Annotated in this window: 42 protein-coding genes (2 of these 42 only partly in view); 29 read left to right on the top strand and 13 right to left on the bottom strand. The window is 69.7% G+C overall.

Annotated elements, in window-relative coordinates:
- Together ACYVJH_RS09570 and ACYVJH_RS09565 are read right to left on the bottom strand one after the other, a co-directional pair.
- Positions 1-479: the 5' portion of an ABC transporter ATP-binding protein gene (locus ACYVJH_RS09570; protein WP_460454419.1), read on the bottom strand. It extends 244 nt beyond the left edge of the window; only the first 479 of its 723 coding nucleotides appear in the window; its start codon is at positions 477-479; its stop codon lies beyond the left edge, outside the window.
- 33 nt (positions 480-512) lie between these two features.
- Entirely contained in the window at positions 513-1781 is a 1269-nt protein-coding gene (locus tag ACYVJH_RS09565) for an efflux RND transporter periplasmic adaptor subunit (protein ID WP_460454418.1), read from the bottom strand.
- A 221-nt stretch (positions 1782-2002) separates the two neighbouring features.
- On the opposite strand from ACYVJH_RS09565, the gene glmS reads away from it, so the two are divergent.
- Together glmS and ACYVJH_RS09555 are read left to right on the top strand one after the other, a co-directional pair.
- Positions 2003-3826, top strand: coding sequence for a glutamine--fructose-6-phosphate transaminase (isomerizing) (gene glmS / locus ACYVJH_RS09560; protein WP_460454417.1), 1824 nt, complete (start codon positions 2003-2005; stop codon positions 3824-3826).
- Between the two features lie 10 nt (positions 3827-3836).
- Positions 3837-4013, top strand: a complete 177-nt coding sequence (locus ACYVJH_RS09555; protein WP_460454416.1) for an oxidoreductase-like domain-containing protein — start codon at positions 3837-3839, stop codon at positions 4011-4013.
- Position 4014: 1 nt separating this feature from the next.
- Here the strand turns inward: ACYVJH_RS09555 and ACYVJH_RS09550 are convergent, their stop codons facing one another.
- A complete protein-coding gene (locus ACYVJH_RS09550; protein WP_460454415.1) occupies positions 4015-6261 on the bottom strand; it encodes an amidohydrolase family protein in 2247 nt (748 codons plus the stop codon).
- Between the two features lie 184 nt (positions 6262-6445).
- Here ACYVJH_RS09550 and ACYVJH_RS09545 point away from each other — a divergent pair, with 184 nt between their 5' ends.
- Positions 6446-7024, top strand: coding sequence for an LOG family protein (locus ACYVJH_RS09545; protein WP_460454414.1), 579 nt, complete (start codon positions 6446-6448; stop codon positions 7022-7024).
- 3 nt (positions 7025-7027) lie between these two features.
- On the opposite strand, the gene ACYVJH_RS09540 is transcribed toward ACYVJH_RS09545, so the two are convergent.
- Both ACYVJH_RS09540 and ACYVJH_RS09535 read right to left on the bottom strand, forming a co-directional pair.
- Positions 7028-7417: a TfoX/Sxy family protein gene (locus tag ACYVJH_RS09540; RefSeq protein ID WP_460454413.1), complete on the bottom strand. Its 390-nt coding sequence runs from the start codon at positions 7415-7417 to the stop codon at positions 7028-7030.
- A 25-nt stretch (positions 7418-7442) separates the two neighbouring features.
- The gene (locus ACYVJH_RS09535) at positions 7443-7931 is read right to left on the bottom strand and encodes a GAF domain-containing protein (protein ID WP_460454412.1); all 489 of its coding nucleotides are present in this window, start codon (positions 7929-7931) and stop codon (positions 7443-7445) included.
- A gap of 233 nt (positions 7932-8164) precedes the next feature.
- On the opposite strand from ACYVJH_RS09535, the gene bioD reads away from it, so the two are divergent.
- The 5 genes from bioD (at position 8165) to ACYVJH_RS09510 (ending at position 14905) form a co-directional block, all read left to right on the top strand.
- Positions 8165-8851, top strand: a complete 687-nt coding sequence (gene bioD / locus ACYVJH_RS09530) for a dethiobiotin synthase (RefSeq protein ID WP_460454411.1) — start codon at positions 8165-8167, stop codon at positions 8849-8851.
- A 158-nt stretch (positions 8852-9009) separates the two neighbouring features.
- Positions 9010-10179 carry an efflux RND transporter periplasmic adaptor subunit gene (locus tag ACYVJH_RS09525; RefSeq protein ID WP_460454410.1) on the top strand — a complete coding sequence of 390 codons (1170 nt, stop codon included), beginning with the start codon at positions 9010-9012 and terminating at the stop codon, positions 10177-10179.
- A gap of 15 nt (positions 10180-10194) precedes the next feature.
- Positions 10195-13308 (top strand): efflux RND transporter permease subunit, encoded by a 3114-nt coding sequence (locus ACYVJH_RS09520; protein WP_460454409.1) that lies wholly within the window; start codon positions 10195-10197, stop codon positions 13306-13308.
- A complete protein-coding gene (locus ACYVJH_RS09515; RefSeq protein WP_460454408.1) occupies positions 13305-13934 on the top strand; it encodes a TetR/AcrR family transcriptional regulator in 630 nt (209 codons plus the stop codon). Before ACYVJH_RS09520 ends, ACYVJH_RS09515 begins: the two co-directional genes overlap by 4 nt.
- 74 nt (positions 13935-14008) lie before the next feature.
- Entirely contained in the window at positions 14009-14905 is an 897-nt protein-coding gene (locus ACYVJH_RS09510) for an SDR family NAD(P)-dependent oxidoreductase (RefSeq protein ID WP_460454407.1), read from the top strand.
- Between the two features lie 10 nt (positions 14906-14915).
- Here ACYVJH_RS09510 and queD read toward each other — a convergent pair whose 3' ends face one another.
- On the bottom strand, positions 14916-15275 hold the full coding sequence (gene queD / locus ACYVJH_RS09505; protein WP_460454406.1) for a 6-carboxytetrahydropterin synthase QueD: 360 nt from the start codon (positions 15273-15275) through the stop codon (positions 14916-14918).
- A 31-nt stretch (positions 15276-15306) separates the two neighbouring features.
- On the bottom strand, positions 15307-15831 hold the full coding sequence (locus ACYVJH_RS09500; protein WP_460454405.1) for a hypothetical protein: 525 nt from the start codon (positions 15829-15831) through the stop codon (positions 15307-15309).
- 375 nt (positions 15832-16206) lie between these two features.
- On the opposite strand from ACYVJH_RS09500, the gene ACYVJH_RS09495 reads away from it, so the two are divergent.
- From ACYVJH_RS09495 to recD, 8 genes are all read left to right on the top strand, one after another.
- Complete coding sequence (locus ACYVJH_RS09495) at positions 16207-17988, top strand: tetratricopeptide repeat protein (protein WP_460454404.1); 1782 nt, start codon at positions 16207-16209, stop codon at positions 17986-17988.
- Positions 17985-19856, top strand: coding sequence for a hypothetical protein (locus ACYVJH_RS09490; protein ID WP_460454403.1), 1872 nt, complete (start codon positions 17985-17987; stop codon positions 19854-19856). Before ACYVJH_RS09495 ends, ACYVJH_RS09490 begins: the two co-directional genes overlap by 4 nt.
- Positions 19853-21955 (top strand): tetratricopeptide repeat protein, encoded by a 2103-nt coding sequence (locus ACYVJH_RS09485; protein ID WP_460454402.1) that lies wholly within the window; start codon positions 19853-19855, stop codon positions 21953-21955. Before ACYVJH_RS09490 ends, ACYVJH_RS09485 begins: the two co-directional genes overlap by 4 nt.
- Complete coding sequence (locus ACYVJH_RS09480) at positions 21948-23804, top strand: tetratricopeptide repeat protein (protein WP_460454401.1); 1857 nt, start codon at positions 21948-21950, stop codon at positions 23802-23804. Before ACYVJH_RS09485 ends, ACYVJH_RS09480 begins: the two co-directional genes overlap by 8 nt.
- 30 nt (positions 23805-23834) lie before the next feature.
- Positions 23835-26027 carry a hypothetical protein gene (locus ACYVJH_RS09475; RefSeq protein WP_460454400.1) on the top strand — a complete coding sequence of 731 codons (2193 nt, stop codon included), beginning with the start codon at positions 23835-23837 and terminating at the stop codon, positions 26025-26027.
- 74 nt (positions 26028-26101) lie between these two features.
- Complete coding sequence (recC, locus tag ACYVJH_RS09470) at positions 26102-29497, top strand: exodeoxyribonuclease V subunit gamma (RefSeq protein WP_460454399.1); 3396 nt, start codon at positions 26102-26104, stop codon at positions 29495-29497.
- Positions 29494-33057 (top strand): UvrD-helicase domain-containing protein, encoded by a 3564-nt coding sequence (locus ACYVJH_RS09465; RefSeq protein WP_460454398.1) that lies wholly within the window; start codon positions 29494-29496, stop codon positions 33055-33057. Before recC ends, ACYVJH_RS09465 begins: the two co-directional genes overlap by 4 nt.
- Positions 33054-34796, top strand: a complete 1743-nt coding sequence (gene recD, locus ACYVJH_RS09460; RefSeq protein ID WP_460454397.1) for an exodeoxyribonuclease V subunit alpha — start codon at positions 33054-33056, stop codon at positions 34794-34796. Before ACYVJH_RS09465 ends, recD begins: the two co-directional genes overlap by 4 nt.
- On the opposite strand, the gene ACYVJH_RS09455 is transcribed toward recD, so the two are convergent.
- Positions 34793-35692, bottom strand: coding sequence for a LysR family transcriptional regulator (locus ACYVJH_RS09455; RefSeq protein ID WP_460454396.1), 900 nt, complete (start codon positions 35690-35692; stop codon positions 34793-34795). The two genes, recD and ACYVJH_RS09455, sit on opposite strands and share 4 nt — an antisense overlap.
- A gap of 106 nt (positions 35693-35798) precedes the next feature.
- On the opposite strand from ACYVJH_RS09455, the gene ACYVJH_RS09450 reads away from it, so the two are divergent.
- The 7 genes from ACYVJH_RS09450 to ACYVJH_RS09420 all read left to right on the top strand — a co-directional run bounded on the left by ACYVJH_RS09450 (position 35799) and on the right by ACYVJH_RS09420 (position 45426).
- Entirely contained in the window at positions 35799-36857 is a 1059-nt protein-coding gene (locus ACYVJH_RS09450; protein WP_460454395.1) for a zinc-dependent alcohol dehydrogenase family protein, read from the top strand.
- A gap of 52 nt (positions 36858-36909) precedes the next feature.
- A complete protein-coding gene (locus tag ACYVJH_RS09445; protein WP_460454394.1) occupies positions 36910-37977 on the top strand; it encodes an aromatic ring-hydroxylating oxygenase subunit alpha in 1068 nt (355 codons plus the stop codon).
- A complete protein-coding gene (locus ACYVJH_RS09440) occupies positions 37977-40034 on the top strand; it encodes an oxidoreductase (protein ID WP_460454393.1) in 2058 nt (685 codons plus the stop codon). Before ACYVJH_RS09445 ends, ACYVJH_RS09440 begins: the two co-directional genes overlap by 1 nt.
- A gap of 103 nt (positions 40035-40137) precedes the next feature.
- On the top strand, positions 40138-40785 hold the full coding sequence (locus ACYVJH_RS09435; protein ID WP_460454392.1) for a dioxygenase family protein: 648 nt from the start codon (positions 40138-40140) through the stop codon (positions 40783-40785).
- Between the two features lie 86 nt (positions 40786-40871).
- Entirely contained in the window at positions 40872-43481 is a 2610-nt protein-coding gene (acnD, locus tag ACYVJH_RS09430) for a Fe/S-dependent 2-methylisocitrate dehydratase AcnD (protein ID WP_460454391.1), read from the top strand.
- A 4-nt stretch (positions 43482-43485) separates the two neighbouring features.
- A complete protein-coding gene (gene prpF, locus ACYVJH_RS09425) occupies positions 43486-44679 on the top strand; it encodes a 2-methylaconitate cis-trans isomerase PrpF (protein ID WP_460454390.1) in 1194 nt (397 codons plus the stop codon).
- 57 nt (positions 44680-44736) lie between these two features.
- Positions 44737-45426 carry an SDR family oxidoreductase gene (locus ACYVJH_RS09420; RefSeq protein WP_460454389.1) on the top strand — a complete coding sequence of 230 codons (690 nt, stop codon included), beginning with the start codon at positions 44737-44739 and terminating at the stop codon, positions 45424-45426.
- A gap of 16 nt (positions 45427-45442) precedes the next feature.
- On the opposite strand, the gene ACYVJH_RS09415 is transcribed toward ACYVJH_RS09420, so the two are convergent.
- Complete coding sequence (locus ACYVJH_RS09415) at positions 45443-45934, bottom strand: DUF3293 domain-containing protein (protein WP_460454388.1); 492 nt, start codon at positions 45932-45934, stop codon at positions 45443-45445.
- A gap of 74 nt (positions 45935-46008) precedes the next feature.
- On the opposite strand from ACYVJH_RS09415, the gene ACYVJH_RS09410 reads away from it, so the two are divergent.
- On the top strand, positions 46009-48444 hold the full coding sequence (locus ACYVJH_RS09410) for an alpha/beta hydrolase fold domain-containing protein (RefSeq protein WP_460454387.1): 2436 nt from the start codon (positions 46009-46011) through the stop codon (positions 48442-48444).
- Here ACYVJH_RS09410 and ACYVJH_RS09405 read toward each other — a convergent pair.
- Together ACYVJH_RS09405 and ACYVJH_RS09400 are read right to left on the bottom strand one after the other, a co-directional pair.
- Positions 48413-49084 (bottom strand): Fe2+-dependent dioxygenase, encoded by a 672-nt coding sequence (locus ACYVJH_RS09405; protein WP_460454386.1) that lies wholly within the window; start codon positions 49082-49084, stop codon positions 48413-48415. The genes ACYVJH_RS09410 and ACYVJH_RS09405 overlap by 32 nt on opposite strands.
- A 57-nt stretch (positions 49085-49141) precedes the next feature.
- Complete coding sequence (locus ACYVJH_RS09400) at positions 49142-50335, bottom strand: aminotransferase class V-fold PLP-dependent enzyme (protein WP_460454385.1); 1194 nt, start codon at positions 50333-50335, stop codon at positions 49142-49144.
- A 95-nt stretch (positions 50336-50430) separates the two neighbouring features.
- Here ACYVJH_RS09400 and egtB point away from each other — a divergent pair, with 95 nt between their 5' ends.
- Genes egtB through ACYVJH_RS09385 form a run of 3 tightly spaced genes read left to right on the top strand, consistent with a single transcriptional unit; the run spans position 50431 to position 53449 of the window.
- Entirely contained in the window at positions 50431-51726 is a 1296-nt protein-coding gene (egtB, locus tag ACYVJH_RS09395; RefSeq protein ID WP_460454384.1) for an ergothioneine biosynthesis protein EgtB, read from the top strand.
- Positions 51723-52697 carry an L-histidine N(alpha)-methyltransferase gene (gene egtD, locus ACYVJH_RS09390; RefSeq protein ID WP_460454383.1) on the top strand — a complete coding sequence of 325 codons (975 nt, stop codon included), beginning with the start codon at positions 51723-51725 and terminating at the stop codon, positions 52695-52697. The genes egtB and egtD overlap by 4 nt, the downstream gene beginning before the upstream one ends.
- 26 nt (positions 52698-52723) lie before the next feature.
- Complete coding sequence (locus ACYVJH_RS09385; RefSeq protein WP_460454382.1) at positions 52724-53449, top strand: flavodoxin family protein; 726 nt, start codon at positions 52724-52726, stop codon at positions 53447-53449.
- Here the strand turns inward: ACYVJH_RS09385 and ACYVJH_RS09380 are convergent.
- Positions 53446-54861, bottom strand: coding sequence for a dihydrolipoyl dehydrogenase (locus tag ACYVJH_RS09380; RefSeq protein WP_460454381.1), 1416 nt, complete (start codon positions 54859-54861; stop codon positions 53446-53448). The two genes, ACYVJH_RS09385 and ACYVJH_RS09380, sit on opposite strands and share 4 nt — an antisense overlap.
- A 115-nt stretch (positions 54862-54976) precedes the next feature.
- Between ACYVJH_RS09380 and pyrC the strand changes: the two genes are divergently transcribed.
- Together pyrC and ACYVJH_RS09370 are read left to right on the top strand one after the other, a co-directional pair.
- A complete protein-coding gene (gene pyrC / locus ACYVJH_RS09375; RefSeq protein ID WP_460454380.1) occupies positions 54977-56017 on the top strand; it encodes a dihydroorotase in 1041 nt (346 codons plus the stop codon).
- Positions 56018-56034: 17 nt separating this feature from the next.
- Complete coding sequence (locus tag ACYVJH_RS09370) at positions 56035-56832, top strand: MOSC domain-containing protein (protein WP_460454379.1); 798 nt, start codon at positions 56035-56037, stop codon at positions 56830-56832.
- A gap of 1 nt (position 56833) precedes the next feature.
- Here ACYVJH_RS09370 and ACYVJH_RS09365 read toward each other — a convergent pair whose 3' ends face one another.
- Positions 56834-57671, bottom strand: partial view of a diguanylate cyclase gene (locus ACYVJH_RS09365; RefSeq protein ID WP_460454378.1) — the final stretch only. Its footprint extends 1148 nt past the window's final position; only the last 838 of its 1986 coding nucleotides appear in the window; its start codon lies off the right edge, out of view — the gene reads right to left on this strand; the stop codon is at positions 56834-56836.

The raw sequence follows: 57671 nt of genomic DNA, 5'->3' as shown, positions 1-57671 counted from the left end.
GGCGAGCCCGCCAGGGCGCGGGCGATGGCCACGCGCTGCTGCTGGCCGCCGGAGAGTTCTGCCGGGTAATGCTTCATGCGCGAGGCCAGGCCGACCTGGGCAAGGGCCTCCTCGATGCGCTTGCGACGTTCGGCAGCGCTGAAACCGCGGTAGCGCAGCGGGACGTCCACGTTGTCGAACAGATTCAGGTCGGGGATGAGGTTGAAGCCCTGGAAGATGAAGCCCAGCTTCTCGTTGCGCAGCTTCGAGCGCTTGCCGTCGTCCAGGCCGCGCACGTCCACGCCGTCCAGGAAGAACTCGCCACCGGTGAATTCCTCGAGCAGGCCGGCGATATTGAGGAAGGTCGTCTTGCCCGAGCCGGAAGGGCCGGTGACGGCGACGAACTCGCCTTCCTTGACGTGGATGTCGAAGCCGCGCAAGGCATGGGTTTCGATCATGTGGGTGCGATAGACCTTGCTCAGGTTGTTCATGCGCAGCATGGCGGCTTCCTTTGTGGGGATTCTTGGGTGGGTTCAGTCGTTGATGGCGACGCGCTCGGCGTCTTCGAAGGTGTCGGTGCCGGAGATCACGATGCGCTCGCCGGGCTGCACGCCCTCGAGGATCTCGACCTCGCCGACGCTGGTGGCGCCCAGCACGATCGGGCGGCGCACGGCGATGCCGTCTTCCACCACGTAGGCGGTGCGACCGCCCAGGGCTTCGACGAAGGGGCCGCGGGCGACCTTGATGACGTCGGGCTTTTCCTCGAACAGGACCCGCGCGCTCACGCGCTGGTTCTGGCGCAGGCCGGGCGGCTGTTCACCGTCGAAGCGAACGCGCGCCAGCACCTGGTTGTTGACGACCTCGGGCGATATCGCCGAGATGGTGCCCGTGGCGGCCGTGGCGCCGATGCGCACTTCGGCGGTCATGCCCAGGCCCAGGTCTTCGGCGTAGGACTCGGGCATCTCCAGCTCGACTTCCAGCCGGCTCAGGTCGACCACCGTCATCAGCGGGGTGTTGGCCACCACCACGGCGCGATCGTCGACGCTGAGCGTGCCGATGACGCCGTCCACCGGTGCGCGCACGTTCAATTCGTCGACGCGGCGCTCGAGGTTGACGGTGACCAGGCGCTGGCGTTCGAGCAGCTGTTCCTGGGTCTTCAGCCCAAGGCTGACGTCCTGGCCTTCGAGCTGGGCGGCGGTGCCGGCGTGCTGGCTGCGGATGTCGGCGCTGGCCATGGCGTCCTTGGCGCGCAGGTACTCGACTTCGGCGATGGCCCCCAGTTCGAAGCCGCGCTGGGCCCGCTGCAGGTCGCGCAGCGCGGCGAGACGGGTGACTTCGGCGTCGTCGGCCTCGCGCTTGGCCAGCAGGCTGGCCTTGCGGGCCAGGATGCGCTGCCGGGCGACCTCGGCTTCGAGCTGGGCCAGGGTGGCCTGTTCGCGCTGGAGTTCGTTCTGCAGCTCCGGGGAGTCGATGACGGCCATCACGTCGCCCCGGGCCACGGTGTCGCCGGCCAGGATCTTCAGGGTCACGGTGCCGCCAGCCGGGGCATAGAGGGTGGGGCTGACGGCCGCCACGACGCGGCCGTTGGCCGTGGCATCGCGCACCAGCAGGCCCCGCTGCACCTCGGCGAAACGCAGCCGGTCGGCGGACACCGCACCGGCGCTGCCCAGCCAGCCGCTGAGCAGCCAGCCCACGAACACCACCGCCAGAACGGCCGCGCCGGCCAGGTACAGCGGCCTGTGGGAGCGGGGCGCCTGGGCCTGGGAAAGGCTGCGGTCCTGGGCGGAGGTGTCGCGGATCATCGGCAAATTCCGTTGGTTCAGGTCTGCCTTGAGTGATGCAACCACCGTGCCAAGTAATAAGTCTTTGATCATAAAGACAATCGCCGCTGTCCGCGGCGTCCGGGCGCCGGTTTGGCCGGACACCCGGCGGACACCCCCGCCGGGGCCGCGAAACCTTCGCCCGCGGAAAGCCACTTGCTTCACTTAAACTTGCGGGTCAGTCAGCAAGGAATAGATCCCCCATGTGTGGAATCGTCGGCATCAGCGCCAATCGGCCCATCGTTCAGTACCTGATCGCCGGGCTTGCCGCGCTTGAATACCGCGGCTACGACTCGGCCGGCGTGTCCCTGCTCACCGGCGACGGCATTTCCCGCCTGCGCGCCAAGGGCAAGGTCCGCGACCTGGTCGCGCTGCAGGCACAAACCGGCCTGGACGGCCACTGCGGCATCGCCCACACCCGCTGGGCCACCCATGGCGTGCCCAGCGAAGACAACGCGCATCCGCACGTATCGGGCGACGTGAGCCTGGTGCACAACGGCATCATCGAGAACCATGCCGAACTGCGCGCCGAACTGCGCGCCGAAGGTTATGAGTTCAGCTCGCAGACCGACACCGAGGTGGTGGCACACCTGGTCGAGCGCGCCCAGCGCCAGGGCCTTTCCCTGCTCGCGGCGGTGCAGAAGGTCGTCAAGGGCCTGCACGGGGCCTACGCGATCGCGGCGATCTCGGCCCGCGAACCCGGCAAGGTGGTGGGTGCCCGCTTTGGTGCGCCGCTGATCGTTGGCCTGGGCGAGGGCGAGCACTACCTGGCCTCCGACGTGCACGCGCTGCTGCCGCTGACCAAGCGCTTCATGTATCTCGAGGAAGGCGACGTCGCGGAGGTGACCGTCGACGGCATCCGCCTGTTCGCCGCCGACGGCCAGCCGGTCGAGCGCGAGGTCAAGGAATCCCATTTCAGCGCCGACGCGGTGGATCGGGGCGAATACGCCCACTTCATGCTCAAGGAAATCCACGAGCAGCCGGTGGCCGTGGCCGACACGCTGGAAGGCCGCATTGCCGGCGGCAAGATACTGACCCAGATCTTCGGTGTGGACGCCGAGCGCCTGCTGGCCGACACCCAGGCCGTGCACATCATTGCCTGCGGCACCAGCTACCACGCCGGCCTGGTGGCGCGTTACTGGATCGAACAGCTGGCGCGCATTCCGTGCACCACGGAGATCGCCAGCGAGTACCGCTACCGCGACCCGGTGGTCCACGAGGGCACGCTGTTCCTCACCATTTCCCAATCCGGCGAAACCGCCGACACCCTGGCCGCGCTGAAGCTGGCCAAGGAACGCCCCTACCTGACGCGCATGGCCGTATGCAACGTGCCCGAGTCGTCGATCGTGCGCGAATCGACGCTGGTGCTGATGACCCGCGCCGGCCCCGAAATCGGCGTCGCTTCGACCAAGGCCTTCACCACCCAGCTGGTGGCGCTGGCGCTGTTTTCGCTGGCCCTGGCCAAGGCCAAGGGCCTGGACGACGAACGCTACGCCGACGGTGTGCGCCAGCTCGAGCAGCTGCCCGGCCATATCGCCGAGGTGCTCAAGCTCGACGCCGAGATCAGCGACCTGGCCGAGCAATTCGTCGGCAAGCACCACGCGCTGTTCCTGGGGCGCGGCACGCACTGGCCGGTGGCCATGGAGGGCGCGCTCAAGCTCAAGGAAATCAGTTATATCCACGCCGAGGCTTACGCCGCCGGCGAACTCAAGCATGGCCCGCTGGCGCTGGTGGACGAAGACATGCCCGTCGTCGCGGTGGCGCCGAACGACCGGCTGATCGACAAACTCAAGTCCAACCTCGAGGAAGTGCGCGCCCGCGGCGGCGTGCTTTACGCCTTCGTCGACGAAACCGTGGCCCATGGCCTGGACGCCGCGCGCGTGGTGATCCTGCCGGCCTCAGGCGAGATCGCAGCGCCGATCATCTCGACGATCCCGCTGCAGCTGCTGAGCTACCACGTGGCCGTGCAGCGTGGCACCGACGTTGACCAGCCGCGCAACCTGGCCAAGTCGGTGACGGTGGAATAAGCGCGGGCGGGTGACAAGCCAGCCGCCCAGCGACGACCCGCGCCCGGTCGAACCCGAGCGCCCGCTGCCGACCGATTGCTGCGATGGCGGCTGCGCGGTCTGCGTGTTCGACAGCTACGCCGAGGAGATGGACCACTACCGGGAGTTGCTGGCGCAATGGAAGGCGCGCCACCCGGAAGCGGACTGACTCAGTCAGCGTGCTGTGCGCCGAGACGGCCTTCCAGGCCCTTCCGGAGTTCCGCCGGCTCGTGGCGGCGCCCTTCCCGGAAAACCCAGCGCACGCGCCGGATGTTGGACGGGTCGGCGGCCGGGTCGCCATCGAGCACCAGCAGGTCGGCGTCGTAGCCGGGTTTGAGCTGGCCCTTGCTGGCGCCCAGGTCCAGTGCCCGGGCGCCGTTGCCGCTCATGATGCGAACCACGTCCGGTAGCGCGAAGCCTGCCTCGGACAGCAGCTCGAAATTGCGCTGGTCGCCGAAGCCCGGCAGCACGTGGCGCCCGGTGTCGGGACCCGCCAGCAAGACACCGCCAGCGGCCACGAACCGTCGTTCGAAGGCCATCAGCTTCGCCAGCAAGGCGGGCGTGTAGGCGGGATTGGCCCGGCCGGCGACCAGCTGTTCCTGCCGGAGCCGGTAGTCGTCCCGGAAGCGCGGTGCCAGGTAGGCCAGCGCCTGCGCCTCGCCCTGCGGGCGATGCGGGAAGTGGGATTCGATGATCGCCAGCGTCGACGTCAGCATCGTGCCGTTTTCGACCAGGGTCCGGACGAGCGCATCCACGCGCGGATCCCTGGCGTCGAGCGCGGCGATGGATGCCAGCGGCGATCGGCAGTCGCCGCTGGCCTTGCCGGCCAGGAAGTCGGTGCTCGAAAGAAGCCCGTGCTCGATGCGGTCCACGCCCATCCGCGAAGCTTCGGCGTAGGTCAGCGAGCACAGATGGGCGGAAACACTGCGTCGGCGCGCATGCGCCGCCTGGACGATGGCGGCGGCGATTTCGGGCTGCACGTGCCGGTAAAGCTTGAACGTATGCACGCCAAGATCGGCCCAGTGCTTGACGAAGGCGCGCGCCTCGTCGGCGCTGCCGGGCTTGTCCATCGGGCCGTTGCCGCCGGGGCCGGTGACGTAGGGCGCCGATGCCAGCAGCCGGGGACCGGCGACGTCGCCATCTTCGATGGCCCTTGCAAGGGCGAGTTCGGCCCGCGCGTCGGCGCTGCCGGCGGTCTGCAGGGTGGTGACGCCCGCGGCTAGGTAGAGCCGCGCCGCCGGCTCACCCAGGAACGGCGCGCCCGGCAGGTGCATGTGGTTGTGCACGCCGACCAGGCCGGGCAGCAGCCAGCGACCCTGCAGATCGACCACGCGGTCGCCGGGCTGGCGCACCAGCGCCGCGGAGGGCGCCACATCGACGATGCGGGCACCACGGATCCTGAGGCCCATGCCGGCGCGGGACGGCTGGCCGTCCCCGGCCTGCAGCGTGGCATTGATGAGCAGCAAGTCGCCCGGCGGGGTTGCGCCGGCGAGCAGGCCCCGCGACACGAACAGCGCCCGAAGCGCGTCCTCGTCTTCCAGCGGATGCACCAGCGATCGCGCGGAACGGCCCGCCTCGTGCGCCAGCGCGGCCACGCGGCCCTGGCCGTTGAACAGGGTCCGCGGCGTCCGCTCCGCGATCGGATCGGCATAGGCCTCGATGGCCGGGATGATCTCCCAGCCATCCGAGCGCAGGGCGTTCACCAGGTCGGTAATGAACAGCGCGGCCAGATCGTTTTCGTGGAGCAGAAGGACATGTGCAGGCGAACGGCCAAGGTTGTCGCGGGCGATGTCGTCGTAAAAGCGCGCGGCATCGACCAGGGTTTGCACATAGATGTCGCGCAGGGCATCAAGGTCAAGCGCCGGGTCGGCACGCCTGGCCTCGGCGGCGAGCGCGTCCAGGTACCAGTCGTAGTTGTCGATGGTGACGTAGCCGTTGCGCAAGCCCATGGCGGCCAGCCCTTCACGCACCGCGTCCCGTTGGGCTTCGTCGCGTCCCTCGTCGAGAAAGGGGTAACGGAAGTAGGCCGGTGCCTCGCCAAGGCCCGAGAGCATTTTGTTGGCGCGACGTGCATCGGCCAGGTAGTCGGCAGCCTGGGCCTGGCGTAGCCAGCCGTGCGCATGGGAATGATTGGCCAGCACGTGGCCGGCCGCGACGTAGGCGCGCAGCCGCGCCTCGGCGCCGGGCGTGTCGCCGAGCCGCTGCGTCGTCGCGAATATCATGGCGCCGCGAACCTCGGCGGCCTCGAGTCCGGCGATCAGTCGCCGGGTGCGTTCCTGGCCGGTTAGGAATGCGCCATCCGGACGCGGCGCATCGTCGAAGGTAATCGCCAGCCGGCGGCTGGACGCCGCCCCATCGGCAGCCGGTGCCAGCAGCGGGCAAGCCAGCAGGAACACAAGCAGGAGCAGTCGCGGCATTTACAGGTCACTCTCATCGCGGGAACACCCGGACGCTAGCCGCCGCGGGGCGAAGTCGCCAGCCCCGACCGTCATCCGCGGCCACGCCAGCCCCGTGCCGGCGATCACGGGGCAGGCAGCCGGTGGACACAGGGAGGCGACCAAGGTGGCAAAATAGCGCCCCTACGAGTCGATGGACACCGCCATGCGCGTTTGCGTTTACGCCGCCTCCAGCGCCCGCGTGGCGCCCGAATTCCACGCCGCCGCCCGCCAGCTTGGCGAAACCCTCGCGGCCAACGGCTGCAGCATTGTTTATGGCGGTGGCTCGCAGGGCCTGATGGGCTCGCTGGCCGACGGTGCCCTGTCGAAGGGCGGCGAAGTGGTGGGCATCCTGCCGCGCTTCATGGCCGACCTCGAGTGGGGCCACCCTGGCCTGACCCACCTGGAGCTGGTGGAGGACATGCGCGAGCGCAAGCACAAGCTGCTCACCGGATCCGACGCGGTGGTCGCGCTGCCCGGTGGCTGCGGCACGCTCGAGGAACTGTTCGAGGCGATCACGCTCAAGCGCCTGGGCATCTACTTCAGCCCGATCCTGCTGCTCAACGTGCGCGGCTTCTACGCGCCGCTGCAGGGCTTCATGGAATCGGTGATCGCCGAGCGCTTCATGAACCCCGAACACGCGGCGATGTGGTCGCTGGTCGACCGCGTCGAGGACGTGCTGCCGACCATCAAGGCGACGCCGCCCTGGCGCGAGGATGCGCGCGACTACGCGGTGGTGCGCTAGGACTCAGTCGTCGCGCGACGACGACGGATCGTCGAAACCGAAGCCCGGGCCGGGCATGTCGCCTTCGTCCTCGCCGTCCAGGTGCACGGTTTTCACCGGCGCCGCGGCCGGCATGCGCTTGTTCTTGGGCAGCGGCAGCTTGGCGACTTCGTCACCGGCGGCCAGCACCAGTTCGCTGCGGCGCTCATCCGGGATTTCCTGCCAGTGGCAGCCCAGGATCGCGCCCTCCAGTGCGTAAAGCAAGTTGAGGCTGGGCTTGAAGCCGGCGCGCTTGACCCGCACGAATGCCGCCAGCGAGCCCACCGATTCAAGGTCCTCCTGGCTGCGGATGCCCGTCTGGCGCAGCCAGGCGGCGGATTTCGGGCCGATGTTTCGCAGTTTCGTTCCGGTCATGCCTGTGTCCTGTCCCCACGCAGTGTCAGGCAGGGCCCAACGTCTTTATGAACGCATCAGCGATCGATTCGAGGCCAGCCTGGTCATCGGCGTCGAACCGGTCGGTCTCCGGACTGTCGAGGTCGAAGACGCCGACGAGCTGCTCGCCGAGATAGAGCGGCACCACCAGTTCCGAACGCGAGGCCGCGTCGCAGGGAATGTGCCCCGGAAAGGCATCGACGTCGGCGATGCGCTGGGTCTGGCGGGTCTGGGCGGCGGTGCCGCAAACGCCACGGCCCAGGGCGATGCGCACGCAGGCCGGATGGCCCTGGAAAGGACCGACCACCAGTTCGGTGCCGTCAAAGAAATAAAAGCCGACCCAGTTCAGCTGCGGCAGCGCGTGGTAGACCAGCGCCGAAAGATTGGCGGCATTGGCGATCCGGTCGGGCTCGCCGTGCATCAGGCCGCGGGCCTGCTCAAGCAGCTGTGCGTATTGTTCGGCCTTGCTGCCGGTGAGGCTGGACTGCGCGAACATCGGCGCTCCATCGTTCGGGGTCGGGGCAGTATTGTATGGCCTGGCGCCCGGGGGCGCGGGAGGGCGGTAATGCAATGGAGCGTTGAACAAAGGACGTCGTCGCCGTGCGAAGACCCTCTTCGCCGGCGCGGGCAGCAGGCGGCGCGGCTGGAAACGTTCGTGACCGCTGCCTCGGTCGACATCGCCGTCGCGTCTCATGGCGCGTGCCGAAAGCACGCGCGCCCGGTCCCGGCATGAGTGCCCACGGATTCGACCAGGGCTGTTTCGTCACCGGCACCGATACCGGCGCCGGCAAGACCTTCGCGTCCACCGTGCTGCTGCACGCCATGCGCCGCGACGGCCGCCCGGCCGTGGGTATGAAGCCCGTCGCCAGTGGCTGCGAACGCAAGCACGAAGGCTGGCGAAACGAAGATGCCCTGGCGCTCCTGGCCGCAAGCGACCCCCGGCCCGACTACCAGCTGGTCAATCCCTACGCGTTGCCCGAACCCACCGCGCCGCAGATCGCCGCCGCCATGGCCGGCGTGCATGTCGAACTGCCGACCCTGCTTGCCGCGCACACGGCCCTGGCCACGCAGGCAGGTGGCCGCGTGCTGGTGGAAGGCGTCGGCGGCTGGCTGGCGCCGCTGGCCGATGGCCTGGAGCAGGCCGACCTGGTGCATGCCCTGGACCTGCCGGTGGTGCTGGTGGTGGGGCTGCGCCTGGGCTGCCTGAACCATGCACGCCTGACCGCCCGTGCCATCCAGGCCGACGGCTGCCGGCTGGCCGGCTGGATCGGCAACCAGGTCGAAGCCCCCGGCCCCCATGCGGCGGCCTACCGATCACTGCTCGAGGCCGCCCTGCCGGGCCCCTGCCTCGGCGAGCTGCCCTTCGCGCCCGGCGCGTCACCCGGCGAACTCGCCGCGAAGCTGTCGCTGCCCTGAACGGCAGCCCCGCCGGGGGTCCAAAACCCCCGGAAACAGGCCATCAGTTGGCTTGACAGCGGTCGATTCAAAACTAGAATGACCGTTCACTCTTTTCCGCTCGCGCCGGCTCGCCGGTCCGCGACCGACCCCGTATTCCTTATTCATCGAGGCATTCCATGTCCGCGTCCGCCCGATCCCGGCGTCCCCTGGCCCTTGCCGCCGCCGCCAGCCTGTTGCTGGCCGCCTGCGCCGGCGAGCCGGCGCCCACCCAGATGCCCGCGCCCGAAGTCACCGTGGTCACGCTGAAGGCCCAGCCCGTCCCGCTGACCCGCGGACTTGCCGGTCGCACCGTGCCCTTCGTGGTGGCCGAGGTTCGGCCGCAGGCGACCGGCATCGTTGAAAAGCGTCTTTTCGACGAGGGCAGCCTGGTCAAGGAAGGGCAGGTGCTCTACCAGCTCGACGACGCCACCTACCGCGCCGCCCGCGCCGCTGCCGCCGCCAACCTGGCGCGCGCCCAGGCGTCGGCCACGTCGGCGCGCCTGGCCGCCGAACGGTCCACCGAACTGGTGGCGCGGAAGCTGGTGGCCCAGCAGGACCACGAGCGCACCCTGGCCGCCGCCGCCGAAGCGGCCGCCGACGTGGCCGCCTACCGCGCCGCGCTGCAGGCCGCCGACGTCAACCTGGGCTATACCCGCATCACCGCGCCGATCTCCGGCCGCGCCGGCAAGTCCAGCGTCACCCAGGGCGCGCTGGTCACCGCCAACCAGGAAACGGCCCTGGTGACGGTGCAGCAGCTCGACCCGATCTACGTGGACCTGTCGCAGTCGGCCTCCGAGCTGATGCAGTTGCGCAAGGACGTCGAAGCCGGCCGCGTCGAACAAACCACCGTCGAAGCGAAGATCCTGCTCGAGGACGGCACGCCCTACGCCCACGAGGGCGTGCTTGAGTTCACCGACGTCACGGTTGATCCGGGCACCGGCAGTTACTCGCTGCGCGTGCGCGTGCCCAACCCCGACAACCTTCTGCTGCCGGGCATGTACGTGCGCGCCGTGGTCGAGCTGGGCACCCGGCCGGACGGCATCCTGGCACCGCAGCAGGGCATCAGCCGCGATGCCAAGGGCAACGCCACCGCGCTGGTGGTCACGGCCGAGGGCAAGGTCGAGCCGCGTGTAGTCACGACCAGCCGCACGGTCGGCGACCAGTGGCTGGTGGACGACGGCCTGCAGGCCGGCGACCGCGTGATCATCGAAGGCCTGCAGAAGGTCCGGCCGGGTGGCAACGCCAGGGCCGTCGAAGCCGGCGCCGCCGCGCCCGAAGCCGCGGCCCCGCCCGCGTCCGCCGAATAAGCCGAGGTCCAGCGCATGGCAAGGTTCTTCATCGATCGCCCGATCTTCGCCTGGGTGATAGCCATCATCATCATGCTCGCCGGCGGCCTGGCGCTGACCCAGCTGCCGATCTCGCGCTACCCGACGATCGCGCCGCCGACGATCACCATCAACGCCAACTACCCGGGCGCGTCGGCCCAGGCGGCCGAAAATTCGGTGACCCAGATCATCGAGCAGGCCATGACCGGCCTGGATGGCCTGGACTACCTGTCCTCGACCAGCGCCTCCAACGGCGCGGTGTCGGTCACCCTGACCTTCGAGACCGGCACCGACCCGGACATCGCCCAGGTGCAGGTGCAGAACAAGCTGCAGCTGGCCACCGCACTGCTGCCGGGCATCGTGCAGCAGCAGGGCATTTCGGTGAACAAGGCCTCGAGCGGCTTCCTGCAGGTGCTTGCCTTTGTCTCCGAAGACGGGTCGATGGACCGCAACGACATCTCCGACTACGTCTCGGCCAGCATCGTCGACCCGCTCAGCCGCGTGCCGGGCGTGGGAAGCGTGCAGGTGTTCGGTGGCAAGTACGCCATGCGCATCTGGCTCGACCCCGGCAAGCTCAACACCTACCGGCTGGCGCCCAGCGACGTGGTGTCGGCGATCCAGGCACAGAACGCCCAGGTCGCCGTGGGCCAGCTGGGCGGCACGCCGGCCATCGACGGCCAGCAGATCAATGCCACCATCACTTCCCAGGACCGCCTGCAGACGCCGGAACAGTTCCGCGCCATCGTCGTGCGCGCCAACAGCGACGGTTCGGTGCTACGCCTGGGCGATATCGCCCGGGTCGAGATCGGTTCGGAAAGTTATTCGGTGATCAGCCGCTACAACGGCAAGCCGGCCTCGGGCATCGCGATCTCGCTGGCCACCAATGCCAACGCCCTGGCCACGGCCGACGGCGTGGCCGAGCTGATTCAGCGGATGCAGCCAAGCTTCCCGCCGGGCCTGAAGGTGGTCATCCCCTTCGACACCACGCCCTTCGTGCGCGCGTCCATCACCGAGGTGGTCAAGATCCTGCTCGAGGCCTTCGTGCTCGTGTTCCTGGTGATCTTCCTGTTCCTGCAGAACTTCCGCGCCACCCTCATCCCGACCATCGCCATTCCGGTGGTGCTGCTGGGCACGCTGGGAATCCTGCTGGCGCTGGGGTTCTCGATCAACATGCTGACCATGTTCGCCATGGTGCTGGCGATCGGCCTGCTGGTGGACGACGCCATCGTCGTGGTCGAAAACGTCGAGCGCGTGATGAGCGAAGAAGGCCTGTCGCCGGTCGAAGCCACGCGCAAGTCCATGGACCAGATCACCGGCGCCCTGGTCGGCATCGGCCTGGTGCTGGCGGCCGTGTTCATCCCCATGGCCTTCCTCACCGGCTCGACGGGCGTGATCTACCGCCAGTTCACCGCGACGATCGTGTCCGCCATGGGCCTGTCGGTGCTGGTGGCCATCATCCTGACCCCGGCGCTGTGCGCGACCATGCTCACGCCGCTCAAGAAGGGCGAACACCACGGCGAGAAGGGCTTCTTCAAGTGGTTCAACGATCGTTTTGATGCCGGCAACAAGCGCTACCAGGGTTTCGTGGGCACCATGCTGCGCCGCGGCGGCCGCTTCCTGGCCATCTACCTGGTGCTGGCGGTGGTGATGGTGGCCGTGTTCCGGATCGTGCCCTCGTCTTTCCTGCCCGACGAAGACCAGGGCGTGGCCTTCACCATCGTGCAGACGCCGGTGGGCGCCACCCAGCAGCGCACGCAGAAGGTGATGGAGCAGGTCGAGAAGCACTACCTGGAGAACGAGGCCGACATCATCGAGTCCACCTTCTCGGTGCAGGGCTTCAGCTTCGCCGGCAGCGGCCAGAACAACGGCATGGTGTTCGTGAAGCTCAAGGACTGGGACGAACGCAACAGCGGCGACGGCAGCGTCACAGCGATGGTCGGCCGCGCCATGGGCGCCTTCAGCCAGATCAAGGACGCCATGGTGTTCGCGCTGGCGCCGCCGCCGGTGACCGAGCTCGGCACCACCGGTGGTTTCAACCTCTACCTCAAGGACAACCAGAACCAGGGCCACGAAGCGCTGATGGCCGCGCGCAACCAGCTGCTGGGCCTGGCCGCGCAGAGCCCGCTGCTCATGCAGGTGCGGCCCAACGGCCAGGAGGACGCGCCGCAGTTCCGCCTGGACGTGGACAACGACAAGGCCGCGGCGCTGGGCGTGTCTGTGGCCGAGATCAACAACACGCTGTCGGTGGCTTGGGGTGGTCGCTATATCGACGACTTCATCGACCGCGGGCGGGTCAAGCGGGTCTACGTGCAGGCCGATGCGCCGTATCGCATGGTGCCCGAGGACTTCAATCTCTGGTACGTGCGCAACAACCAGGGCGAGATGGTGCCGTTCTCCTCGTTCGCGACCTGGCACTGGGAATACGGCTCGCCGCGCCTGGAGCGCTACAACGGCGTACCGGCGGTGAACGTAACCGGCATGGCCACCGAGGGCGTCAGCTCCGGCGACGCCATGGCCGAGATGGAGCGCCTGGCGGAAGAACTGCCGGCTGGCTTCAGCTTGGAATGGTCGGGCGCGTCCTACCAGGAGCGCGTCGCCGATTCGCAGGTGCCGCTGCTGTACGCGCTGTCGCTGCTGATCGTCTTCCTGTGCCTGGCGGCGCTGTATGAAAGCTGGACCATCCCGACTTCGGTGCTGCTGGTGGTGCCGCTGGGCATCCTGGGCACGGTGCTGTTCACCTGGATGCGCGGGCTCGAGCGCGACGTCTACTTCCAGGTCGGCATGCTCACCACGGTCGGCCTGTCGAGCAAGAACGCCGTGCTGATCATCGAGTTCGCCAAGGCCAACATCGAAAAGGGCATGGACCTGGTCGACGGCACGCTGGCCGCCATCCGCGACCGCCTGCGGCCGATCCTGATGACATCCATCGCCTTCGGCTTCGGCGTGCTGCCCCTGGCCATCGCCACCGGCGCCGGTTCGGGCGCGCAGCGCGCGATCGGCACCGGTGTCATCGGCGGCATGCTCACCGGCACCTTCCTGGGCATCTTCTTCATCCCGCTGTTCTTCGTGGTGGTGCGGCGCGTGTTCTACCGCAAGGAAGCCAGCCGATGAGCCCGATGCCGGCCGGTGGCGGCGCCAAGGCGCGGGCGCGCCAGGAAGTGCAGCGCGCGCGCATCCTCGAGGCGGCGCGCACGTGTTTTTCCGAAGGCGGCTTCCATGGCACCGGCATGGCCGCCATCGCGCGCGCGGCCGGCATGAGCCAGGGCCTGATCTACCGGTATTTCACCAACAAGGCGGCGATCATCCGCGCCATCACCGACGAGCAGCGCGAGGAGCGCCGCGAGGCCCTGGCGGGCATCGCCACCTGCTCCGAGCTGGTCGAGCGGCTGCTCGAGAAGATCGATGCCTGGCGGGAAAGCGGGCCGGGCGGCAGCTGCGAAGGCGGTTTCGACGCCGCGCTGTTCCTGGAAGTGTCCGCCGAAGCTACCCGCGATGCGGACATCGCCGCCGTGGTCACGGCGCAGGAGCCGCAGATCTGGATTGATTTCGAGGACCTGGTGCGACGCAGCGCGATTGCCGCCGGCAAGCCGCTGGACGCCGAGGCGGTGCGCCGCCGCACGGTGGTGATGCGCTGCCTGGTGGATGGCCTGATCCTCTGTTACGTGCGCGACCCTGGCCAGGACCGCGACGTGCTGCGCCACAGCCTTCAGGAAGCAATCAGCGCCCTTTGCCTGTAGGGCCCGGCCCGCCGGCTTGCCGCCGGCCCCAACCGGGCCTACGCTGCTCCAGCCCACCCGCAGGAGTTCGCGCCATGCGTTTTTCGCTGATCGGCTTGTTGTCCGCCGCCCTTTCGATGCTTCCCGTGGGCGCCATGGCCCAGGAACCCGTTTCATACGCCGGCAAGACCGTGCTGGTCACCGGCTCCACCGACGGCCTGGGCCGGGAACTGGCGCGAAGCTTCGCCGCCGAAGGCGCCCACGTCATCGTGCACGGCCGCAGCGCGGAACGCGGCCAGGCGCTGGTGGACGAAATCACCGCGTCGGGAACTGGCTCGGCGAGTTTCATCGCCGGCGACTTTTCCTCGATGCAGGCCGTGCGCGACTTCGCCGACGCCGTTGGCCGCGAGGCCCCCAAGCTCGACCTGCTGGTCAACAACGCCGGCGTCGCCTTCAACGACGGCAAGCGCCGCACCAGCCAGGACGGCCACGAACTGCAGTTCGCCGTGAACTACCTGGCCGGCTGGGTGCTGGTGCACAAGCTGCGGCCGGCCCTGAAGGCCGCCGCGCCTTCGCGCATCATCAACGTGTCGTCCGGCAGCTCGGCGCCGATCGACTTCGACGACGTGATGCTCGAAGCCGAAGGTGCCGCCGCCCGCGGTTACGGCCAGAGCAAGCAGGCCCAGGCGACGATGACCAAGGCGCTGGCGCCCGCGTTCCTGGCCGATGGCATCACCATGATCTCCCTGCACCCGGCCACGCTGATGGACACGACCATGGTCAAGGGCATCGGTATCCCGCCGCGTACGACGGTGCAGGACGGCGTGGACCACGTGATGGGGCTGGCCAGGGCGCCGACGCTGGAAGCCGGCGCCTTCCACCTGGAAGGTGGCGTGCCGCGCGACACGATGGATCCGCAGGGCCAGGATCCGGAAGCGCAGGCGAAACTGCTGGCGCTGAGCGCCGAGCTGACTGGCGTGGCGGCGGAATAAACCGCCGCGTTCAGTCCTGGCCGGTGTAGCGGCAGCCCGAGGTGCAGGTTTCGTGCACGACCACGGCCGAAAGGCCGGGCAGGGCCGGCTGCAGCTTGTCCCAGATCCAGATCGCGAGGTTTTCGCTGGTCGGGTTTTCCAGGCCGGCGATGTCGTTGAGGTAATGGTGGTCGAGCTGGTCGTACAGCGGCCTGAAGGCCGCCTTGATGTCGCCGAAGTCCATCACCCAGCCCGTGTCGGCACCCACCTCGCCCGAAACGTGCAGCTCCACCCTGAAGCTGTGGCCGTGCACGCGCGCGCACTTGTGGCCGGACGGCACGTTGGGCAGCCGGTGCGCGGCCTCGAGGGTGAAGCTCTTGAAGATATCCATGGCCGGCATTGTAGCCCCGGCCACGAGGGACTCAGCGGACCGCGAGAACGTCGTCGGTTTCACCGCCGGCAGCCAGGCCGTAGTGGAAGGCAGTGACCCGGCCATCGGGGTCCAGCGACAGGGTAAAGGCGACGAAGCGGGTGTCGTGGCCGCCGAGCCGGGCCAGGCCGGCGCCATCGAAGCGCCGTCCGCCCTGGTCGAGGCGGGTGGCCTGGGCCGAGAGCAGCGAAAACGCCACGTCGGTGCCGGTCAGCTCCGCGCGCAGCTGGTCCTGTACCGACGCCTGCACCGTCCAGCCCGGCGCCACCGCCTCACGCAGGGTGACGCCGGCGAGGGTGTCCGGGGCACGCTGCGGGGCGGTGGCGCCGACGTTGGCCGACAGGGCCAGGGCCAGCCCCGCGGCGGCGGCCAGTGAGCCCAGGCCCATCAGGGTCCGGGTCCGGCTGCGCGTGGGGGAGGGCGGGGCGGCGACGGCTGCCGCATCGCGGGGGGCGAACGACTGGGCAGCCCAGGCCAGGTCGGCGTCGGTCAGGTCTTCACGGATCAACAGGGTCATGGCCAGGTTCCGGGAAAGTGGGTCCGGGTGGAGACAGCAGCATCCGTGCCAGCGGCCTCCATGGCGCGCAAGTTATTGATCCGACATGACAGTCGTTCGGGGCTTGATAACCAGGGATGGCAAATCGCCGGCGCCGGGCGCCCGGACCCATGCGAAATGCATGGGCTCACCCGTGCAAGGCCGGGAATCGCTCGCGAAACGGCGTACAACAGCGTATTCGGCCAGTTTGTACGCCCTGTAAGCGGCGTCTATGCTGGCCTGCGGCTCGGGGGAGCGCTGACGTGGCGCCGCCGCTCGCCACTCCCCGTCGGGCCAGGGGGCTTGTGACAGGTGAGTTCGATACGAAAACACCGTCGTCGGAAAATCATTCGTGCCGTGCTGGCCTGGCTGGCGCTGTCGTGGTTGCTGTTGGCCATGGCCAACCTGCTGTTTCCGGCCCTGGGGCTGCCGCTGTCGGGCGTGCAGTGGGTCGTGTGGGGGCTGCTGCTGGCCCTGTTGCCGACACTGTGGTTTGCCTGGCGCGGCAGCGCCCTCGTGGACCCCGAGCACGACGCGCGCACCGCCCGCCGCATCGACCAGATGACTGTCGTGCTGGCGCTGGCCGCGCTGAGCCTGACCTTGCTGCGGCAATTCATCATTGGCCATGGCCCCGAGCCCGGCTTCGTCGTCGGGACGACCGCGCCGGCAGAAGCGGCGCCGGCCGCCCCGCGGCCGGTGGATCCGCATTCGATCGCGCTGCTGCCTTTCGTCAACATGAGCGCCGACCCGGAGCAGGAATACTTCTCCGATGGCTTGTCCGAAGAGCTGATCAACGTGCTGGCCCGCGTGCCGGGCCTGAAGGTCACCTCGCGCAGCTCGTCCTTCCTGTTCCGGGATACCAAGCTCGACAGCCGCGAGATCGCCGCGCAGCTTGGCGTTGCCAACCTCGTCAGTGGTTCCGTGCGGCGCCAGGGCGACAGCGTGCGCATCAGCGCGCAGTTGGTGGGCGCGGCCGACGACCAGTTGCTGTGGTCGGCCACCTTCGACCGCAAGCTCGAGGACATCTTCAGAGTGCAGGAAGAGATATCCCAGGCCATCGCCGACGCCCTGGCGACGTCGTTGGGCGTGCGGACCGTGGAAGTGGCGCCGGCCACCCAGGATCTGCAGGCGTATGAGCTCTACCTGCGCGGCCGCCAGCTGTTCGCCCTGCGTGGCAGCAATCTTGAGTCCGCCCGAAGCCTGATCCTGCAGGCGGTGGAAAGGGACCCAGCGTTCGCCGACGCCTGGGCCACGCTGGCCAGCATCGAATACGTCATGCCCAGCTATCTCGCCACGCCGACCGACGAGGCCAGCGCGCGCGCAGATGCCGCTGCCGGCCGCGCCCTGGCCCTGGTGCCGGAACTGCCCGCCGCGCTGGCCGTGCGTTCGAGACTGGCCGCCGATGCGGGCGAGCGGCTGGAATCGTTGGCCCTGGTGGAGGCGGCGCTGGCGGCGCAGCCCAACAGCGCCAATTCCTGGGTGTGGAAGGGCCTGACCCTGCTCGAGGCCGGTCACGTCAGCGCGGCACACGATGCCTTCGACCGCGCCCGCCAGCTCGACCCGCTCAGCGGCATCCAGCTGGGCTGGCTGGGCGCCACGGAACTGATGCAGGGCCAGCACGCGCAGGCCCGGGCCAACCTCGAGCGGGCGCACGCACTGGGCTGGCGCGGTCCGGCCGCCGTCTGGCTGCTCAAGCTGGCGCTGATCGAAGGTGACGGCACCGAGATCGAACGCCGCTATGCGGACTGGGTGCGGGAAGACGGCCGCATCGGTGCCGGCGAGCGCGTCGTGCACGAAGAGCTGGCGAGCATGATTGCCAATCCCTCGCAGCACCGTGCTGCCCGCCTGGTGCTGGCCGAAGCCGCGGCGACCTTCCCCGATTACGACTGGACCGTGCTGAACCTGCTCGCGGGTCTGACCGAACCGGCCATCGAAGAGGCCCTGCGCCCCAAGCCGGGCTCCGGCCAGCTGCTGCTGATGCTGGTGTGGTCGCCCGAGGCCAGGGCGTTCCGCGAACACCCCCGTTTCCTCGAAATCGGCGCCACCCGCGGCCTGCCCGAGTTCTGGGCGGAACATGGCGAACCCGACGTGTGTCACCTCGCCGCCACGGCGCCACCGCAACTGGAGTGCGACCGATGAGCCTGTTCGCCGAACTCAGCCGACGCAACGTGATCCGCATCGCCGGTTTCTACCTGGTCGCTGCCTGGCTGGTCGTGCAGGTGGCCGAAACCGTGCTGCCGGCCTTCGACGTGCCAGGCTGGGTGCTTAGGGCCCTCATCCTGGTGCTGGCGATCGGCTTCGTGCCGGCGCTGGTGTTTGCCTGGGTGTTCGAGCTGACGCCGGAGGGACTCAAGCGCGAGAAGACGCTGGAAAACGCCGGGGCCAATACGCAGCACACCGCGCGCAAGCTCGACATCGCGGTGATCGTGCTGCTGCTTGGCATTGGCGGGCTGATGCTCTGGAAACCGGTTGCGCCGGAACCGGCGGCAGGCACGGGACCTGCCCTGTCGTTGCCGGCGCCGGCAGAAGACGCCGATGCCTCGGCATCGGTGGCGGTGCTGGCCTTCGCCAACATGAGCCCCGATGCCGAGAATGAATACTTTGCCGACGGCATTTCCGAAGAGCTGCTCAACCTGCTCTCGCGCGTCGAGGGCTTGCGGGTCGCTTCGCGCACGTCGGCGTTTTCGTTCAAGGGCAAGGCCACGCCCATTCCCGAGATCGCGCAAGCACTGGACGTGCGCCACGTGCTGGAGGGCTCGGTGCGCAAGCAGGGCCAACGCGTGCGCATCACCGCCCAGCTGATCGATTCGCAGACCGACGGGCACCTGTGGTCGCAGACCTATGACCGCGAGCTGGCCGACATCTTCGCCGTGCAGGAGGAAATCGCCCAGTCGATCGCCAGTGAATTGCAGGGCGTGCTTGGGGTGCGACGGGTTTCGGTCGCGGCGCCAACCGCCGACCTCGAGGCCTACGAACGCTTCCTGCGCGGACGCACGCGTTTCTACCGGCGCGTGGACTTGGACGAGGCCATCGCCGACCTGCGCTTCGCGGTGGAGCGCGACCCAGCGTTCCTCGAGGCCTGGGCCTATCTTGGCGCGGTCAACTACGTGGTCGGCGCGGGCGGTTATCCGTCCGAACTCGATCGTGCACAGCTGAGGTCGGACGCGAAGGTGGCTGCCCGGAAGGCCTTGTCGCTCGATCCCGGGCATGGCCTGGCGCTGGCCGTCCAGGGGCAGATATTCATGGACGAGGGCAGCGCCGAAAAACTGGTCGAGGGACTTGCCTTGCTTGAGCAGGCGGCGGAACGCGTTACCGCCGACACCTCGGCGCGCCTGTGGCTTGGGCTGGCATGGATCCAGCTGGGCCACGCCGAAATCGCCCAGAAACACCTGGAAAGTGCCCATGCCCAGGATCCACTCGTGGCAATCAACAATGGTTGGCTGGGCGTGGCGCTCGCGGCCCAGGGACGATGGCAGGACGGCGCGCGGCTGGCCGACCGCGCCGTGGAGCTGAGTGAGCTTCCGTTCTGGTCGAGTGTCATCGGCGTAGGACTGGCCAATGCGGACAGACTTGAAGAAGCCCGGCCACTGTTGATGGCCTGGCACGCGATCGTGACGAATGCCCGGGACGACCCGCAGGCTGCCCCCGATTTGCTGGCTGCAATGCTGGCGGCGCGGGAGGATTCCTCGCAGAGGCCGGCATTCTTCACCAGGACGGAGGCACTGGAGCCGAGGCTGAGGGCGGAAATCGAGCTTCCTTCGGCCCTGATGTTCCGGGATCGGGATCGGATCTTCGCCATGGTCGATGAGCCAAGCAGACGTCTCAGGGTCAGTACGTCGGCCTGGCTGCCTTCGATGGGCTGGCTGCGCGAGGATCCCCGGTTCTTCGCGCTGATGCAGGCGGACGGCGTAGTGGGGTTCTGGGAGCAACGGGGCTATCCGCCCGGCTGCCGGCCCGTGGATGATCCCGCCGGCCGTCGGCTCGACTGCAGCGGGTACGGCCGATGAGCCTGTTCGCCGAACTGCGCCGCCGCAACGTCATCCGCATGGCGGGGCTCTACCTGGTGGGCGCGTGGTTGATCGTGCAGGTGGCCGAAACAGTGCTGCCCGCGTTCGACGTGCCGGGCTGGATGCTGCGCGCCATCATCATCGTGCTGGCGCTGGGGTTCATTCCGGCGCTTGTTTTCAGCTGGGTCTTCGAGATCACGCCCGATGGCCTAAAGCGCGATGCCGGGGCCGATGCCGCTAATCCGGCCGGATCACGTACGGCCCGGCGGATGGACCGGCTGACCCTGGCCGGCGTGCTGGTGTTGCTGGTGGTTATTGCCGCCGATCGTTACTGGCCGCGTGATGAACCACCCGCGCAGCCCCCGGTTTCCGAATTGCCGGCTGCAACGCCCGCGAATGGCCTTGAAGCCACCGCGCACAATGAATCCAACGGTCCTGCGCAGGCGCGCGAGCCCGGTCTGATCGCCGTACTGCCCTTCCGCAACCGCAGCGCGCGCGCCGAAGACGCCTACTTCGCCGAGGGCATCCACGACGACCTGCTGACCCAGCTGTCCAAGGTGTCCGCATTCAAGGTGATCTCACGCACCTCGATGATGCGCTACGCCGATTCAGAGCTGTCCGTCCCGGAAATCGCTGCGGAACTGGGCGCATCCGTGGTGCTGGAAGGCGCCGTGCAGCGCGCCGGAGACCAGGTCCGGGTGAACGTCCAGCTGATCGACGGTGAAAGCGATCTGCACCTGTGGGCCGAGAACTACGACCGCGAACTGACCACCGAAACCATCTTTTCGATCCAGGCCGACATCGCCCAGGCCGTTGCCCAAGCGATGCAGGTGGCACTGAGCAAGGAGGAGGCCGATGCGCTTCGCGCCGGGTCCACGCAGAACCTGGCGGCGTACGACGCCTATCTACGCGGCCGGCTGGCCTCCGACCTCACGTCGATTTCCACCGAAGCGGCCATGCAGGGAATCGCTGCGTACGACCGCGCCATCGCCCTGGACCCCGGCTTCGCGGAGGCCCATGCCCGCAAGGCGCGCGTCCAGCTGCTTGGCAATTGGCTGGCGGTGGGGCCGCGGTCCTGGCGCGAGGACGCGCGCACCAGCCTGGCCGCGGCGCAGCGACTGGCGCCCGACAACCTCGAAACCCTGATGGCGCAGGCCTACGAGTACTACCTGGGCGACCTGGATTACGCGCGTGCGGACGCCGTCCTGCGGACTATCCTCGACCGCGTGCCCGACCACGCCGAGGCGCTGGAAGCCAGCGGCTACGTCGCCCGTCGCGATGGGCGGTTCGATGATGCCTTCTCCTACCTGGAGCGCTCGTTGGCCGTCGACCCGCAGGCAACGGACGTGATGATCGCGCTGGTCGAAATCCTGTTCATCGCACGGGGCGACTTCGCCGGCGCGGAGGCCATGCTGGAACGTGCCAGGAAGCTCGATGCCGATACACAGGCCCGCGCCATCTGGATCGCCGAAGAGCAGGGCGACCTCGATACCGCCTGGGCCAGGGTGGAGGGCCCGCTGAACAACTTCGTGGCCGCGCCGGCGAGAGTAGCGATCAAGAGCCGCGAACCCGAACGCATTGCCCATGCGCTGTCGCCGGCGATCTGGCCGGAGGACCAGCGCAGCCAGGGCGATTTCCCCGAGGCCTACGCCATGGTGCAAGCCCAGGCCATGCTCGCCCTGGGACGGCAGGCCGAGGCCACGCGACTGCTTGATGAGATTGGGCAAAGAATGGCCCTGCAGGACGACCCCTATCCATCACGCTGGCTGGGAAACGCCTACTACTTCCCCTGCGACCTGCCGGGCATGCAGGGCGACCTGGCGGGCGTCCGTTCGGCGGAGGCCGATTTCCTCCGGAACGCCCGCCGCGATGTCTGGGGCTCGCGGCGCATACATCATTCGCTGGCGGTTGCCTTTGCCCGCGCCGGCGATCCCGAGCGCGCGCTGCACTACCTCGAGCTCCTGACCGAAACCTTCAGCCCCCATACCTACGGCTGGTTCTCCGTCGAGCCGGGACTGGAGCCGCTGTACGCGCATCCGCGCTGGCTGGCGATGAAGGCCGACTACGAGCAATGGCTGGAGGCACGCGGCAATGACTGATTTCTTTGCCGAACTCCGCCGCCGCAACGTCATCCGCATGGCGGGGCTGTACCTGGTGGGCGCGTGGCTGGTCGTGCAGGTGGCGGAGACGCTGCTGCCGGCGTTCGGCGTTCCCGACTGGGTGTTGCGCGCGATCATCATCGTGTTGGCGCTGGGTTTCGTGCCGGCGGTGACATTCGCCTGGGTGTTCGAGTTCACGCCCGATGGCCTGAAGCGGGAAAGCGAGATTGATCGCTCGCTCGGCGTGGCCCACCACACGGCGCGCAAGCTGGACGTCGCGGTGATCATCCTGCTGCTGGCGGTGGCTGCGCTGGTGCTGTTCAAGCCGACGATGCCGGTTCCGGCGCCGGCCGAGCTGGCCGATAGCGAAGCGGCCGAGGACGTTGCAGGTTCGGCGACAGACGCTCCCGATTCCCGCGCGGGCATGGCCAGCATTGCCGTGCTGCCCTTCGCCGACCTGTCGCAGGCCGGCGACCAGGCCTATTTCTCGGACGGCATGGCCGAAGAAATCCTCAACGTGCTTACCAAGGTCGAGGGATTGCAGGTGGCGTCGCGCACTTCGGCTTTCGCATTCAAGGGCCAGGAGGACCTGGGCATTCCGGCCATCGCCCGCCAGCTCGGCGTGCGCCACGTGCTGGAAGGCAGTGTGCGCCGGGCGGGCGACACGCTGCGCATCACCGCACAGTTGATCGATGCCGAAACCGACCGCCACCTGTGGTCGGAAACCTTCGATCGCCCGCTGACGGCCGAGAACGTGTTCGCGATCCAGGACGAAATTTCCCGTGACATCGTCGCGGCCCTGGTCAAGGAGCTGCCGAGCGCCCGGATGGGCGAAGTCAGCCGCGCCAGCGCTACCACCAACCTCGGCGCCTACGACAACTACCTCAAGGCGCGCGCCCTGGTGCGTGCGCGCCGGCAGCTTCAAGCCGCCGACCAGCTGCTGGAACAATCGCTGCAGCAGGACCCGCAGTACGCACCGGCCTGGGCGCTTCGGGCCGGCGTGCAGCTGCTGCTCGGCGAATACACCGACACACCGCTGACGGCCCAGGAGTTGGCCGAACGCGGCAAGACGTTCGCCGACCGGGCCCTGGCGCTGGAACCGGACAGCGCACTCGCCTTGTCGGTGAAGGCCAACATGCGCTCACGGTCGGCGCAGCGGAACCTTTCGAGGGAGGACCTGGTCGCGGTGTTCGCGGACTACGAGCGCTCGCTGGAGATAGACCCCAACAACCCCGATACGCTCAACTGGGCCGGACTGATGCACGCGTTCGTGGGTGAGTCGGAGCAGGCGCTCGCTTCGTTCCGGCGCTGTGTCGAGGTGGACCCGACCGCCGCCGCATGCACGGAGAACGAATACGACCTGCTAATGACGTTGGGTCGCCATGACGAGGCCTGGCGGACCTATCTCGCCGCCTTCGACCGCGGCGCCATCACCGACCAGTACGCCAACTTCGAACTGTTGGCGCTTTACGACCAGAAAGCGGCCTTCGTGTTCGCCAGCAACCAGTCCAGATACCTGCCGCGCTGGACGCGGCACGATGCGCTCTACGACGCGTTCCAGAACCTCGACGCCGACCATGGCGAACTGGTGCGTGACGTCCTGGAGTTTGCGGCGCGCGAAGGCATCGACGTGGACAACGGCTATGTCGTGCTGATCATGCTGCCGCTGGGTGCCTACGACCTGCTCCCGGTTCCACCCGTGCTGTGGAGCCAGCAGGTTCATCGTTATCGCCAGTCACCCCAGTTCAAGCGCTTCATGATCAGCAGTGGCGTCCACGACTACTGGCGCAAGGCCGGCTTCCCGCCCCAGTGCCAGCCGCTCGGGGCCGATGACTTCCGCTGTGACTGACGCCGCCACCAACGAAACAGGAGTGGGATAGTGAAGTTTCTCGCCGAACTGCGCCGCCGAAACGTCATCCGGGTGGCCGGGCTTTACCTCGTCGGCGCCTGGCTGCTGGTGCAGATCGCGGAGACCTTGCTGCCGATATTCAAGACGCCCGACTGGGTGCTGCAGTCGCTGGTCGTGTTGCTCGCGCTGGGCTTCGTGCCGGCGCTGGTGTTGGCGTGGGTGTTCGAGATGACTCCCCAGGGACTGCGCCGCGAAAGCGAGGTCGAACCCCCGGCGAACACCGTCGATCACACCGCGCGCAAGCTCGACATCGCGGTGATCGTGCTGCTCGTTGCCGTCGCAGCCATGATGCTTTGGGGTAGGTCGGGGTCGGGCGTGCCCTCCGCGGGCGAGATTGCCGCAGTCCCGTCGAGCGCTAACACGGGCGACGAACCTGCCCCGGCCCTTGTTGATGCGCCGTTGCGATCGATCGCCGTGCTTGCCTTCGACGACCTCAGCGCCGACCAGGACCAGGCCTACTTCGCCGAAGGCGTGTCCGAGGAACTGCTGAACGTGCTTGCGCGCATCGATGGCCTGAAGGTCGCGGCGCGAACCTCGTCGTTCAAGTTCAAGGACGGGGACGCGGACATCGGCGAGATCGGGCGGGCGCTGGGCGTGGATGCCGTGCTCGAGGGATCGGTGCGCAAGAGTGGCGACCAGATGCGCATCACCGCCCAGCTGATCAAGGTCAGCGACGGCTTCCACCTGTGGTCGGAAAGTTACGACCGCAAGGTCGACAATATTTTCGCGGTGCAGGACGAAATCGCAACCGCCATCGTCGATGCGCTCAAGCTCCAGCTCGATATCGAAGAAGAAACCGCCGGTCGCACGACCAACGTCGCCGCCTACGACCTGTACCTGCGCGGTCGGCAGGAAGGACGCCAGCCCACGCGCGAAGGCCTGCTCAAGGCCATCGATCTGTACGAACAGGCCCTGGCGCTCGATGACGAATTCGCGGCTGCCTACGGCGGCATCGCCGAAGCCTGGGTCTGGCTCGAGGACTACGGCGGCTTCCGCGCTACCGAGGCCTTTCCCCGCGCGGAACAGGCGGCGCGGCGCGCGCTGGAGCTTGATCCACAGTCGGCCGAAGCCAAGACGGCGATGGCCATGGTCACCGACCGCTATTACAACGACCAGCAGCGGGCGGCGGCGCTGTTCGAAGACATCCTGGCGACCAGCCCGAACCATGTCGTCGCCTACAACCTCTATGCCGATGCACTGCTGGACACGGGCGAACCCCGTCGCGCCGTCGAGGTGCAGCGGCGCGCGGTCGCGCTTGATCCACTGTCGGTGTTCTACCGCGCCCGCCTGGCCAGCCGTCTGACGACGAATCGTCGGCTGGACGAGGCGGAGCAGGTATTGGGCGACATTCTTCGGGATGCCCCTGGCAACGACTACGCCGAAGAAGAGATGGCTTCCCTGCGCAGGATGCAGGGAAGGCTGGCGGACGCTGCCGCCCACCTGGTGCGCGTGCACGCCGAACGCCCGGGTGATCCGTACTCGGCGGCCTGGCTGGCCATCCTGGGTGTCGAGATGGGCGACGGCGCAATGGCGGATGCCTGGGTCGCCGCCTCCCGCGCGCGCGGGGCGGACAATCGCTGGGAGCTGCTGGCCCGCCGCGCCATCGCCGAGGCGCGTGGCGACGCAGCGGCCCTGGACGTCCTGGCCGACGCCAGCGGTGGCTACGTGGGCGCGTACCTGCGGGCAAGCGCGGCGATCGGACGGGAGGAGTGGCCCGCGGCCCGAAGGGCCTTGAACGATGCGCTCAGGCTCGGCAGTTATCGCGAGGGCCAGCCCTTGACCCTGCAGAACGTGGCGCCGCTGATCCTGCTGACCTGGCTGGACGACCGGGAAGGGAAGCCCGAAGCGGATGCCCGGCTTGCCGAGCTTACGAGCTTCCTGGAAAGGATCGAGGCTGACGGCGGCCAGGTCGTGAACAACATGAGCGGCTCGATCGAGCTCGCGCGCGTTGCCGCCATCGCCGGTGATCGCGAGCGCAGCCTGGGCTACCTGCGGGAAGCCATGGACGAAGAAGGCTTCCGCCAGGCCTGGCTGGTCGAGCGCGACCCGGTCTTCGAGGCCTGGCGCGACGACGCCGGTTTCAAGGCGTTGGCGGCAAGGATGCGCAGCCTCGCCAGGGACGAACACGCCAAGGTGGTCGCGGCCGGCCTGCACCGGCCCTGAGGCCCCGGGGCCGGTCGCGCCGGATGAGACCGGCGACGGCTAGTCTTCCGGTCCACATCAGCTAGGCTGTGCGGATGCCCGCGGACTGGAAACAACGCGCCAGCGAAGGAATCACGGTGTTCCGGGCCAGCCGGCTCGAAGCGCTGCTGGTGCCGCTGGACCATTTGCTGGCCACCCAGCCGCCCGATGCACTGCTGGCGCCGCAGACCGTGGTCGCGGCCCACCCGGGCATGCGCCAGTGGCTGGCGGGGGCGCTGGCGGACAGGCGCGGCGTGCGCGGCATCGTCGCCAACCTCGACATCCTGCTGCCCAGCGGCTTCCTCGACCGGCTCGCCGGCGAGATCCTGGGCGAAGGCGCCACTTCGCCCGCCGCCTGGCGCCGCGAACACCTGCGCTGGCGCATCTTCGCGCTGCTCGAATCCAGCACCGACCCGACCCTGCGCGCCGCGCTCGACGGCGCCGACGCCGAACGGCGGCGCTTCCAGCTGGCCGACCGCCTGGCGCGCATCTACACCCAGTACATGGCCTACCGGCCCGAGTGGCTGGCCGACTGGTCGCGCGGACGCGGTGCCTTCGACGGCGCAGGTTTCCACCCGGCCCTGTGGCAGGCGCTGCAGTCGGCGATCGGGCAGACCCATCGCGGCGGCCAGCTGGCCCTGCTCGAGCGCAAGCTGCGCGAAGAAGGCGTGCGCGTGGCCGCCACCGATCCCCTGCATGTGTTTGGCCTGGCCCACCTGGCGCCGGCCGAACTGAAGGTTCTGCACGCGCTGGCCGCGCACCGGCCGGTGGTGCTGTACGTGCCCGACCCCTGCCGCGAATTCTGGGGCGGCCTGCGCAGCGAAGCCGCGCACCTGCGCGAACTCGCCGCCGACCCGTTCTCGCGCGACGCGGAAACCACCTTCCTCGACCAGAACCATCCACTGCTCTCGGCCTGGGGCCGCCTGGGCCAACACTTCATGCTGCAGGTGCAGTCGCTGGATGCGTCGCTGGACATGCGTCATTACCGCGACGAATCCGATCACGACCGCCCACCCGGCCCGCTGCTCGAACGCCTGCAGGAAAGCCTGCGCCGGCTCGCGCCTTCGCTGCTGGCGGAAGATCCGCGCACGCCGCAAGAACGCCGCGCCGATGCCTCGCTGCGCGTTCACGCCTGCCACACCCGCCTGCGCGAACTCGAAGCCCTGCGCGACGCGCTGCTGCAGGCGCGCCACGACAATCCCGCCATCGCGCCTTCCGACATCGTGGTGATGGCGCCCGACATCCGCGCCTACCTGCCGCTGCTGCCGGCGGTGTTCGGTGCGCCGGGCGATGCCAGCGCGCCCTTGCCCTACCACCTGGCCGACGTGCCGGTGGCCAGCACGGTGCCGCTGTTCGCCGCCTTCCGCCAGCTGCTGGCATTGCCGGGTTCGCGCGAAACCGCGCCGGCCTTGCTCGATTTCATGGCCCAGCCCGACGTCGCCCGCCGGCTGGGGCTGGACGCCGATGCCCTGGTCCTGCTTGAACGCGCGCTGGCCGAAGCCCGCGCCGCCTGGGGCCTGGACCCGGCCGCGCGCGCGGCCCTGGGCGTTCCGGCCATTGAAGAACACACCCTGGCCTGGGCGATGGACCGCCTGCTGGCCAGCCTGGTGCACGGCAACGAAGACAGCGACGACCTGATGTCGGTCGCCGGCCAGCGCCTGGCGCCGGTCACCGGCGTCGCCGACGCGGCCTTGGCCCTGGGCGCACTCGACCAGCTGCTGCAGTGGCTGGCGATCCTGCGCGATGACGCCGCGCGCCCGCGTGCCGCCAGTGCCTGGGCGACGCGGCTGGAAGCGGCGCTCGACCAACTTTTCCAGGCCAGGCCCACCGACCCCGATGCACAGGACGCCATGGACGCGCTGCGCGCGGTGGTGCGTGGCCTGGCTGCCGAGCCCGCCGAGGCCGGCCTGGATCCGCTGCTGGCCTGGCCGGTGGTGCGCGCCTGGCTGGAAGAGCGACTGGGCGCCGTGCCGGGCCGCCAGCGTTTCCTGGCCGGCGGCATGACCGTCTGCGGCATGGTGCCGCAGCGTGCGATCCCCTTCCGCGTGGTCGCGGTGCTGGGCTTGAACGAAGGCGAGTACCCGCGCCAGGATCGCGACGCCGGCCTCGACCCGATCCGCCGCGAAGGCCTGCGCCGGCTGGGCGACCGCGACACCCGCAGCGACGACCGCTACCTGTTCCTGGAAACGATGATGTCGGCGCGCGACCGCCTGCATCTGAGCTGGGTCGGCTTTGATGCGCGCGACGGCCAGCCGCGCAATCCCGCCGCGCCCCTGGCCGAGCTGATGGCCGCGCTGCCCGCCGGCGCCGGCGATTCGCCACCGTGGTTGGTCAAGCATGCGCTGCAGCCCTTCGACGCCGTGTACTTCGGCGATGACCCGGCGCGGCGCAGTTTCTCGCCGGCTTTCGCCGGCATGGTCGGCGGCGAACGTGATGCCCCGGCGCTGCTGTCGCCGCGGCCCTCAGCGGCCAGCGAAGAAGCCGCCGACGTTGAGGTTTCCCGCGTGCTGGCCTGGTGCCGCGATCCGGCCAGGGTCGCGCTGGCCGACGGCCTGCGCGCGCGGCTCGATGCGCTGGGCGAACGTCGCCTGGCCAGCGACGAGCCGCTGGAAGCGCGCCTGGGTGTCTTCGACCGGCAGGCGCGTGCGCTGTGCGAACAGGCCTTGGCCGAACCCGGCGTGCCGCTTCCCGAATCCCCGCCCGAAGCGCTGGTGCTCGGCGGCGTGCTGCCGCCCGGTGCGCTGGGCACGCAGGCCTGGGTGCGCGAACGCGACACCGCCGAAGCGCTGGTGGCCTCGGCGCGCGCCCGCAGCGAACTCGCCGCTTTGCTTGAACCGGACCTGGCGCCGGAAGCCGTGCCGGCCATCGCCCGCCAGGTCGGGCGATTCCGCATCGGCGGCGAACTCGACCGCGTGCGCGAACGCAACGGCGTCCTGTTCGTCTGCGACACCTTCGCGCACAAGGATTCCGAAGCGGCGCTGAGCTTCCGCGAACGCCTGCCTTTGTTCATCCGCTGGGCGCTATGCCGCCTGGCGCCGGAAAACGCCAAACGCCGCGTGCGCATCGCCGCGCTGGTGGCCAAGGCCGGCAAGGCGCCCTGGCAATCGGCCATCGCCGACTGGGATGAAGCCTTCCTGCAGGCCGACGCCGCGGAGCGCGAGCCGTTGCGCGCGCAGCTCGAGACCCGCCTGGCTTTCATCATCGATGCCGCCACGCGCCCGGCCACCGATCCCTGGCCCTATTTCCCGCGCACCAGCTGGGCCCTGGCCAATGGCAAGGACGACGCCGGCGACGAGTGGCGCCGCGAACTCGATTACGCGCCGGGTTACGCGCGCCTGTTGGGCCGCGGCCTGGCGCCCGATGAAAACGAGGACTGGCGCCTGGCGCTGGCCGATGCTGCGACGGCGCTGCTCAACGCCATCCGCCTGGGCGATGCGGAGGAAACGGCATGAGCACGCCGGTTACCGTCGCGCACTGGCGCGAACTGCCGCTCGGGCCGGGCGGCCGCGCCCTGGTCGAGGCCAGCGCCGGCACCGGCAAGACCTGGACCATCGGCGTGCTGTGGTGGCGCCTGTTGCTTGAACCCGCGCAGGCACCGGGCGTCGAGCGCATCGTCGTCACCACCTTCACCGAAGCCGCGGCCCAGGAACTGCGCGAACGCCTGCGCGCCCGTCTGCGCCGGGCCCTGGCGCTGGCCGACACGCGGCCCGCCATCGATGAAAAGACGAGCGACGACGAAGCCTGGCTTCTCGCGCGCTGGCAGCAGCCGGAAGTTTTTGTGGAAGACCGCCGTCGCCTGCGCCTGGCGCTGGCAGATTTCGACCGCGCGCCCATCGGCACCTTGCATGGCCTTTGCCGCGGCATCCTGGCCGAACACCCGCTCGAAGGCGGGCAGGGCATCGAAGTGGCCGAGGCTGCGTCCGGCCAGGCCTTGCTTGAAGAACTGGCGCACGACGCCTGGCGGGTGCTGCGGCAGTCGGACACCGACGGCCTGGCCGAAGCCGGCGTCGGCGAACTGAGCCTGGCGAAGTTCACCCGCACGCTGTCCACGCTGCTGCGCCCGGGCGTGCGCCTGCCGTCCGGGGAAACCTTCGACGAGGCGCGGGCCGACCTGGCGCCGTCGCTCGCGGAACCCCTGCGCACCATCGCCGACGACATCTCCTGGTTCACGCGCAAGAACGCCAAGCTGCTGTCGTGCCTGGCCGAAATGGCCGACTGGCTCGCCGGCGCCGACTGGCCCAAGGCCGACGAACGCCTGGGCGTGCTGGCGGAGTTCCAACTCGACGGCCAGGTGCGCCCCGATCGCCAGTCCGAGTTCATGATGCAACCGGCGGTTTCGCGCCTGCTTGATGAAGTGCCGCGCCTGGTGATGGCCCGCCACGGCCACGTGGCGCGCTTCTGGAGCGAACAGGTCGCGCGGGTTTCTGCCTGGCGCGACCAGCGCCTCGCCGCCCGCGGCCAGCTCACCTTCGACGAAATGATCCGCCAGGCCCACGCGGCGGTCAGCACGCGGCCGGCGCTGGCCGATGCCTTGTTCACCGACTGGCCGTACGCGCTGGTCGACGAGTTCCAGGACACCGACGACCAGCAGTACGGCATCCTCGACCGCATCTATCGCGACGCCCAGGGCGATCCGCGCGGCCGGCTGGTGATGATCGGCGACCCCAAGCAGGCCATCTACGGCTTCCGCGGCGGCGACGTGCAGGCCTATCTGCGGGCGCGTGCCCACGCCGGCCACCGACTGGCGCTGGACACCAACCACCGTTCGGCGCCGAACTACGTCGCAGCGGTGAACGGCTTCTTCGCCGTCGATGCCGCCGGTCCGGCGCTCGATGCGCGTGGGGAAGGTGCAATCCACTACGAACCCGTGCTCGCCAGCGACCGCCAGGTGGCCACGCCTTATTGCATCGGTGGCCAGCCGGTGCCGGCGCCGCTGGTGCTGCATTACCTGGGCCAGCCGCCGCCCTCGCAGCCCGAGCGCAAGCAGGCGGCGATCGACGCCTGCGCCGACCACATCGCGGCGCTGCTGGCGGATCCCTCGCACACCATCGGCCGCAAGCACGGCGACGCGGTGGTGCACGAACGTCTGCGCCCCGGCGACCTGGCCGTTCTGCTGCCCACCAATCCCGACATCGCCCGCCTGCGCGAAGCGCTGGGCCGGCGCGGCGTGCCCTGCGTCGGCGGCAGTCGCGCCAGCGTCTTCGATTCCGACTGGGCCTTCGAGCTGCAGGTCGTCCTGCAGGCGCTGGCCCACGCCGAGGACGAAGGCGCCGTGCGCGCTGCGATGCTGACGCGGCTCTGGGGCGGCAGCCTGCACGACGTCGCCGCCCTGGCCGACTCGCCCGCCGCCTGGGAAGCCGCCAGCGACCGCCTGCAGCAACTGCGCCTGACCTGGCGCGAACGCGGGGTTCTGGCCACCGTGCTGGAACTGGCCGCGTCCGCCGCGCCGCGCCTGCTGGCGCACGCCGGCGGTGAGCGCGACCTGACCGACCTGCGCCACCTGGGCGAACTGCTGCAGCAGCAGGCCGACCAGGGCCTGGGCCCGCACGCCCTGCTCGACTGGCTGGGCGAACAGCGCCAGCACCAAGACGGCGAAGCGCCCGACAGCGACCAGCGCCAGCTGCGCATCGAGTCCGACGCCGCGCGCGTGCAGCTGATGACCCTGCACCGGGCCAAGGGCCTGGAATTCCCGGTGGTCTTCCTGCCGCTGCTGTGGGCGCATGCGCTCAATGAAAACCAGGACACGCCGCCCTGGCTGCTGCCCGAGCCGCATGCTCCGGGGCGCCTCGCGCGTTTTGATTTGCCGGCCCGCCGCCAGGCCCGGCACGAAGCCCAGGACGAACGCTTCCGGGTGCTGTACGTGGCGCTCACCCGCGCCATCCACGCCTGCCATGTGTATGCGCTGCCGCCGTCGCGGCCGGCAACGGCGAAGAAGAACGCCTCGCCCAAATCCGACCCCGAACGGGCACCGCTTGATGCGCTGCTCGAGCGACTTGGCGTGGAGCACGACTTTCCCGTGCTTGAGCACCTGCACTGGCAGGCCGGCTGGCCCGCCGCGGCGCCCGCGCTTGCCCCCGAAGAAACACCGCCGGCATCACGCGAAGCCCTGCCGATGCCGCCGCCCGCGCGCCTGCGCCAGCGCCTGAGCTTTTCAACGCTGGTGGGCGGTGCCCGGATCGGTGGCGAAGAAGACAGCGCCGCCTCCGACGAATCCGAGCCGGTGCTGGCCGCGGTTGCCGCCATGCCCGAAGAAGCGCCGCATCCGGCGCTGCTGGGCCTGTCGGCGCTGCGGGGCCGCGCCTTCGGCAATGCGGTGCACGCCAGCTTCGAGAATCGTGACACCACCAGGCCCATGGCGGCGCAAACCGGCCTGGTCGCGAAGCAACTGGCACAGTTCGGCGTGCGCGCGCGCGGCGAACCGCTTGATGAATTGTTGCCGCGCCTGTGCGAACGCCTCGACGGTTCGCTGGCCGCCGAACTGCTGCCCGGCCTTCGCCTCGGCGACGTGGCCGTGGCCGACCAGCGCGCCGAAATGGCCTTCCACTTCGCACTCGACGGCGCCCGGTTGGACGCACTGCGGCAGGCCTGCGCCGCGCACGGCGAACCCGACCTGGTGCCGGTCCTGGGCTGGCGCGAACTGCGCGGCCTGATGACCGGCAAGATCGACCTGGTGTTCGAACACCGCGGCCGGGTGCACGTGCTCGACTACAAGGGCAACTGGCTGGGCGAACGCCTGGGCGACTACAGCGGGGTGGCCCTGGCACAGGCCATGGACCACAGCCACTACCGCTTGCAGGCGCTGATCTACACGGTGGCGGTGCATCGTTTCCTGAGACAGCGCCGTCCCGATTACGACCCCGGCCAGCATCTTGGCGAGGCGATCTACCTTTTCATTCGCGCCGCCGGACTGGTGCCGGGCGCGGGCGTGTGGAGCCACGCCTTCCCGCCGGCGCTGCTCGAAGCCGTGGACCAGGCGCTGGCGGCCCGCGTAGCCGCGGAGGCCGCCGCATGAGCCACCTCGACTACCGCCCGCTGCCCCTGCCCGAATTCGACGGCCGCCCGGCCGAACGCGCGCTGGCCCGCGCCATCATCCGTTGGGTGGGCGCCCACGGCGGCAGCCCGCGCCTGGCCGACCTGGCGGCGCGGGCCACGGTGGCCGAACAACGCGGCGATACCGCCCTGGCCCCGCTCGATGCCGATGTGCGCGCCGAGGTCGCCGGCGAAGCCCTGGTCGGCGACGGCAGCGTTCGCACGCCCTTCGTACTCGACGCCGATGGCCGCTTCTACCTGTGGCGCAACTACCGCTTCGAAGGCGAGGTCGCGGCGGCGCTGCAGGCCATGCACGCCGACGCCCGCCCGTTGCCGATGGCCGAAGACGAGCTGGCCGAGCTGTTTCCCGGCGGCGACCCGGCCAGGGACGGCGCCCAGCGCGACGCCGTTCGCGCCATCGGTGGCCGCCGGCTGCTGGTGCTCACCGGCGGCCCGGGCACCGGCAAGACCACCACCGTGCTGCGCATGCTGCTGCGCCTGCTGCGCGATGGCATCGCCGCGCGCGATGGCATCGCCGTCGCGGCACCCACCGGCAAGGCCGCGCAGCGACTGGTGCAGTCGCTGCGCCAGGAAGCCGCGCGCCTGCGCGACCAACTGCCAGCCTCATGGGCCAGCGCGCTCGATGCGCTGCCCACCGACGAAGCCCGCACCGTGCATCGCCTGCTGGGCTGGTCGCCGGCGCGGCAGGCGTATTCGCGCAACGCCGGACATCCCATCGATGCCGGCGTGGTGGTGGTGGACGAAGCCTCGATGCTCGACCTAGCCCAGCTGCGTGCCCTGCTGCAGGCGCTGCGCCCCGGCGCCTGCCTGCTGCTGGTGGGCGACGCCGACCAGCTCGATTCGGTGGGCGCCGGTTCGGTGCTGATGGACCTGGTCGCCACGCTCGAAGCAAAAAGCTCGCCGGCGCTCGTGCGCCTGCGCCACAGCTTCCGCGCCGTCGAACCCCTGGTGCGACTGAACGAAGCCGTGCGCGCCGGCGATAGTCCCGCACTTGCCGGCGCGCTGGCGGCCGTGGGCGACACCGCCCGCCTGCATCCGCTGGAAGACACCGGCGCCCTGGCGCGCCGCCTGCGTGGCTGGGCCGATGCCCTGGCCGAGCCCGGTCCGCCGCCGCCGCTGCCGGACACCGACGAAGCCGCCGCGGCCCTGGCCGCGCTGCAGGCCCTGCCGGCCCGGCAGCTGCTGTGCGCGCTGCGCGAGGGTCCGTTCGGCGCCGACGTCGCCGCCGCCGCCATCGAGTCCCGCCTGCGCCAGCAGTGGAACGTGCCGGCTGGCAGCGACTGGTTCCCCGGCCGCGTGGTCATGGTGACCCGCAACGACTACGGCGCGCGCCTGTTCAATGGCGACCTGGGCCTGTGCCTGGCCGGCGCCGACGGCCGCCTGCAGGTGTGGTTCGAAGCGCCCGATGGCGGCGCCCGCGCCCTCGCGCCCGGTGCGCTGCCGGCGCATGCCGCGGCTTTCGCCATCACCATCCACAAAAGCCAGGGCAGCGAATACGGCCACGTCGCCGTGCTGCTGCCGCCCGATCCCGAGCACCGCATCCTGTCGCGGCAGCTGCTCTACACCGGCCTGTCGCGGGCAAAACGTTCGGTGGAAGTCTGGGGGCCGCAGGCCAGCCTGGACGCCGCGCTCGCGCGCGCGGTGCGTCGCGCCAGCGGCCTGCGCGAACGATTGGCGATGAGCCAGCGCACCGGCGCCTAGGGTTTGCCGCGATGGCTTAGTCGCGGATCGGACGACAGGGCGTCGAACAGGGCGTCAGTCAGGGCCTTGACCCGCGCCACGCGCCTGAGGTCGGGGTGGGTCAGCACCCACACCTGCGTGTCGAAGGCTTCCAGGGGTTCGCGCAGCTGCACCAGGCCGGCGCGCTGGCTGGCCAGCGGACACAGCACCCAGCCAACCCCGGCGCCCGCCGCCACCGCGTCCGCCACGCTCACCAGCGTGTCCACGCGCAGCCCCACCCGTTCGGCGGGCACGTTTTGCCGGATCCATTTCGCGGAATCGAGTTGTGCCAGGGCGTCGATATGGCCGACCCACTGGTAGTCGCGCTCGTCGGCGCCGGGACCGAGCGAGGCCAGGTAATCCCGCGACGCGTACAGCGCCGTCTGCACCACGCCGACGCGGCGCCCCACCAGGTGTTCGGGGGGATGGTTCGTGCCGCGCACGGCCACGTCGGCTTCCCGCTTGGTCAGGCTCAGGAAGGTGTTGCTGATCACCAGCTCCAGGCCCAGCTGCGGATGCAGCCGCCGGAAGTTCGCCAGCGGCGCGAGCATCAGCGTTTGCAGCAAGGCTTCGGGCGCGGTCAGCCGCAGCGTGCCACTGAGCTGGAGGTTGGCACCGGTCACCCGCCGCTCGGCCGCGTCCACCTGCTCCGCGAGTTGCGCAACGTCCGCTGCCAGCGCCTGGCCGTGCGAGGTCAGCGCGTAGCCGGTCGGAAGCCGGTCGAACAGGCGGACGGCCAGGCTGCGCTCAAGGCTGCCCAGGCGCCGGAGCACCGTGGAGTGGTTGACGCCCAGGGCCTTGGCGGCGGCCCCCACCGAGCCCTTTTCGCAGACGGCCAGGAAGAACTGGAGGTCGGACCATTGCAGTCGTTTGTCCATCACCGGCCTATGCGAATTTGCATATACGGAATGCAGATTGTGCCAGTTCCTGGGCAGCCCTGCAGGGCATAGCCTGCTCATCCCCAACAGGCCCCCTGGAGCCGCCATGTCCCGCGTTTCAGTGCTCGCCCCGGCGGCCCCGCCGGCTACCTACAGCGCCTACACCCTCGGTCGCGGCGCCGGTCCCGAGGCCCTGCGTCTCGAACAGCGCCAGCCGCTGCCGCTGGGCCCGGACGAGGTCCGCGTGCGTATCCGCGCCGTGGCCCTGAACCACCGCGACCTGATGTTCGCCGATGGCCGCATCGGCGGCGCCGGGCCGGTCATCGTCCCGGCCTCGGACGCCGCGGGCGAGGTGCTGGAAGTGGGTTCGGCAGTGCGCGAGTTCCAGCCGGGCGACCCTGTCGTCTCCAGCTTCTTCCCGAACTGGCTCTCGGGCCCGGCGACCCCGGAGGTCATCGCCGGCGCCCTGGGCGGCAGCCTCGATGGCGTCCTGGCCGAACAGCGGGTGCTGCCGGCCACTGCCTGGGTGCACGCCCCGGCCAACCTGACCCATGTGGAGGCCGCGACCCTTCCCTGCGCCGGCCTGACGGCCTGGCATGCGCTGTTCGGCCTGGATCCCTTGCCGCCGGGGGCCGCCGTGGCCCTCTTGGGCACGGGCGGTGTCTCGGTCTGGGCCCTGCAACTGGCCAAGGCCGCGGGACTGCGGGTCCTGGTCACCTCGTCCGACGATGCCAAGCTGGCTCGGGTGCGGGAACTGGGCGCGGACGTGACCATCAACTATCGCCGGCATCCGGCCTGGGGATCGTGGCTGCGCGACCTTGCCGGTGGCCAGGGCGTGGCGCGCGTCCTCGACGTCGGCGGCCCCGACACCCTGGCGCAGTCGATCGACGCCCTGCAGTCGGGCGGCAGCGTCGCCGTGATCGGCCGGCTGGCCGGCGCGGAGCCGGCGCGTATCGATCCGGCCGCCCTGTTCCTGGGGAGCAAGCGACTGATCGGCCTGATGGTCGGCAGCCGCGCCATGGCCCGCGACCTGGTCCGGTTCGTCGAGCAGGCGGACATCCATCCGGTCATCGACCGGGTCTTCCCCTACGCCGACGCGGCGGCGGCCTACCGCTACCTGGCGGGCTCGCAGCATCTGGGCAAGGTGGTCATCCGCCTGGACTGACCGGGCGGCACACGGGCGCACCAAGGCCATCGGGCCGCTTACACTTCGGGGCATGTCCCGAGTCCATGGTCCGCCCCTGCAAACCGCCACCGCGCTGCCGGCTGGCTTCTATGCCGGCACGGCGGCCTTCGCGCGCGACCAGGGCGCCGTTATCGCCCGCAGCTGGCAGCTGGTGGCCCATGCCGGCCAACTGGCCGAACCCGGCGACCACGTCGTGGACCAGGTCGGCCGGCTACCGGTCATCCTGGTGCGCGGCGCCGACGGCGTGCTGCGCGCTTTCGCCAACGTCTGCCGGCACCGTGCGGGACCGCTGGCGCTGTGCAATGGCAAGGGCGCCCGGGCCCTGCACTGCAAGTACCACGGCTGGACCTACACGCTTGAAGGCCAGCTGCGGTCTGCACCGGAAATGCAGGAGGCCGAAGCCTTCGATGTCGGCGACATCCGGCTGCCCGCGCTGCGGGTCGCCGAATGGCAAGGACTGGTGTTCGTGGCGGCCAGCGACGAGGTGCCGGCGTTCGAGGCCGTCTACGGCGGCATTGCCGAACGCATCGCGCCGATCGACCTGGCCGCGCTGCGTTTCGCCCGCCGCGACCACTACGACCTGGCCTGCGACTGGAAGGTCTACGTCGACAACTTCCTCGAGGGTTACCACCTGCCGCACGTGCACCCGGGGCTGTCGAAGGTGCTGGACTATCGCGCCTACGACACCGAGCTGCTGGACTGGAAATCGCTGCAGCATTCGCCGCTGCGCGACGCCGGCGGCGCCAACGCCTACGGTGACGGCGAGGCCTTCTACTGGTTCGTGTACCCGAACGTGATGCTCAACATCCTGCCGGGCCGCCTGCAGACCAACCGGGTGCTGCCGCTGGGGCCGGGCCGCTGCCGGGTGGAGTTCGACTATTACTACGCGCCCGGGGCGGCGGGCGAAGCGCTGGCGGCCGCCGATCGCGACTTCAGCGACGTCGTGCAGGCCGAGGACATCGCCATCTGCGAGGCCGTGCAGCGCGGCCTGGATTCGGGCAGCTACAACGCCGGCCGGCTGTGCCCGAAGCGCGAGTCGGGCGTCTGGCATTTCCACAACCAGCTGCGCGCGGCGTATGCCGCCACCAGCGACGCCTGATGCGCGACCCGCGCTACGACCCGCTGTTCGAGCCGATCCGAATCGGCCCGGTGACGGCGAAGAACCGCTTTTTCCAGGTGCCGCACTGCAACGGCATGGGCCACGCGATGCCGCTGGCGCACGCCGCCATGCGCGAGGTGAAGGCCGAGGGCGGCTGGGCGGTGGTGTCCACGGAGGAATGCGAAATCCACCCCAGCACCGACCTCACGCCCTACGTCGAGGCGCGGCTGTGGGACGACCGCGACATCCCGGCGCTGGCGCTGATGTGCGAGAAGGTGCATGCGTTCGGCGCGCTGGCGGCGGTGGAGCTGACCCACAACGGCCCGGCGGCCTCGAACCTGTTCTCGCGCGAGGTGCTGCTGGCGCCTTCGCACCAGCCGACCAAGTACGGCTACCCGCACCAGGCCCGGGCCATGGACAAGGCCGACATCCGCGACTACCGGCGCTGGCACCGCGAAGCGGCGGTGCGCGGCATGAAGGCGGGCATGGACATCGTGTACGTGTACGCCGCGCACGACCTGTCGCTGGCCATGCACTTCCTGCAGCGCCGCCGCAACCAGCGCACGGATGAATACGGCGGCTCGCTGGAGAACCGGGTGCGCCTGCTGCGCGAGCTGATCGAAGACACCCGCGACGCCGTCGGCCACCGCTGCGGTGTCGCCCTGCGCTTCGCCACCGAGGAAATGCTGGGGCCGGGTGGCGTCGAACTGGCCGAAGCGCGCGACATCGTGGCCATGCTTGCCGAGCTGCCCGACCTGTGGGACGTGAACGTGTCGGCCTGGTACAACGATTCGCTGCCTTCGCGCTTCGGCGGCGAAGGCGCGCAGGAACCCTTCGTCGACTTCGTCAAGAAGACCACCAGCAAGCCGGTGGTCGGCGTCGGCCGTTTCACTTCGCCCGACACGATGGTGTCGCAGCTTCGCCGCGGCGTGATCGACATCATCGGCGCCGCGCGCCCGTCCATCGCCGACCCCTTCCTGCCGCGCAAGATCGAAGAAGGCCGGCTCGACGACATCCGCGAATGCATCGGCTGCAATGTCTGCGTCTCCGGTGACAACACCGTTTCGCCGATTCGCTGCACCCAGAACCCGAGCATGGGCGAGGAATGGCGCAAGGGCTGGCATCCCGAGCGCATCGCGCCCGCGCGCAAACCCGCGAAGGTGCTGGTGGTCGGCGGCGGTCCGGCGGGCCTGGAAGCCGCGCGGGCCCTGGGCCAGCGGGGTTACGAGGTGTCGCTGGCGGAAGCCTCGAAGGAACTCGGCGGCCGCGTCAGCCGCGAAGCGCGCCTGCCCGGCCTGGCCGAATGGGCGCGCGTGCGCGATTGGCGGCTGGGTCAGATCAACAAGCTGCCCAAGGTCGCGACCTATCTCGACTCGCGTCTCGAACCCGCCGACGTGCTGGAATTCGGTGCCGACCACGTGGTCATCGCCACCGGCGCCCACTGGCGGCGCGACGGCTTCGGCCGCAGCCACGGCCTGGGCATCGAAGGCTTCCCGGACAATGCGAGGGTGTTCACCCCCGACGACCTGATGGACGGGCGCCTGCCCGAAGGCGAGGTGGTGGTGGTCGACGACGACGGCGGCTACCACGCCACCGTCGCCGCTGAACTGCTGGCCAAGGCCGGCTGCCGCGTGCACTTCGTCACGCCCGAGGACGTGGTCGCGCCCTGGGGCCAGTACACGCTGGAATACCGGCACGTGCGCAAGCGCCTGGCGGCGCTGGGCGTGCAGGTGCATGTCTCCAAGGTGATTGCCCGCTACGAAGGCCGCACGCTGCGGGTCGAGGACACCTGGTCTGGCGAGGTGCTGGAACTGCCCGCGGACGCCGTGGTGGCAGTCACCGCGCGCATCCCCGAAGACGCGTTGTTCCAGGCGCTCGCCGGCCGCGATGCCGGGGCAGGCGTGTTTTCCCTGCATCGCGTCGGCGACTGCGAGGCGCCCGGCCTGATCGCGCACGCCGTTTATGCCGGCCATGCACTGGCCCAGGCGCTGGGCGAAGTCCAGGATGACGGCGTACCGTTCCTTCGCCATTTCCACCACGGCGGCGACCAGGCCTGAGCTCGCGGGGCCCAGCCTTGGCCCCCGGCGTCCGTTCCGCGATCCGCGCCACGTTTGCTTTGGGTACTGGCCCGCAACGCGCGGGCGCCAAGGGGGAGCGCACATGAATGACCGGACCCGACTGACCCGTCGGCAGGTGGTGCAGGGCGGCCTGGGCGTCGTGGCGCTGGTGGCAGGCGCTCCGCTGCTGGCCGCCGAACCCACCCCGACCCAGACCGAAGGGCCGTTCTTCCCCAAGAAGGACCAGGCGGACAAGGACCTGGACATGACCCGCGTGGAAGGCCGCAGCGAAGCGGCGCTCGGTGAGGTGATCGAGATCAGCGGGCAGGTACGGGACGAGACGGGTGCCCCCATCGCTGGAGCGCTGGTGGACGTCTGGCAGGCCAACAGCCACGGCCGCTACGACCACGAATCCGACCCGAACCCGGCCCCGCTGGACCCCAACTTCCAGGGCTGGGCGCGCCTGACCACCGATGCCGAAGGCCGCTACCGCATCCGGACCATCAAACCCGGCGCCTACCCGGTGGGCAAGGGCTGGTCCCGGCCGCCGCACATCCACTTCAAGGTGGCCAAACGCGGCTTCCGGGAAGTCACCACCCAGATGTACTTCGCCGGTGAACCGCTCAACGACGCCGACCGGCTGTGGAACTCGCTGTCCCCAGCGGAGCGCGGGCAACTCACCGTGGCCTTCGAATCCGGGCGCGGAACGGCACCCACGGGCAACTTCGATCTGGTGCTGTCCAAGGTCTAGCCCGGCCAGCGAAAAGGGGGGCGGGGTGCCTCGCTCCGCCCGATGCCGGATAATGGCGGGCTCCGCGTTCTCCCGAGCCTTCCGCCATGAATTCCAAGCACCGCAAGCCGCTGCCCGGCACCTCCCTGGACTATTTCGACGCCCGCGCGGCGGTCGAGGCCCTGAAGCCGGGCGCCTGGGACGGCCTGCCCTACGTGTCGCGGGTGCTGGCGGAAAACCTGGTGCGGCGCTGCGAGCCGGCCACCCTGGACGATTCGCTGCGCCAGCTCATCGAGCGCAGGCGCGACCTGGATTTTCCCTGGTTCCCCGCGCGCGTGGTCTGCCACGACATCCTGGGCCAGACCGCGCTGGTGGACCTGGCCGGCTTGCGCGACGCCATTGCCGACCAGGGCGGCGATCCGGCCCAGGTGAACCCGGTGGTGCCGGTGCAGCTGATCGTCGACCACTCGCTGGCGGTGGAATGCGGGGGCTTCGACCCCGAGGCCTTCAGCAAGAACCGCGCGATCGAGGACCGCCGCAACGCCGACCGCTTCCACTTCATCGACTGGACCAAGCTGGCGTTCAAGAACGTGGACGTGATCCCGCCGGGCAACGGGATCATGCACCAGATCAACCTCGAGAAAATGTCGCCGGTGATCGGCGTGCTCGACGGCGTCGCCTATCCGGATACCTGCGTCGGCACCGACAGCCACACGCCGCACGTGGACGCGCTGGGCGTCATCGCCATCGGCGTCGGCGGCCTGGAGGCCGAAAGCGTGATGCTGGGCCGCGCCTCCTGGATGCGCCTGCCCGACATCATCGGCGTCGAGCTCACCGGCAAGCCGGGGCCGGGCATCACCGCCACCGACGTGGTGCTCTCGCTCACCCAGTTCCTGCGCCAGCAGAAGGTCGTCGGCGCCTGGCTCGAGTTCCACGGCGAGGGCGCGGCAGCGCTGACCCTGGGCGACCGCGCCACGATTTCCAACATGGCGCCCGAGTACGGCGCCACCGCGGCGATGTTCTTCATCGACGACAACACCCTCGACTACCTGCGCCTGACCGGCCGCACCGACGAACAGGTGGCCCTGGTCGAGACCTACGCCAGGACCACCGGCCTGTGGGCGGACGCACTGGTTGGCGCGCGCTACGAACGGTCGCTGCAGTTCGATCTTTCCAGCGTCGTGCGCACCATGGCCGGCCCGTCGAACCCGCATGCCCGCGTCGCCACCAGCGAGCTGGCGGCGAAGGGGATTTCCGGCAGCCTCGAGGCCGGGCGCGCGCAGGAAGCCCAGGGCCTGATGCCCGACGGCGCGGTGATCATCGCCGCCATCACCTCGTGCACCAATACCTCCAACCCGCGCAATGTCATCGCTGCCGGCCTGCTGGCGAAGAAGGCCAACGCGCTGGGCCTGGTCCGCAAGCCCTGGGTGAAGAGCTCGTTGGCGCCGGGCTCCAAGACGGTCGCGCTGTACCTGGAGGAAGCCGGCCTGAAACACGAGCTGGAAAAGCTGGGCTTCGGCATCGTCGCCTTCGCCTGCACCACCTGCAACGGCATGTCCGGCGCGCTGGACCCGAAGATCCAGCAGGAAATCATCGAGCGCGACCTCTACGCCACGGCCGTGCTCAGCGGCAACCGCAACTTCGACGGCCGCATCCATCCTTACGCCAAGCAGGCTTTCCTGGCCTCGCCGGCGCTGGTGGTGGCCTATGCGATCGCCGGCACCATCCGCTTCGATATCGAAAAGGATGCGCTGGGCCATGACGCCGATGGCAATCCGGTGACCCTGAAGGACCTGTGGCCCAGCGATGCGGAGGTCGACGCGCTGGTGAAGTCGGCGGTGAAGCCCGAGCAGTTCCGCAAGGTCTACGAGCCGATGTTCCGGATCGCGGTGGAGTCGGGTGAAAAAGTGACGCCGCTGTACGACTGGCGCCCGCAGAGCACCTACATCCGCCGCCCGCCGTATTGGGAAGGCGCGCTGGCCCGGCCGCGCACGCTCACCGGCATGCGCCCCCTGGCGCTGCTGGGCGACAACATCACCACCGACCACCTGTCGCCCTCGAACGCGATCATGGCGTCCAGCGCGGCCGGCGAATACCTGGCGAAAATGGGCCTGCCGGAAGAAGACTTCAATTCCTACGCGACCCACCGCGGCGACCACCTGACCGCGCAGCGCGCCACCTTCGCCAACCCGAAGCTGTTCAACGAGATGGTGATCGAGGACGGCAAGGTGAAGCAGGGCTCGCTGGCGCGCCTGGAGCCGGAGGGCAAGGTGACGCGCATGTGGGAGGCGATCGAAACCTACATGGACCGTCGCCAGCCGCTGATCATCGTCGCCGGCGCCGACTACGGCCAGGGCAGCTCGCGTGACTGGGCCGCCAAGGGCGTGCGCCTGGCCGGCGTCGAGGCGATCGCCGCCGAAGGTTTCGAGCGCATCCACCGCACCAACCTGATCGGCATGGGCGTGCTGCCGCTGGAGTTCGCGCCCGGCACCACCCGCAAGACCCTGGGCCTGGACGGCACGGAAACCTACGACGTCACCGGCGAACGCACCCCGGGCGCGACGCTCACGCTGGTGGTGAACCGCCGTGACGGCAGCCGCGTCGAGGTGCCGGTCACCTGCCGCCTCGATACCGCCGAGGAGGTTTCGATCTACGAAGCCGGCGGCGTGCTGCAGCGCTTCGCCCAGGACTTCCTCGAATCCACCAAGGCCGCCTGACGCCATGACCCACGCACCGCAGCTGAAGATCCCGGCAATCTACCTGCGCGGCGGCACCTCGAAGGGCGTTTTCTTCCGCCTCGAGGACCTGCCCGAAGCCGCGCGCAAGCCCGGCCCGGCGCGCGACGCGCTGCTGATGCGCGTCATCGGCTCGCCCGACCCCTACGGCAAGCACACCGACGGCATGGGTGGCGCCACCAGCAGCACCAGCAAGTGCGTGATCATCAGCAAGGCCAGCCAGCCCGGCCACGACGTCGACTACCTCTACGGCCAGGTGGCCATCGACACCGCCTTCGTGGACTGGTCCGGCAACTGCGGCAACCTCAGCACCGCGGTGGGCCCGTTCGCCATCGCCAACGGCTTCATCGACAAGGCGCGCCTGCCTGAGAACGGCGTGTTCCCGGTGAAGGTCTGGCAGGCCAACATCGGCAAGACCATCGTCTGCCACGTGCCCATCACGAATGGCGAAGTGCAGGAGACCGGCGACTTCGAGCTCGACGGCGTCACCTTCCCGGCGGCCGAGATCGTGCTCGAGTTCATGGACCCGGCCGATGACGGCGAAGATGGCGGCGCCCTGTTCCCGACCGGCAGCCTGGTGGACACGCTGGACGTGCCCGGCGTCGGCCGTTTCGAAGCGACGATGATCAACTCCGGCATCCCGACGATTTTCGTGCGCGCCCGGGACATCGGCTACACCGGCACCGAGTTGCAGGACGCGATCAACGGCGACCCGGCCGCGCTGGCGCGTTTCGAAACCATCCGCGCCCACGGCGCCGTGCGCATGGGACTCATCGGCGATGTTTCCGAAGCTCCGAAGCGCCAGCACACCCCCAAGATCGCCTTTGTCGCCCCGCCCACCGACCACGTCGTGAGCAGCGGCAAGCCCATCGCCGCCGGCGACATCGACCTGTGCGTGCGCGCCCTGTCCATGGGCAAGCTGCACCACGCGATGATGGGCACCTGCGCGGTCGCCATCGGCACCGCCGCGGCCATCCCGGGCACCCTGGTCAATGAAGCCGCCGGTGGCGGCGAGCGCCAGGCCGTGCGCTTCGGCCACCCCAGCGGCACCCTGCGCGTGGGCGCCGAGGCCACGCAGGTGGACGGCCAGTGGCAGGTGCGCAAGGCCATCATGAGCCGCAGCGCGCGTGTGCTGATGGAAGGCGCGGTGCGGGTGCCGGCGGACACGATGGCGCCCTGACCGGGCGCAAACGTCGCGTCGGTTACCATGGCCGGCATTGGAAACAGGAGCCACGCCATGTCCCTCAACGGAAAAACCATCGCCGTCACCGGCGCCTTCGGCAGCCTGGGCACCGCGGTCGTGAAAGCACTGCTGGAGCAGGGCGCCACCGTCGCCGCGATCGACCTGGCCGAGGCACCGCGCGAGCCCAAGGCCCTGGGTGCGGCGCACCTGCATGGCGGCGTAGACCTGGCCGACGCGAAGGCCACCGGGGCGGCGTTCGACGCCATCGCCAGCCAGCACGGCGGACTGCACGGCCTGGTCAACATCGCCGGCGGTTTTGCCTGGGAAAAGGTCCAGGACGGTTCCACCGACACCTGGGACCGGATGTACCAGATGAACGTGCGTACGGCCGTGGCCGCCAGCCAGGCGGCGCTGCGCCATCTTCCCGACGGTGGCCGCATCGTCAACATCGGCGCCAACGGCGCGCTCAAGGCCGGCGCCGGCATGGGTGCCTACGCGGCGTCCAAGGCGGGCGTCATGCGTTTCACCGAAGCCCTGGCCGAAGAACTCAAGGGCCGCGGCATCACCGTCAACGCGCTGCTGCCCAGCATCATCGACACGCCGGCCAATCGCACCGACATGCCCGACGCCGATTTCAGCGCCTGGGTGCAGCCGGCGCAGCTGGCCGACGCCATCGTCTTCCTGCTGTCGGACAAGGCCAGCGCCATCACCGGCGCGCTGGTGCCGGTGGTCGGGCGCGTCTGAGCCACCCGCCGCCCCTTCAGGGGCCGGGGACCAGCTCCGATGGCCAGCACGGCGTTTCGCCGCTGCTGGCCAGGGGGTAGCGGCAGGCCGCCAGCTGGGCCGTGCCGTCGGCGCTGATGCGCACCCAGGCCGCCTGGCGGAAACGCCGCGACAGCCGGTCGAGCACTCCATCGTCGCCGCCGAGCACCAGGAAACCCGGTTCGTTCCAGGCGCCATCCTCGCTGCCACCATCGGAAGCCACGCGCACCAGGCCGATGGCATCGATCGCGGCGCGCAGTGCGTCGTTGGCCGCCGCATTACGCTGCGCGGACTGCTGCTGGCCGAAAGGGTTCTCGCCCGTCACCAGGCCACCGTGGCGGGCGCCATGCCGGGCCATCAGGGCAGCCATGGCCGGGTTGGCCTGGCCGATGCGCAGGCTGATCACCTCGCCATCGCCGTGCACGCGATATACCGCGTCGGCGAAACCTTGCATCATCGAGGCGGGGGGCGGAAAACGCGGCGCGTCCATGCGGGCGAGTTTAACCCTGTCGCTGGCCGGCACTCTTTGCCTATGCTGCTTCCCTCACCTTCGAGGCAATCCCGATGGCTTCCCCCGACCCGCTGCGCGCAGCCCTGCTCAGGACGACGCTGCGCCTGTTGGTGAAGCCGGTGCTGGCCCCGCGTTTTTCCCCGGCCTTCCAGCGCCGCTGGATGGACATGCTGTCGGGCATCGGACGCCTGCCGCGTGGGCTGGAAAATTCCCCGGGCACCCTGGGCGGCGTGCCCTGTGTCACCTGGCAGGACCCGCGCGCGGCGGCGGTGCGCGAAGGCGCCGTGCTCTTCCTGCACGGCGGCGGCTACACCACCGGCTCACCGCGCACGCACCGCTGCCTGTCGGCCTGGCTGGCGCGCGCCTGCGGCGTGCCGGTGCACGTGCCCGATTACCGCCTGGCGCCGGAGCACCCGTTCCCCGCCGCGCTGGACGACGCCCTGGCGGCCTACGATGAACTCGCCGTGCGCGGCCCGGTGGTGCTGGCCGGCGATTCCGCCGGCGGCGGCCTGGCGCTGGCGCTGGCCCTCAAGGTCCGCGATACCGGTCGCCCGGCGCCTGCCGCACTCGCGCTGATCGCACCGCTGGTCGACCTGCGTCCGGAAACGCCGCTGGCGCCGGTGCCCGGCGAAGCCCTGCTCAGCCCGGCCTGGGCACACGCCAATGCGCGCAACTACGCCGGCGACCAGACCGACAATCCCCTGGTGTCGCCGCTGCTCGCCGATCTGCGCGGACTGCCGCCGACGTTGGTGCAATTCGGCAGCGACGACCTGCTGGCGCCGCAGGCCGAAGCCCTGCTCGAGGCGCTGGCGTCCGCCGGCGTTGCTGCGCGCCGCGATTTCACGCCCGGCCGCTGGCACGTGTTCCAGCTGCATGCCGGCCAGCTGCCTTCCGCGGATTCGGCGGTGGCGCGCCTGGCGCAGTTCATCACCCGGCGACTGGATGCCTTGCCCGCGAGCGACGCCCCGCGCCGCCACCACACGCTCATCCTGGGCGCCGGCATGTCGGGCCTGTGCGCCGCCATCAACCTGCAGAAACACGGCCTGCACGACGTCGTCATGCTCGAACAGAGCGACGGCATCGGCGGCACCTGGTGGGACAACCGCTACCCGGGAGCGCAGGTGGACGTGCCGGCACCGGCCTATGCGTTTTCATTCGCGCCCAATCCGCACTGGCGCCAGCGCTTCGCCGACGCGCCCGAGATCCAGGCCTACCAGCAGGCGCTGGCGGAAGAACACGGGCTGTCCGCGCGCCTGCGCCTGGGCACGCGGCTGGCCGAGGCACGCTTCGATGAAGACAGCGGGATGTGGCATTTCCGGACCGAGCGCGGCGAACGGATCGAAGCCCGCTACTTCATCTGCAGCACCGGCCCGCTGAGCCAACCGCGCTGGCCGGACATCCCGGGCCTGGACGACTTCCGGGGCGAGCGCCTGCACAGCGCCCGCTGGGACCACGGCGTGCCGCTGCAGGGCAAGCGCGTGGGCGTCATCGGGACCGGCTCGACCGCCGTGCAGCTGATCCCGCCGGTCGCGGCGCAGGCGGCGCGCATGTTTGTTTTCCAGCGCACCGCGAACTGGGTGCTGCCGCGGCTCGAGCGCCGCTATCGCTGGTTCGACCGCTGGCTGTCACGGGTGCCGCCGGTGGCGGCCGGCGTAAGGCGGTTCTGGGTGGCCTTCCTGGAACTGGGCCGGCGCGGCTTCGAGGACGGCAGCCTGATGCGCCGGCTGATGCTGTGGCAGGCGCGCCGGCACCTGCAGGGCCAGGTGGCCGACCCGGCCCTGCGCGCCGCATTGGCACCGGACTACCCGCTGGGCTGCAAACGAATCATCTACGCCAACGACTACTACCCGACCTTCGCCCAGGGCAAGGCCGAACTGGTGACAACGGGCATCGAGCGGATCACGGCCACCGGCATCCGCTGCACCGACGGCAGCGAACGCGAGCTCGATGTGCTGATCTGCGCCACTGGTTTTGAAACCGTGCACCTGCTGCAGTCGGTGCGCATCACCGGACGCGACGGCCAGAGCCTTGAGCACGCCTGGCGCGACGGCCCCGAGGCCTGGAACGGCATCAGCGTCGCCGGCTTCCCGAACATGTTCCTGCTGCTGGGCCCGAACACCGCCACCGGTCACACCTCGACCCTGCTCTACATCGAACCGGCCGTGCAACACGCCATCGCCTGCATGCACGCCGTCGAAGCCGGCGGCCACCGGGCCATCGAAGTACGCGACGACGTCATGCGCAGCCACAACGCCCGAATCCAGCAGCGGCTGTCCGGCTCGGTCTGGGCCCGGTGCCGCAGCTGGTACCGCATGGACAACGGCAAGGTGGTGGCGATCTTCCCCGGCTACACGGCCGAATACGCCCACGCCGTGGCGCGGCTGGATCCGTCCGCCTACCGGTTGCACGGCGCTCCGTGCGCAAACGGGGAGTCGTCGGGCGCGCGCGCCGCCGCCGCTAGGGTTCGGCGTGGCGGCGCAGCAGGTTGAAGTAGGACTTGTTGATCAGCTCGAGGGCACGCTCGCAGCCTTCCTTGCCGACCAGCTGTTCGCGCGCTTCGGACAGGTCGTAGAGGATTTCGCGCACGGCCGGTTCGCGTACCAGGCTCTGCACCCAGCCCACGACCGCCAGGCGTTCCCCCGATTCGACCGGGCGCACGCGGTGCAGCTGCCCGGTGGAATAACAGATGGCTGAACGGGCCGGCAGCTTGAAGGCGGTTTCACCGCTGCCCGACTCGAAGGCGAGCTCGCCGCCTTCGTAGGTGTCGGGCTCGTTGAGGAACAGGGTGAAGGAGACGTCGCTGCGCACGTGGTTGGGTTCGGCCATGATCGGCGCGTCCACGTGCAGGCCATAGGCCATGCCCGGCTGGTAGCGGCTGACCAGCATCGCCGCCAGCCGCCGGGGTTGCGCGGCACCCATGAAGGCGTCGTTGCGGCCCAGGGCCTGCATGACCAGGCCGGCGATCTTCTTCATCACCGGGTGGTCCCAGGGGATCTGCTGGTTGTTCTTGGCCTTGTGCAGCAGCTCGCCGGCCGTGCTCTTGCCTTCCGTGAACCCGACCCCGGCGACCAGCTGTTTGACCAGCGTGAGTTCTTCGGGGGTGATCAGTTCGGGAAGGGTCAGGATCATCGGCCAAGTGTAATCGCCCGGACCCTGAAAGCAACGCGCCGGGCCGGTGGCCCCGGCCTAGGCGAAGCGTGAAAGCGCGTCGGCCACCCGCGCCATGTCGCCGGTGGCGACCTGCAGGTGCGGGGCGATGCGCAAACGGCCGTGGCGGCAGGTGCAGTGGATGCCGGCGCCGCGCAGGGCGGCATCAGCCGCCGCGACGATGGCGGACGGCGGTTCCAGCGCCATCAGGTGCGGGGCGTGGCCGCGGCTGGTCCACGCCGACAGGCCGGCGGCATCGAGTGCGTCGTGCAGGGCGCCGGTGCGCTCGCCCAGCGCGGCGGCGATGTTCGGCGGTTCCCAGGCAAGCACCTGCCCGAGCCCGGCGATCGCCATGGCCAGGCGGATGGGGTCGTCCAGGCCGCCGGTATCGAAGCGCCGGGCGCCCGCGGCGAACGGCGCGGGGGAATGCACCGCGAATCGCCAATCCGGCCCGCTGTCGTGCGCTATCCAGTGGTGTTCGATTGGCCGGCCGCCTTCGCGCCAGCGCGGCGCCGCCCACAGGCAGGCCAGGCCGCGCGCGCCCAGCAGCCACTTGTAGCCAACCGACGCGGCGAAATCCGGCTGCCAGCGACCGATGTCCGGCGCCACCACGCCAAGGCTCTGGCTGAGGTCGAGCACCAGCGCGACGTCGCGTTCGCGCAGCGCGGCGCTGATGCGGTCGAGGTCGAGCACGGCGCCGTCGTCCCAGCGCACCTGGGGCAGGCTGGCGATGCGCAGCCGCGGCTCGTCGGCGACCGCCGCCAGTACCGCATCGGTCCAGTCCTGGCCGGATTCGCGCGAAACGCCACGCAGGTGCGCACCGGTGTCGGCGCAGCGCCGCTGCCAGCACAGCAGGTTCGACGGGAACTGGCCGTCGAGCACCAGCACTGCATCGCCGGCCTCCAGCGGCAGGCTGTTCGCTGCCGTGGCCAGGCCGAAGGCCGCGGAGGGCACCAGCGCGACGCCGTCGGCTTCACCGTCGAAAAGTTGCGACAGCAGCGCGCGCAATGTCTCGCGCTGTTCCGGCGGCGTCGGCGAGACCCGCTGCCAGGGTCGCGCCACGGCCTCGAGCGCGGCCATTCCCGCCGCATGCACGGACCGAAGCTGCGGAGCCTGGGCGGCACAGTCCAGGTACAGCGCATCGCCCTGCATCACGAAGGCGTCGGCCGCACGCGCCAGCGGCACGGTGGCCGGGTGCGGAATCGGCGTGGCGGGTAGTGCGGCCTGGGACATGCCGCCACTTTACGACAGCAGGCCGCGCCGGTCCCCCGGCCGCCAGCCGGCGCGGATCATGCATCGTTCACGCGGCGGCGCTATTCTTGCTGGCAATGCGAGTTTCTTCATCCCAGGCCGCAGGAAACCGGGAGCCCCCACCCGCGAAACAGGCGCTGGCCACGCGCTATCGGGATGTCCGCGCCTGCAGCCTGGCCCTGGCCGCGCCGCTTTCGGCCGAAGACGCGCTGCTGCAGTCCATGCCCGACGCGAGTCCGGCGAAATGGCACCTGGCGCATACGACCTGGTTCTTCGAGAAGTTCGTGCTGGGCGCGGACGCCGCCTACGAACCGGTCGAAGCCCGCTGGGACCTGCTGTTCAACAGTTACTACAACAGCGTCGGCCCCTTCCACGTGCGCGCGCAGCGCGGCCTGCTGTCGCGGCCGACGCTGGCCGAAGTGCTCGATTACCGAAGTGAAGTGGACGCCCGCCTGCTCGAACGCCTGCAGGCCGGCGCCATTCACGACGACACGCTGCGGGTGCTTGAACTGGGGACCCACCACGAACAGCAGCACCAGGAACTGCTGCTCACCGACATCAAGCACGCGTTCTGGAGCAATCCGCTGGGCCCGGCCTACCGCAGGGACCTGGCGTCCCGGGCCGGCGAGCCGCGCCTGGTGCACTGGAACGGTGTCGAAGAACAGGCGCTGGCCATGGGTGCCGAGCCCTGGCCCGAGGCCACGGACTTCGCCTACGACAACGAGTCGCCGCGCCATCGCGGGCTGCTGCCGGCGCATGCGCTGGCCAGCCGCCCGGTGTCCAACGCCGAGTTCCTGGAGTTTGTCGCCGACGGCGGCTATTCCGACCCCAGCCTGTGGCTGAGCGACGGTTGGGACCGCGTGCAGGCGGAACACTGGCAGCGGCCGCTCTACTGGCATGAAGACGGCGCCCGTGAATTCACCCTGGCCGGCTGGCGCGAACGCGACCCGCATGCGCCGGTCTGCCACATCAGCCTTTACGAAGCCGACGCGTTCGCGCGCTGGGCCGGCGCCCGCCTGCCCACCGAAGCCGAGTGGGAACACGCGGCGCGTGGGCAGCAGCCCGCCGGGAACCTGCTCGATGCCGACTTCCTGCACCCGCAGGCAGGCGCCGATGAAGGCCCGGGCCCGCACCAGCTGTTCGGCGATGTCTGGGAGTGGACGAGTTCGGCCTACGGCCCGTATCCGGGCTTCAGGCCCTTGCCGGGTTCGCTGGGCGAATACAACGGCAAGTTCATGAGCGGCCAGACCATCCTGCGCGGCGGCAGCTGCGCCACGCCGGCCAGCCACATCCGTGCCACCTACCGAAACTTCTTCCCGCCCCACGCCCGCTGGCAGTTCTCCGGGCTGCGCCTGGCCAAGGACCTGCCATGAATACCGTGAGTGCCGATCCCGTTGAGCTGACCGACCTGCACCCCAGCCGCGACGACCTGCTGGGCGACGTACTGGCCGGCCTGTCGGGCACGCCCAAGCGCCTGCCCTCCAAGTACTTCTACGACCGGCGCGGCTCCGAGCTGTTCGAGGAAATCACCCGTCAGCCCGAGTACTACCTGACGCGCGTCGAACTGGCGCTGCTGGAGGCCGAATGTGCTGACATCGCCACCGTCGTCGGACGGCGCGTGCATGTCGTTGAATACGGCAGCGGCAGTGGCCGCAAGACCCGCCTGCTGCTGGACGCGCTGGAAGACCCGGTGGCCTATACGCCGGTGGAGATCTCGCGCAGCGCGCTGGTCGGCAGCGTCGAGCGCCTGGACCGCGAGTTCGGCCCGGTGCAGATGCTGCCGGTGCTGGGCGATTTCACCCAGCCCATACCGCTGCCCGAACCCGAGCGGGAGGCCCGCCGGGTGCTGGTGTTCTTCCCTGGCTCGACCCTGGGCAACCTGACCCATACGGAAGCGGTGCGCCTGCTCACCGCCATGCGCGAAACCATCGGCCCCAAGGGCGCCGCGCTGATCGGCATCGACCTGCAGAAGTCGCCGTCGCTGATCGAAGCGGCCTACAACGACGCCGCCGGCGTCACCGCCGCGTTCACGCTGAACCTGTTGGTGCGGCTCAATCGCGAGTTGGGCGCCAACTTCGATCTTGATGCGTTCCGGCACCGCGCCGTGTACCAGCCCGGAACCGGCCGCATCGAAACCTTCATCGACAGCCAGCGCGCGCAAACCGTCAGCGTGCACGGCAAGTCGTTCGCGTTTGCCGCCGGCGAGGCCATGCAGGTCGAATACAGCCACAAGTACACCGACGAAGGCTTCGCCGAGCTCGCCGCACGCGCCGGCCTTCGTGTCGTTCAGGGCTGGAACGACCCCCAGGACTGGTTCGGGCTGCGCCTGCTGCAGCCGGCCTGAACCCCCGCCACCGACAGGAGGCCGCCATGGCCCGCAAGGAGCCCACCCCGCCCGCGTCTTACGACGATCTGCGCGCGCTGTTCCTCAACTGCACGCTCAAGCCCACCGGCCAGGAGTCGCACACCGAACGCCTGGTCCACGTCGCTGCCGGCGTGATGCGTGCCAACAAGGTGGACGTCGAGGTGGTGCGCCCGGTCGACCTGGTGCTGGCACCCGGCGTGCAGCCCGACATGACCGAACACGGCGCCGAACGCGACGACTGGCCCTCGCTGTCGAAGAAGGTGATGGCCGCCGACATCCTGGTGCTGTGCACCCCCATCTGGCTGGGCGACCCCAGCTCCGTGTGCCGGCGGGTGGTCGAGCGCCTCTATGCGGAGTCCGGGAAACTCAATGCGCAGGGCCAGTACGCGTATTACGGCCGCGTCGGCGGCTGCCTGGTCACCGGCAACGAGGACGGCATCAAACACTGCGCGATGAACCTTCTCTATTCGCTGCAGCACCTGGGCTACGTGATCCCGCCGCAGGCCGATTCAGGCTGGATCGGCGAGGCGGGGCCGGGCGATTCCTACGGCGACAACGGTGCCGGCTACGACAACGACTTCACCCAGCGCAACACCACCTTCATGGCCTGGAACCTGATGCACCTGGCCCGCCTGATCAAGGACGCCGGCGGCATCCCCGCGCACGGCAACCAGCGCAAGGCCTGGGACGCGGGCTGCCGCTTCGACCATCCGAATCCCGAATACCGCTAGTCCAGCGCTTCGGTTCCCATCGCCGGGCAGTTGGCCAGGTCGCTGCGGTCCGGGCTGTCGTCCACCTGCCTGCCGGCATCGCGCAGGGCGGTGCGCAGGCCTTCTTCCAGCACCGGGTGGTAGAAGGGCATGCGCAGCAGGTCGAAGACCGTGAGTTTCTGGCCTACGGCCAGGGCCAGCAGGTGGGCCAGGTGGTCGCCCGAGGGCGTGCACAGCTCGGCGCCCAGGATGCAGCCGGTATCGTGGGCGGCGTAGACGCGCAGCAGGCCGTCGTTCTTCTGCGCGGCCCGGGCGCGGCCCTGGTGGCTGAAGTCCACTTCGCCGACCACGGTGTCGTCGGGCAGCTCCGACCGGCGCTGGCCGACGTGCGCCGACACCGGGTCGGAGAACACCACGCCCAGCGGCGTGCGCCGCTGGTAGCAGATGGGCTCGTCGGCCATCGCGTTGCGGCCGGCGATGAAACCCTCGTCCGCGGCTTCGTGCAGGATCGGCGCATGCGTGTTGACGTCGCCGGCGATGAACACCGGCGTGTCGCCGATGCGCAGCAGGCCCGGTTCGAAGGGTGGCAGACCTTTCTCGTTGAGTTCCACGCCCAGGGTTTCCAGGCCGACGTCGTCGAGGTTGGGGCGGCGGCCGATGGCGGCCAGCACGGCGTCCACGTCGACGGTGGACTTGCCGGCGCGCACGCGCACGCCGTCGCCGGCGGCTTCGAGCTCGACTTCGTGGCCGGTGTGGATGGCGAACTCCTGGTCGAGCAGGGCGCGCAGCGTCGCGTTCACCTTCCTGTCGTGCAGGCCGGCCAGGCGCTCGCTGCTGCTGAAGGCGCTGACGTCGATGCCCAGGCGGGCCATGGCCTGCGCCATTTCCACGCCGATGGCGCCCAGGCCGATGACGGCGATGCGGCGGGGCAGGTTGCTGCGTTCGAACAGCGAGTCGGTGGTGAAGACGCGATCGCCCAGGCGGGCCCAGGGGTCCGGCAGCACGGGCCGTGAGCCGGTGGCCAGGATGATGCGGCGGGCCGAAAACTCCCGGTCACCCACGGCCACGCGGTCGGGTCCCAGCAGGCGGCCGCGGCCGGCGAGGTTGCGCTCGCCCAGGTCTTCGGTGGCCTTGAGCACCCCGGACACGTAGTAGTCGCGCAGCTTGCGCACCCGCGCCAGCACCGCCGGGATGTCCACGGCCAGCGCGTCGGCACCGCTGACGCCGAACTCGCCCAGCTTCCTGCGGGCGTTGAAGGCATTGGCCGCTTCGATGAACACCTTCGAGGGCATGCAGCCCACCCGCGCGCAGGTGGTGCCATAGGGGCCGTCGTTGACCAGCAGGAAGCGGTCGGTGCGCTTGCGCACCTCGCGCAGGGCGGCCAGGCCGGCGGTGCCGGCGCCGAGGATGATGGTGTCGTAATCGGTGGCCATCGGGGATTCCGGTGCGGCGATGCCCCATCCTCGCGCAGGCCGGCCACCGGACGCAAAAGCAAAGCGGCGCCGAATCAGCGAAAATGCCCGGCATCCCCTCCGGCACCGGCACCTCATGGCCACCCAGCAGATCACCCTTACCCGCCCCGACGACTGGCACCTGCACCTGCGCGACGGCGAGATGCTGGCGCGCGTGCTGCCCGACACCGCCCGCCAGTTCGCGCGCGCCATCGTCATGCCCAACCTGGTGCCGCCGGTGACCAATGTCGCCCTGGCCGGCGCCTACCGCGACCGCATCCTGGCGGCGCTGCCGGCGGGCATGCAGTTCCAGCCGCTGATGACCCTGTACCTGACCGAACGCACGTCGCCGCAGGACATCGCCGAGGCCAGGGCCAGCGGCTTCGTGCACGCGGTGAAGTGGTACCCGGCCGGCGCCACCACCAATTCCGATGCCGGCGTGTCCAACATCGACCGCTGCCACGACACCCTGCAGGCCATGCAGGACCACGACCTGCCTCTGCTGGTGCACGGCGAAGTCACCGGTGCCGACGTGGACGTGTTCGACCGCGAAGCGGTATTCATTCAAACCCTGCTCAAGCCGCTGCTGCAGCGTTTCCCCAAACTGCGCGTGGTGCTCGAGCACATCACCACCCGCCAGGCCGCCGAGTTCATCGCCGCCGCGCCGGCCAACGTGGCCGCCACCATCACCCCGCACCACCTGCTGATGAACCGCAATGCGCTGTTCACCGGCGGCCTGCGCCCGCACCACTACTGCTTGCCGGTGCTCAAGCGCGAAGAACACCGCCTGGCCCTGGTGGCCGCGGCGACCGGCGGCAGCGCCAAGTTCTTCCTGGGCACCGACAGCGCCCCGCACACCCGCGGCGCCAAGGAATCGGCCTGCGGCTGCGCCGGCATGTACAGCGCGCACGCCGCGCTGGAGCTGTACGCCGAAGTCTTCGAAGCACAAGGTGCGCTCGACAAGCTGGAAGCCTTCGCCAGCTTCCACGGCCCGGACTTCTACCGCCTGCCGCGCAACACCGACCGCATCACCCTGGTGCGTGAAGCCTGGACGCTGCCGGCCGAGCTGGGCGAGGGCGCCACGGCACTGGTGCCGCTGCGCGCGGGCACCGAATTGGCCTGGCGCCTGCAGGGCTGAGCGAGCCAACGTCGGCCATGGCCTCCCTGTCGGCAATCCACGTGTACCCGGTGAAATCCTGCGCCGGGCAGTCGGTGGAAACCGCCGTCGTGCAGCCGCGTGGCCTGGAACACGACCGCCGCTGGATGCTGGTCGATGCCGACGGCAAGTTCATCACCGCCAGGCAGGAGCCGCGCCTGCTGCAGGTACAGCCCGTCACCACCGACGAAGGCCTGACCCTGGAAGCCCCCGGCATGCCGAGGCTCGCCGTCGCCGCGCCACGGGGCGGCGCCACGCTCAGCGTGACGGTATGGAAGGACCACGTTGAAGCCCGGGCCGTCGACCCCGCGACCGACGGCTGGTTCAGCCGGTACCTGGGCCGTCCCGTACGCCTGGTGCACATGGACGAGGGCGTGATCCGACGCAATGTTTCATCGCGCGCCCAGCCCGGCGACGAAGTCAGCTTCGCCGATTCGATGCCGCTGCTGCTGGTGTCGCGCGCCGCGTTGGATGCCTTGAACGAGCGCCTGGACCGGCCGGTGCCGATGGCTCGCTTCCGGCCCAACCTGGTTGTCGACGGCGTGGATGCCCACGCCGAAGATGCGTGGAAACAGGTCACCATCGGCGACGTGGTCTTCGACGTGGCCAAACCCTGCACCCGCTGCGTGCTGGTGACCATCGATGCCGATACCGGGCGGCGCGACGAGGGTGGTGAACCCCTGCGCACGCTCACCCGCTACCGGCGCGGAGAAGACGGCGTGCTGTTCGGCCAGCTCCTGGTCCCGCGCACGCGCGGACAGGTGTCGACCGGCGACCCGATCAGGGGCAGCGGCTAGTTCACGAGGTCCGGAGGCTGACCAGCCCTTCGTCGACCGCCTGCTGCAGGGGCCGCTTCAGCAGGGCATCGACGTCTTCCGGGGTGGCAAGCCGCTGGTTGTCGACGATCACCCAGCGATTGCGTCCGCTCATCTTGCCCAGGTACAGGGCCTGGTCGGCGATGGCGACCAACTGGTCCCAAATGGCGGCGTTGTCGCCGTCGATGAACGGGCAGGTCACCGAGCCGATGGTGCAGGTGATGGCAATGGGACCGTGGTCGCCCAGGGCGAACGGTTCGCCATTGACGGCACGCAGGATGCGGTCGGCGATCTGCGCGCACCTTGCCTGGTTGTCGACCCTCGCCACCAGCAGGAACTCTTCGCCACCCCAGCGCACCAGCAGGTCCGCGCCGCGCGTCGCGAGCTTTATCCGCCGGGCCATCTCCACCAGCACCTCGTCGCCCGCCGCATGGCCAAAACGGTCGTTGACGGCCTTGAAGTGATCGATGTCGAAGAGATATATGCCCAGGGCGGCCTCCGGGGACTCATGTCGCGTCCGGTCCAGCAAGGACAGCTCCCGGCCTACGTGCTGCTGCAGGAATCGGCGGTTGCCCAGGCGGGTGAGCGTGTCGGACAGGCTGAGCTGCTCGTACTGTTCGGCAAGCCGCTTCTTCGCGCGCAGGCGCGAGGCGACCAACATCACCACCATCAGCAGCAGGAAGGACAAGGCGATGAAAAAATTTTGTCGCTGGGAATTGGTGGCTTCGCGCTCGCGCTGCAGCGCCTCCTGCTGCTGCAGGACCACCGTCTTGAGTTCGGACTCGCGCTGCAGGCGCATCAGCTCGGCGTTGGACGCGGCA

It is taken from the genome of Arenimonas aestuarii, from assembly GCF_054781715.1.
The sequence above is the reverse complement of the archived record's forward strand: the minus strand, read 5'-3'. Positions and strand labels throughout refer to the sequence as shown.

Coding starts and splice junctions, on each gene's coding strand:
- ACYVJH_RS09370 (WP_460454379.1), top strand. CDS start 56,035: ATGGCCTCCCTGTCGGCAATCCACGTGTACCCGGTGAAATCCTGCGCC.
- ACYVJH_RS09550 (WP_460454415.1), bottom strand. CDS start 6,261: ATGCCGCGACTGCTCCTGCTTGTGTTCCTGCTGGCTTGCCCGCTGCTG.
- ACYVJH_RS09420 (WP_460454389.1), top strand. CDS start 44,737: ATGTCCCTCAACGGAAAAACCATCGCCGTCACCGGCGCCTTCGGCAGC.
- ACYVJH_RS09440 (WP_460454393.1), top strand. CDS start 37,977: ATGCGCGACCCGCGCTACGACCCGCTGTTCGAGCCGATCCGAATCGGC.
- egtB (WP_460454384.1), top strand. CDS start 50,431: ATGCGAGTTTCTTCATCCCAGGCCGCAGGAAACCGGGAGCCCCCACCC.
- recC (WP_460454399.1), top strand. CDS start 26,102: ATGCCCGCGGACTGGAAACAACGCGCCAGCGAAGGAATCACGGTGTTC.
- ACYVJH_RS09510 (WP_460454407.1), top strand. CDS start 14,009: ATGCGTTTTTCGCTGATCGGCTTGTTGTCCGCCGCCCTTTCGATGCTT.
- ACYVJH_RS09415 (WP_460454388.1), bottom strand. CDS start 45,934: ATGGACGCGCCGCGTTTTCCGCCCCCCGCCTCGATGATGCAAGGTTTC.
- ACYVJH_RS09435 (WP_460454392.1), top strand. CDS start 40,138: ATGAATGACCGGACCCGACTGACCCGTCGGCAGGTGGTGCAGGGCGGC.
- prpF (WP_460454390.1), top strand. CDS start 43,486: ATGACCCACGCACCGCAGCTGAAGATCCCGGCAATCTACCTGCGCGGC.
- ACYVJH_RS09565 (WP_460454418.1), bottom strand. CDS start 1,781: ATGATCCGCGACACCTCCGCCCAGGACCGCAGCCTTTCCCAGGCCCAG.
- ACYVJH_RS09535 (WP_460454412.1), bottom strand. CDS start 7,931: ATGTTCGCGCAGTCCAGCCTCACCGGCAGCAAGGCCGAACAATACGCA.
- ACYVJH_RS09480 (WP_460454401.1), top strand. CDS start 21,948: ATGACTGATTTCTTTGCCGAACTCCGCCGCCGCAACGTCATCCGCATG.
- ACYVJH_RS09540 (WP_460454413.1), bottom strand. CDS start 7,417: ATGACCGGAACGAAACTGCGAAACATCGGCCCGAAATCCGCCGCCTGG.
- ACYVJH_RS09385 (WP_460454382.1), top strand. CDS start 52,724: ATGGCCCGCAAGGAGCCCACCCCGCCCGCGTCTTACGACGATCTGCGC.
- pyrC (WP_460454380.1), top strand. CDS start 54,977: ATGGCCACCCAGCAGATCACCCTTACCCGCCCCGACGACTGGCACCTG.
- ACYVJH_RS09450 (WP_460454395.1), top strand. CDS start 35,799: ATGTCCCGCGTTTCAGTGCTCGCCCCGGCGGCCCCGCCGGCTACCTAC.
- ACYVJH_RS09400 (WP_460454385.1), bottom strand. CDS start 50,335: ATGTCCCAGGCCGCACTACCCGCCACGCCGATTCCGCACCCGGCCACC.
- ACYVJH_RS09525 (WP_460454410.1), top strand. CDS start 9,010: ATGTCCGCGTCCGCCCGATCCCGGCGTCCCCTGGCCCTTGCCGCCGCC.
- ACYVJH_RS09405 (WP_460454386.1), bottom strand. CDS start 49,084: ATGATCCTGACCCTTCCCGAACTGATCACCCCCGAAGAACTCACGCTG.
- ACYVJH_RS09455 (WP_460454396.1), bottom strand. CDS start 35,692: ATGGACAAACGACTGCAATGGTCCGACCTCCAGTTCTTCCTGGCCGTC.
- ACYVJH_RS09485 (WP_460454402.1), top strand. CDS start 19,853: ATGAGCCTGTTCGCCGAACTGCGCCGCCGCAACGTCATCCGCATGGCG.
- egtD (WP_460454383.1), top strand. CDS start 51,723: ATGAATACCGTGAGTGCCGATCCCGTTGAGCTGACCGACCTGCACCCC.
- ACYVJH_RS09380 (WP_460454381.1), bottom strand. CDS start 54,861: ATGGCCACCGATTACGACACCATCATCCTCGGCGCCGGCACCGCCGGC.
- ACYVJH_RS09515 (WP_460454408.1), top strand. CDS start 13,305: ATGAGCCCGATGCCGGCCGGTGGCGGCGCCAAGGCGCGGGCGCGCCAG.
- acnD (WP_460454391.1), top strand. CDS start 40,872: ATGAATTCCAAGCACCGCAAGCCGCTGCCCGGCACCTCCCTGGACTAT.
- ACYVJH_RS09445 (WP_460454394.1), top strand. CDS start 36,910: ATGTCCCGAGTCCATGGTCCGCCCCTGCAAACCGCCACCGCGCTGCCG.
- glmS (WP_460454417.1), top strand. CDS start 2,003: ATGTGTGGAATCGTCGGCATCAGCGCCAATCGGCCCATCGTTCAGTAC.
- bioD (WP_460454411.1), top strand. CDS start 8,165: ATGAGTGCCCACGGATTCGACCAGGGCTGTTTCGTCACCGGCACCGAT.
- ACYVJH_RS09520 (WP_460454409.1), top strand. CDS start 10,195: ATGGCAAGGTTCTTCATCGATCGCCCGATCTTCGCCTGGGTGATAGCC.
- ACYVJH_RS09500 (WP_460454405.1), bottom strand. CDS start 15,831: ATGACCCTGTTGATCCGTGAAGACCTGACCGACGCCGACCTGGCCTGG.
- ACYVJH_RS09465 (WP_460454398.1), top strand. CDS start 29,494: ATGAGCACGCCGGTTACCGTCGCGCACTGGCGCGAACTGCCGCTCGGG.
- ACYVJH_RS09410 (WP_460454387.1), top strand. CDS start 46,009: ATGGCTTCCCCCGACCCGCTGCGCGCAGCCCTGCTCAGGACGACGCTG.
- recD (WP_460454397.1), top strand. CDS start 33,054: ATGAGCCACCTCGACTACCGCCCGCTGCCCCTGCCCGAATTCGACGGC.
- ACYVJH_RS09545 (WP_460454414.1), top strand. CDS start 6,446: ATGCGCGTTTGCGTTTACGCCGCCTCCAGCGCCCGCGTGGCGCCCGAA.
- ACYVJH_RS09490 (WP_460454403.1), top strand. CDS start 17,985: ATGAGCCTGTTCGCCGAACTCAGCCGACGCAACGTGATCCGCATCGCC.
- queD (WP_460454406.1), bottom strand. CDS start 15,275: ATGGATATCTTCAAGAGCTTCACCCTCGAGGCCGCGCACCGGCTGCCC.